General features: G+C 72.8%; 40 protein-coding genes, 1 tRNA gene and 1 pseudogene. 14 read left to right on the top strand and 28 right to left on the bottom strand.

All coding sequences use genetic code 11. The features are described 5' to 3' along the window. The first annotated feature begins 445 nt into the window (after positions 1 to 445). Both AFM16_RS21700 and AFM16_RS21695 read left to right on the top strand, forming a co-directional pair. Positions 446 to 946, top strand: coding sequence for a hypothetical protein (locus AFM16_RS21700; RefSeq protein WP_078634348.1), 501 nt, complete (start codon positions 446 to 448; stop codon positions 944 to 946). 147 nt (positions 947 to 1093) lie between these two features. Continuing rightward, on the top strand, positions 1094 to 1633 hold the full coding sequence (locus tag AFM16_RS21695; RefSeq protein ID WP_078634347.1) for a DUF4232 domain-containing protein: 540 nt from the start codon (positions 1094 to 1096) through the stop codon (positions 1631 to 1633). Positions 1634 to 1654: 21 nt separating this feature from the next. Here the strand turns inward: AFM16_RS21695 and AFM16_RS21690 are convergent, their stop codons facing one another. Beyond that, on the bottom strand, positions 1655 to 2776 hold the full coding sequence (locus AFM16_RS21690; protein WP_078634346.1) for a DUF2786 domain-containing protein: 1122 nt from the start codon (positions 2774 to 2776) through the stop codon (positions 1655 to 1657). A 107-nt stretch (positions 2777 to 2883) separates the two neighbouring features. Here AFM16_RS21690 and AFM16_RS21685 point away from each other — a divergent pair, with 107 nt between their 5' ends. Next, positions 2884 to 3618, top strand: coding sequence for a Clp protease N-terminal domain-containing protein (locus tag AFM16_RS21685; protein WP_078634345.1), 735 nt, complete (start codon positions 2884 to 2886; stop codon positions 3616 to 3618). A 78-nt stretch (positions 3619 to 3696) separates the two neighbouring features. Then, a complete protein-coding gene (locus tag AFM16_RS21680) occupies positions 3697 to 5415 on the top strand; it encodes a bifunctional 3'-5' exonuclease/DNA polymerase (RefSeq protein ID WP_078634344.1) in 1719 nt (572 codons plus the stop codon). On the opposite strand, the gene AFM16_RS21675 is transcribed toward AFM16_RS21680, so the two are convergent. From AFM16_RS21675 to AFM16_RS21660, 4 genes are all read right to left on the bottom strand, one after another. Further along, a complete protein-coding gene (locus tag AFM16_RS21675) occupies positions 5375 to 8773 on the bottom strand; it encodes an AfsR/SARP family transcriptional regulator (RefSeq protein ID WP_078634343.1) in 3399 nt (1132 codons plus the stop codon). The two genes, AFM16_RS21680 and AFM16_RS21675, sit on opposite strands and share 41 nt — an antisense overlap. 270 nt (positions 8774 to 9043) lie before the next feature. Next, on the bottom strand, positions 9044 to 9937 hold the full coding sequence (locus AFM16_RS21670) for a glycosyltransferase family 2 protein (protein WP_030798488.1): 894 nt from the start codon (positions 9935 to 9937) through the stop codon (positions 9044 to 9046). A gap of 131 nt (positions 9938 to 10068) precedes the next feature. After that, positions 10069 to 10485: a DUF3052 family protein gene (locus AFM16_RS21665; RefSeq protein WP_078634342.1), complete on the bottom strand. Its 417-nt coding sequence runs from the start codon at positions 10483 to 10485 to the stop codon at positions 10069 to 10071. Between the two features lie 4 nt (positions 10486 to 10489). Next, positions 10490 to 10909 carry an ATP-binding protein gene (locus tag AFM16_RS21660; RefSeq protein WP_078634341.1) on the bottom strand — a complete coding sequence of 140 codons (420 nt, stop codon included), beginning with the start codon at positions 10907 to 10909 and terminating at the stop codon, positions 10490 to 10492. Positions 10910 to 11048: 139 nt separating this feature from the next. On the opposite strand from AFM16_RS21660, the gene AFM16_RS21655 reads away from it, so the two are divergent. The 5 genes from AFM16_RS21655 to AFM16_RS21635 all read left to right on the top strand — a co-directional run bounded on the left by AFM16_RS21655 (position 11049) and on the right by AFM16_RS21635 (position 17445). After that, positions 11049 to 11894 (top strand): helix-turn-helix domain-containing protein, encoded by an 846-nt coding sequence (locus AFM16_RS21655; RefSeq protein WP_078634340.1) that lies wholly within the window; start codon positions 11049 to 11051, stop codon positions 11892 to 11894. Between the two features lie 8 nt (positions 11895 to 11902). Next, positions 11903 to 12106 (top strand): DUF397 domain-containing protein, encoded by a 204-nt coding sequence (locus AFM16_RS21650; RefSeq protein WP_078634339.1) that lies wholly within the window; start codon positions 11903 to 11905, stop codon positions 12104 to 12106. A gap of 108 nt (positions 12107 to 12214) precedes the next feature. Next, positions 12215 to 13015, top strand: a complete 801-nt coding sequence (locus tag AFM16_RS21645) for a hypothetical protein (RefSeq protein WP_078634338.1) — start codon at positions 12215 to 12217, stop codon at positions 13013 to 13015. Beyond that, a complete protein-coding gene (locus AFM16_RS21640; protein WP_078634337.1) occupies positions 13012 to 15297 on the top strand; it encodes a bifunctional serine/threonine-protein kinase/ABC transporter substrate-binding protein in 2286 nt (761 codons plus the stop codon). Before AFM16_RS21645 ends, AFM16_RS21640 begins: the two co-directional genes overlap by 4 nt. 3 nt (positions 15298 to 15300) lie before the next feature. Then, positions 15301 to 17445: a bifunctional serine/threonine-protein kinase/ABC transporter substrate-binding protein gene (locus tag AFM16_RS21635; RefSeq protein ID WP_078634336.1), complete on the top strand. Its 2145-nt coding sequence runs from the start codon at positions 15301 to 15303 to the stop codon at positions 17443 to 17445. A gap of 5 nt (positions 17446 to 17450) precedes the next feature. Here the strand turns inward: AFM16_RS21635 and AFM16_RS21630 are convergent, their stop codons facing one another. After that, positions 17451 to 17909: a hypothetical protein gene (locus AFM16_RS21630; RefSeq protein WP_078634335.1), complete on the bottom strand. Its 459-nt coding sequence runs from the start codon at positions 17907 to 17909 to the stop codon at positions 17451 to 17453. Positions 17910 to 18146: 237 nt separating this feature from the next. Here AFM16_RS21630 and AFM16_RS21625 point away from each other — a divergent pair, with 237 nt between their 5' ends. Further along, positions 18147 to 19772, top strand: a complete 1626-nt coding sequence (locus AFM16_RS21625) for a CDP-glycerol glycerophosphotransferase family protein (protein ID WP_245177761.1) — start codon at positions 18147 to 18149, stop codon at positions 19770 to 19772. Here the strand turns inward: AFM16_RS21625 and AFM16_RS21620 are convergent. Beyond that, positions 19769 to 21787 carry a tetratricopeptide repeat protein gene (locus tag AFM16_RS21620; protein WP_078634333.1) on the bottom strand — a complete coding sequence of 673 codons (2019 nt, stop codon included), beginning with the start codon at positions 21785 to 21787 and terminating at the stop codon, positions 19769 to 19771. The genes AFM16_RS21625 and AFM16_RS21620 overlap by 4 nt on opposite strands. A 150-nt stretch (positions 21788 to 21937) precedes the next feature. On the opposite strand from AFM16_RS21620, the gene AFM16_RS21615 reads away from it, so the two are divergent. Then, positions 21938 to 23737, top strand: coding sequence for a hypothetical protein (locus tag AFM16_RS21615; RefSeq protein WP_078634332.1), 1800 nt, complete (start codon positions 21938 to 21940; stop codon positions 23735 to 23737). A 9-nt stretch (positions 23738 to 23746) separates the two neighbouring features. Here AFM16_RS21615 and AFM16_RS21610 read toward each other — a convergent pair whose 3' ends face one another. After that, positions 23747 to 25096 carry a hypothetical protein gene (locus AFM16_RS21610; RefSeq protein WP_078634331.1) on the bottom strand — a complete coding sequence of 450 codons (1350 nt, stop codon included), beginning with the start codon at positions 25094 to 25096 and terminating at the stop codon, positions 23747 to 23749. Between the two features lie 430 nt (positions 25097 to 25526). Between AFM16_RS21610 and AFM16_RS21600 the strand changes: the two genes are divergently transcribed. Beyond that, positions 25527 to 27248 carry a hypothetical protein gene (locus tag AFM16_RS21600; RefSeq protein ID WP_078634330.1) on the top strand — a complete coding sequence of 574 codons (1722 nt, stop codon included), beginning with the start codon at positions 25527 to 25529 and terminating at the stop codon, positions 27246 to 27248. A gap of 76 nt (positions 27249 to 27324) precedes the next feature. Here the strand turns inward: AFM16_RS21600 and AFM16_RS21595 are convergent, their stop codons facing one another. The 13 genes from AFM16_RS21595 to bldG all read right to left on the bottom strand — a co-directional run bounded on the left by AFM16_RS21595 (position 27325) and on the right by bldG (position 47387). Next, the gene (locus AFM16_RS21595) at positions 27325 to 29745 is read right to left on the bottom strand and encodes an NB-ARC domain-containing protein (RefSeq protein WP_245177760.1); all 2421 of its coding nucleotides are present in this window, start codon (positions 29743 to 29745) and stop codon (positions 27325 to 27327) included. 651 nt (positions 29746 to 30396) lie between these two features. After that, on the bottom strand, positions 30397 to 30669 hold the full coding sequence (locus tag AFM16_RS21585) for a hypothetical protein (protein ID WP_143648417.1): 273 nt from the start codon (positions 30667 to 30669) through the stop codon (positions 30397 to 30399). A gap of 419 nt (positions 30670 to 31088) precedes the next feature. Continuing rightward, positions 31089 to 31165: transfer RNA gene (locus AFM16_RS21580), tRNA-Thr, on the bottom strand. Between the two features lie 77 nt (positions 31166 to 31242). Further along, positions 31243 to 32826, bottom strand: coding sequence for an alpha/beta hydrolase (locus tag AFM16_RS21575; protein WP_078634328.1), 1584 nt, complete (start codon positions 32824 to 32826; stop codon positions 31243 to 31245). Positions 32827 to 32935: 109 nt separating this feature from the next. Further along, positions 32936 to 34141, bottom strand: a complete 1206-nt coding sequence (locus AFM16_RS21570; RefSeq protein WP_078634327.1) for a DNA polymerase III subunit delta' — start codon at positions 34139 to 34141, stop codon at positions 32936 to 32938. A gap of 221 nt (positions 34142 to 34362) precedes the next feature. Beyond that, on the bottom strand, positions 34363 to 37653 hold the full coding sequence (gene tmk / locus AFM16_RS21565; RefSeq protein WP_078634326.1) for a dTMP kinase: 3291 nt from the start codon (positions 37651 to 37653) through the stop codon (positions 34363 to 34365). Positions 37654 to 37816: 163 nt separating this feature from the next. Further along, positions 37817 to 40660 (bottom strand): type I DNA topoisomerase, encoded by a 2844-nt coding sequence (gene topA, locus AFM16_RS21560; protein WP_078634325.1) that lies wholly within the window; start codon positions 40658 to 40660, stop codon positions 37817 to 37819. A 315-nt stretch (positions 40661 to 40975) separates the two neighbouring features. Continuing rightward, positions 40976 to 41173, bottom strand: coding sequence for a hypothetical protein (locus AFM16_RS21555; protein ID WP_030795888.1), 198 nt, complete (start codon positions 41171 to 41173; stop codon positions 40976 to 40978). Positions 41174 to 41405: 232 nt separating this feature from the next. Continuing rightward, positions 41406 to 42956 carry a DUF7059 domain-containing protein gene (locus tag AFM16_RS21550; RefSeq protein ID WP_078634324.1) on the bottom strand — a complete coding sequence of 517 codons (1551 nt, stop codon included), beginning with the start codon at positions 42954 to 42956 and terminating at the stop codon, positions 41406 to 41408. Between the two features lie 45 nt (positions 42957 to 43001). Continuing rightward, positions 43002 to 43601 carry a hypothetical protein gene (locus AFM16_RS21545; protein ID WP_030795890.1) on the bottom strand — a complete coding sequence of 200 codons (600 nt, stop codon included), beginning with the start codon at positions 43599 to 43601 and terminating at the stop codon, positions 43002 to 43004. A gap of 192 nt (positions 43602 to 43793) precedes the next feature. After that, positions 43794 to 46205: a sodium-translocating pyrophosphatase gene (locus AFM16_RS21540; protein WP_078634323.1), complete on the bottom strand. Its 2412-nt coding sequence runs from the start codon at positions 46203 to 46205 to the stop codon at positions 43794 to 43796. A 287-nt stretch (positions 46206 to 46492) separates the two neighbouring features. Next, on the bottom strand, positions 46493 to 46924 hold the full coding sequence (locus AFM16_RS21535; protein WP_078634322.1) for an ATP-binding protein: 432 nt from the start codon (positions 46922 to 46924) through the stop codon (positions 46493 to 46495). 121 nt (positions 46925 to 47045) lie between these two features. Continuing rightward, entirely contained in the window at positions 47046 to 47387 is a 342-nt protein-coding gene (gene bldG / locus AFM16_RS21530; protein WP_009189842.1) for an anti-sigma factor antagonist BldG, read from the bottom strand. A gap of 81 nt (positions 47388 to 47468) precedes the next feature. On the opposite strand from bldG, the gene AFM16_RS21525 reads away from it, so the two are divergent. After that, on the top strand, positions 47469 to 50165 hold the full coding sequence (locus AFM16_RS21525) for a DEAD/DEAH box helicase (protein WP_078634321.1): 2697 nt from the start codon (positions 47469 to 47471) through the stop codon (positions 50163 to 50165). Positions 50166 to 50767: 602 nt separating this feature from the next. Here AFM16_RS21525 and AFM16_RS21520 read toward each other — a convergent pair. From AFM16_RS21520 to ssd, 7 genes and pseudogenes are all read right to left on the bottom strand, one after another. Beyond that, a pseudogene (locus tag AFM16_RS21520) lies at positions 50768 to 51130 on the bottom strand (Rv3654c family TadE-like protein); the annotation flags it as partial. Next, positions 51127 to 51525: a TadE family type IV pilus minor pilin gene (locus tag AFM16_RS21515; protein ID WP_078634319.1), complete on the bottom strand. Its 399-nt coding sequence runs from the start codon at positions 51523 to 51525 to the stop codon at positions 51127 to 51129. The gene AFM16_RS21515 and the pseudogene AFM16_RS21520, both read right to left, overlap by 4 nt. Before the next feature lie 58 nt (positions 51526 to 51583). Beyond that, positions 51584 to 51793 carry a DUF4244 domain-containing protein gene (locus AFM16_RS21510; RefSeq protein ID WP_078634318.1) on the bottom strand — a complete coding sequence of 70 codons (210 nt, stop codon included), beginning with the start codon at positions 51791 to 51793 and terminating at the stop codon, positions 51584 to 51586. 98 nt (positions 51794 to 51891) lie between these two features. Then, entirely contained in the window at positions 51892 to 52689 is a 798-nt protein-coding gene (locus AFM16_RS21505) for a type II secretion system F family protein (protein ID WP_078634317.1), read from the bottom strand. Between the two features lie 26 nt (positions 52690 to 52715). Next, on the bottom strand, positions 52716 to 53708 hold the full coding sequence (locus AFM16_RS21500) for a type II secretion system F family protein (protein WP_078634316.1): 993 nt from the start codon (positions 53706 to 53708) through the stop codon (positions 52716 to 52718). Continuing rightward, on the bottom strand, positions 53692 to 54930 hold the full coding sequence (locus AFM16_RS21495; RefSeq protein ID WP_078634315.1) for a TadA family conjugal transfer-associated ATPase: 1239 nt from the start codon (positions 54928 to 54930) through the stop codon (positions 53692 to 53694). The genes AFM16_RS21500 and AFM16_RS21495 overlap by 17 nt, the downstream gene beginning before the upstream one ends. Continuing rightward, a complete protein-coding gene (ssd, locus tag AFM16_RS21490) occupies positions 54927 to 56039 on the bottom strand; it encodes a septum site-determining protein Ssd (RefSeq protein ID WP_030795900.1) in 1113 nt (370 codons plus the stop codon). Before ssd ends, AFM16_RS21495 begins: the two co-directional genes overlap by 4 nt. Before the next feature lie 641 nt (positions 56040 to 56680). Here ssd and AFM16_RS21485 point away from each other — a divergent pair. Further along, on the top strand, positions 56681 to 57514 hold the full coding sequence (locus tag AFM16_RS21485) for an HAD family hydrolase (RefSeq protein WP_030795901.1): 834 nt from the start codon (positions 56681 to 56683) through the stop codon (positions 57512 to 57514). Positions 57515 to 57671 lie beyond the last annotated feature (157 nt).

Raw genomic sequence — 57671 nt, 5'->3', positions numbered from 1 at the left:
TGGGCGAGGGTGCGTACAGGCCGTCCCGGTGGTGCCTTTGGGGCGGTCCGCGCGGGCCGGTCGGACCACGCGCGCGTGCGGCGTCGCGTGCGCCTGCTGGGTCGCGTGTGCCTCCTGGGGGGGGGCGCGTCCCGCCCCCCCCCCCAGAACGCGTCGCACCGCCCGCAGGCGCGGGCGAGGTCTGCACGCCGGGCCGGCGACGTTTGCGGGCCGGGCCGAGCGACCTGGCCGGACCACGCGCGCGTGCCGGCCCGGCCAAGTCGCGCGGGGCTGCTGCGGGAGGCGGCCCGGGAGGGGGAGGGGGAGGGGGAGGGGGAGGGGGAGGCCGTCCGTCCCGGCCGGGCGACAGTGTGCCGGGGTGCGTTCCTGCCGGACCCGGGTCTGGTCGCAGGTCGGCTGGTAGCTTGCTGCGGGACTGTCGGCCGGATACAGCTTGGAGCCAGTGGTGACTACGGGGATCTTCTCGCGCGGGGCGTTCCGGCGACCGGTCTGGGCCGTCGCCGCGTTGGCCGGCGTGGTCGCGCTCGGCGGGTGCAGTGACGACGGCGGTTCGGACGACGGCTCCTCGGGTACGCCGTCCGCCTCGGTCACCGCGGACACCGGAGGTGCGAGCGGGTCGACGCCCGGGGCCGCCGGTGAGCTGGAGGGCAGTTGGCTGGCCACGGCGGACGGGAAGGCGGTGGCGCTGATCATCACCGGGAAGCAGGCCGCCCTGTTCGCGACCGGCGGGACCGTGTGCAGCGGGTCCGCCGGGGAGGAGGCGGGCATGCGGATGATCCGCCTCTCGTGCACCACCGGCACGAAGGACCGCACCACCGGCATGGTGGACTCCGTCGACGCCGGCTCCCTCAAGGTCACCTGGGAGGGCGCGGCCGGCGAGGAGACGTACACCAAGGCGGAGGGCGGCCAGTGGCCGGAGGGTCTGCCGACGGCCGGGCTGGAATAGGGAGCCGCGTAGGGAGCCCGCGTAGGAGCCCGCGCCCTTTCCCGGCGGACCACTCACACAGGTGGTTGGTGCGGGGGTGGGCGACGCGGGGCGGCACGCGTGCGTGATGATCCTTCGAGCACCGTCACGACACTCAGGGGACCACATATGCGCGCCGTTCCGATCACCGTCACCGCCCTCGCGGCGGCTCTCCTCCTCACCGCCTGTTCCGGCGACGACAGCGGCGACGCGCAGGGTTCGGACGACGGCACGGGCAAGGCAGCCGACACCGCCTGCGCCGCCGCCGACCTCTCCCCCGAGGTGACCGCCAACGCCGCCCCCGCCGCCGGGGACAGCGGCAACGTCACCGTCACCCTGACCAACAAGGGCGCCGAGTGCGTCCTGGACGGCTTCCCCGCCGTCGGCCTGGTCGCGGGCAGCAGGACGGCGGCCGTGGCCAACGACCCGGCCGCGGAGGCGCGGAAGATCACGCTCGCCGAGCAGGGCACCACGTCGTTCACGATCACGTACGTGCGGGGCGAGAGCGGTGCGAAGAGCCTCGCCGTCAAGACCGTGCGCTACGGCCTGCCGGGCGCCGAGGAGACGACGGACTTCGCGTGGTCGTACGGCGACGTGGCGCTCACGGACGAGGGCGAGGGTGACGCGCCGGACGCCTCGGTGAGCGCGTTCCAGCAGGCGGGCGACTGACGTACGTACGCCCGCGGTGATCTACGGCAGGCGGGTGCGGGGGCGGACCTGGGCGCGGTCGGCGGCCTCGGCGCCCTCGGTCCAGCCCGCCTCGTCGGTGACCCCGCGCAGCCGGGTGGTGACCGTGTCCGGGAACAGCCGGTCCGTCGCCGCGGTGACCGCGACCTCGCGGGTGGCGAGGACCGGCAGCAGGTCGTCGCCGACCTGGGTCTCGGCGGCGGCCGTGAGCCGGGTGCCTATGCGGTGGGCGTAGGCCGCCAGGAACGACTGCCGGAAGGTCTTGGTCCGCTTGCGTCCGCCGGCCCGCTGCGCGGCCTCCGCCCTGGTCATCGCGGTGTGCGCCTGCACGAGGAGTGACGTGAAGAGGAGTTCCACGGCCTCCAGGTCGGCCTCGAAGCCGACGACGGTGGAGAAGCAGAAGGGTTCGTTCCACACGGCCTTGCAGTGGTTGGCGCCGGCGACCGCGTCCAGCAGCACCGCCTTGGCCTGCTCGTAGGGCGGCTCCACGCCGATCCGGCAGGCGCCGGGCGCGTGCGGGTCCGGCGCCGCGGCGTCGAGCAGGGCCTCGTCGACGCTGTGCCGGGCCATCAGCTCCTGCGCCTTCGCGGTGAGGGCCTCCGCCTCCTCCGGATAGCCGGTCGCCTCCGCCTTGGCGAGCAGGGCGCGGATCCGGGTGAGCGTCTTGGAGTCGGAGCGCCGCCCCGGCCGCCGTTCCGTGTGCTCCTCCAGGGGTTCGAGCGCGGGCAGCCGCAGCAGCAGGCGGTACAGCTCCAGGACGGCCGTGGCGTGCGAGAAGCGGTCCGTGCGGGGCGGGTCGCCCTCGGGCAGCTCGGCGAGCTGGGCCGTCCAGCGGGGGCCGCGCGCCCGGTCGTCCGGCGCCTGCGCGCGGATCAGCGCGGCGGCCAGCCGTACGTGGACGTCGTCCAGGTCCCGGCGCACCAGGCGTACGACGTCGGCGGGCTGCCAGCCGCGCCGCCAGGCCGCGGCCACGAACTCCGTTCCGCGCCGGGCGAGTTCGGCGTCCCCGGCGGGGTCGGAGGCGAGCAGGGAGGCGCCCGCGTCGAGGGCGGAGTCGGCGGTGTCGTAGAGGGCGGTCCGCAGGGCGCGGTCGACGGTGCCGGGAGGGTCGGGGGTGCTGCTCACGGGTCGATGGTGTCACGCGCGCGTGGACGCCGGCCGGACGGGAGCACACCCGAGCCGAGTGACAACCCGAGGTTGACAGTGCAGGGGTGTCAACCTACGGTTGACACATGACGCAGCGACCGGAACCCACCGCCTCCATCCGTCTCGACGACCTCATCGCGGCCATCAAGAAGGTCCACGAGGAGCCCCTCGAACAGCTCCAGGACGCCGTGATCGCAGCGGAGCACCTCGGCGAGGTCTCCGACCATCTGATCGGGCACTTCGTCGACCAGGCCCGCCGCTCCGGCGCCTCCTGGACCGACATCGGGCGCAGCATGGGCGTCACCCGGCAGGCCGCGCAGAAGCGGTTCGTGCCGAAGGAGTCCGTCGACCTGGACGACAGCCAGGGCTTCAGCCGCTACACCCCCCGCGCGCGGAGCACGGTCATGGCCGCCCACAGCGCGTCCAAGTCCGCGGGCAACACCGAGGGGCTGCCCGCCCATCTGGTGCTCGGGCTGCTCTCCGAGCCCGAGGGCCTCGCGGCGAAGGCCCTGGTCGCGCAGGGCGTCACCCTCGACGCGGTCCGCGCGGCCGCCACCGCCGTACTGCCGCCGGCCGCCGACGAGGTGCCGGAGCTGGTGCCGTACGGCTCGGACGCCAAGAAGGTCCTGGAGCTGACCTTCCGCGAGGCCCTGCGCCTCGGCCACAACTACGTCGGCACCGAGCACATCCTGCTGGCCCTGCTGGAGTTCGAGAACGGCGAGGGCGTCCTGACCGGCCTCGGCATCGACAAGGCCGCCACCGAGCTGTACGTGGCGAAGGCCCTGGCCGACATCGTGGCGGCGCAGCGGACCGAGGGCTGAGGCGGCCCCTGAAACTGAGGCGGCCCCTGAAACAGCAGGTCAAGGGCCGTTGTCAGACCCCCCTGGCAGACTCGCGGTGTGGTCGATCGGTGGGTGCTCGCTCCGGTCGAGGACGGCGGCGTGGAGCTGGCGGCCCTCGGTCCGGACGGGCTGCCCGCCGGTCCCGTACTGCGGGAGGCGGATCTGTCCCGGGCCGTGCGCGAGCGGCCCGAGGTCACCCGCTGGGTCTGGCGTTCCACGGCCGAGGTGTATCCGCGTCTGCTCGCCACGGGGGTGCGAGTCGAGCGGTGCTACGACGTCGAGGACGCCGAGACCCTCCTCCTGGGCCACGAGGGGCGGTACGGGGAACCCCGCTCCGCGGCCGCGGCCCTGGCCCGGCTGCGCGGCGGCCCCGTACCGCCCGACCCGCCGCAGCGGTCCGCCGCGCCCGGCGCCCAGTCCTCGCTGTTCGAGCCGCAGTCGGTGCGCTCGGCACCGATGCCGCTGGCCGACCTCGCCGAGGTCTACGCCGAGCAGCAGCAGCGCCACGACCGGGCCGGGCACCCCGACCGGATGCGTCTGCTGACGGCGGCCGAGTCGGCGGGGATGCTGGTGGCCGCCGAGATGAACCGCGCGGGTCTGCCGTGGAGCGCCGAGGTGCACCGCGCGGTGCTCCACGACCTGCTCGGCGAGCGGTACGCGGGCGGCGGCGAGCCCCGCCGCCTGGTGGAGCTGGCCGAGGAGGTGTCCGCCGCGTTCGGCCACCGGGTCCGCCCCGATCTGCCCGCCGATGTGATCAGGGCCTTCGGCCGGGCCGGGATCAGGATCAGATCGACCCGGCGCTGGGAGATCGAGTCCCTCGACCATCCGGCCGTGAAGCCGCTGATCGAGTACAAGAAGCTGTATCGCATCTGGGTCGCCCACGGCTGGTCCTGGCTCCAGGACTGGGTGCGCGAGGGCCGGTTCCGGCCCGAGTTCCTCGCCCACGGCACGGTCACCGGCCGCTGGGTGACCAACGGCGGGGGCGCCCTCCAGATCCCCAAGGTGATCCGGCGGGCCGTGGTCGCCGACCCCGGCTGGCGGCTGGTCGTCGCCGACGCCGCCCAGATGGAACCCCGCGTCCTCGCGGCGATCTCCCGCGACCCCGGGCTGATGGAGGTGGCGGGCCGGGAGACCGACCTCTACCAGTCCGTCTCCGACCGCGCCTTCTCCGGCGACCGCGACCAGGCCAAGATCGCCGTTCTCGGCGCGGTCTACGGCCAGACCTCCGGCGACGGCCTGAAGAACCTCGCCGCGCTGCGCCGCCGCTTCCCGCGCGCGGTGGCCTACGTCGACGACGCGGCCCGGGCCGGGGAGGAAGGGCGGCTGGTGCGCACCTGGCTCGGCCGGACCTGCCCGCCGGCCGTCCGCACCGGCGACGACGGCACCGAGGAGGCGGGCATCCCGCTGGACGAGGACGACTCCGGGACGGGCGGCGGGAGTGGGGGCGCAGCGGAGCAGTGGGGCCCCGGCTACGCCTCGACCGACGCCCGCGCGCGGGGCCGCTTCGCCCGGAACTTCGTCGTCCAGGGCAGCGCCGCCGACTGGACCCTGCTGCTGCTCGCCGCGCTCCGCAGAAGCTGTGCGGACATGGCGGCCGAGCTGGTGTTCTTCCAGCACGACGAGGTGATCGTGCACTGTCCGCGGGAGGAGGCCGAGGCGGTCGTCGCGGCCATCCGCGAGGCGTCCGACCTGGCCGCGCGGCTGACGTTCGGGGAGACGCCGGTGCGGATTCCGTTCACCACGGCGGTGGTGGAGTGCTATGCGGACGCGAAGTGAGCCGGGTGTTGTTTTGTCCCCTCTCCTCCGCGAGGAGGTCCCACAGTTCGCGGACGACCGCCGTCGCGTCCGTCCCGTCCAGAGCCGCCAGGGCCCGTCGCCACTCCTCGTACGCCTCGTCCGGCCGCCCCCGCTCAACCAGCAGCAGGCCGTACTGGTGCCGGGCGAGGCCGCCGGTGTAGCGGTCGGCGCGGGTCTCGGCGCGGCGCAGGAGTTCGGCGCACTCCCCGAGCGCCCGTTCGGTGCGGCCCAGCAGCCGCAGCGCGCGGACGGCGCCGAGCCGGGTCTGGGACTCGCCGTGCCAGTCGCCGTGGCCGCCCAGGATGCGCAGGCTCTCCTCGAAGTGCGGCAGGGCGGCGGCCGGTTCGCCGAGGGAGAGATGGGCGTAGCCGATGTTGCAGTGCGCCGAGTGCCGCACGATCACGGCCCCGATCTCCTCCCCCAGGGCCAGCGAACGCCGGTGCTGCTCGATGGCGGCGCGCGGGTCGGTGTGCTCGTAGAGGTTGCCGAGGTGGCTGTGGGTGACGGCCTCGCCGTAGGGGTCGTCGAGCTGCCGGGAGTACTCCAGGCTCTGGCGGAGGGCGGCGCCGGACTCGTCGTAGCGGCCGAGGTTCTCCAGCAGCAGACCCCGGTTGTTGAGGCAGCGGCGGATCCAGGAGGGGCGGCCGAGGCGGCGCCAGATGACCAGGGCCCGTCCGTTGAGCGCGAGCGCGTCCTTCTGGCGGCCGGTCAGGAAGTGCAGGCCGGCGAGGTCGCCCAGCGCGTACGCCTCGGCGGCCTCGTCCCCGAGCCGGCGGGCCGTGCGCAGCGCGGTGCGCCCGAGCATCTCCATCTCGGCGACCCGGCCGCGGCGGTGGAGATAGGGGAAGAGCAGCCGCAGCAGGGTGGAGACGAGGGGCGCGTCCCCCGAGGCGTCGGCGCGGCTCTCCACCAGGGCGACGATGTTCTCCAGCTCCGCGTCGCCCCAGGCAAAGGCCGCCTCGGGACCGTCGAAGGGCGGTACGGCCCGCACGTGCTCCTCGTGCGCGGCGGGCTGGGCCGTGGTGGGGCGGCGGCGGTCGTCCCGGTCGAGCCCGGGGGCGACGATCGCGGTGAGGACGTGCTCGGCCCTGGCCGCGTACCAGTGCAGGGCCGTCTCGGCGGCGGCGCCCGCGTCCCGGGTGCCCACGAGCTCGCGGGCGAAGTCCCGCACCAGGTCGTGGGGCACGTACCGGCCGTACGCCGTCTCCTCCAGGAGCGCCACGTCGACGAGCCGGTCCAGGGCGGCCTCGGCGTGCCGTTCGTCGGTGCCGGTGAGCCGGGCCAGCAGGGGTGCGCCGTAGGCGGGCAGGTCGAGCGCGCCGATGTGGCGCAGGGCGAGCGCCGCGTCCCGGTCGGTACGGCGGGCGGAGGCGGCGAGCCCGTCGTGGGCGACGGCGAGGGAGCGGCGGACGCTGAGGTCGTCGTACTCCAGGTGGTACAGCCGGCTCTCGGCGGCGGCGAGCTGCCGGGCGAGCGCGTCCGGGGTGAGCGCGCGGCGGGCGGCGAGCCGGGCGGCGACGATCCGCAGGGCGAGGGGGAGGCGGCCGGTGAGGGCGATGAGGGGGTGGGTGGCGTCGAGGGGGTGGGGGGTGTCGAGGGGGTCCGGGGTGCCGTGCGGGCGCGGGGCGTCGAAGGGGTCGGGGGTGCCGTGCGGGCGCGGGGCGTCGAAGGGGTCGGGGGTGCCGTGCGGGCGGGAGGCGTCAACAGGGTTGGCGGGTCTGATGGGCTCAGTGGGGCTGCTCGGCTCGGTGGGGTCGAATGGGCTGGCGGGCCCGGTGGGGCCGGTCGGCCCGGTGGGCTCGACGGGGCTGGCGGGTCTGATGGGTCCGGTGGGCTCGACGGGGCTGGTCAGCTCAGTGGGGTAAACGGGGCTGGCAGGCCCAGGCGCGGTGAGCGGTCCGCGGCCCGACGCGGCGCGGAGCAGGCGGGCGCTCTCCTCGCCGGTCAGCGGCCCGAGCGGGAGGCGGTGGGCGCCGTCCAGGGCGGTGAGCGGGGAGCGGCTGGTGACGATGACCGCGCAGTCGGGGCCGCCCGGCAGCAGCGGGCGGATCTGGGCGGCGGTGGCGGCGTCGTCCAGGACCAGGAGCGTGCGGGTCGGGGCGAGCAGGGTGCGCAGCAACGCGGCGGCCGCGTCCGGGTGTTCGGGGATGTGCCGGGGCTCGGTGCCGAGGTCGCGGAGCAGGGCGGCGAGCGCCTGGCAGACGGGCAGGGGGGTCATGCCGGGGGTGGCGCCGTGCAGGTTCAGATAGAGCTGACCACTGGTGAAACGTTCCTTCAGGGCGTGTGCGAGCTGGAGCGCGAGGGCGGTCTTGCCGACGCCTGCCATGCCGCTGATGACGACGACCGGGGTGCCGTCGGACGCGGTGAGGGTGTGTTCGAGGAGGCGGAGAGGGGCGTCCCGTCCAGTGAAGTGAGCGGGCGGCGGCGGGAGTTGGGCGGGGCGCCGGATGTCGGGCGGAGGGGTGACCGGGGCGGCGCTGGCGGCGGGCGGGGTGCTCACGGTCGTCGTGCGCGTCTCCTCCTCCGGTGAGCGCAGCACCTCCACATGGGCCTCGCGGACCGCCGGGCCCGGTTCGATGCCGAGGTCCTCGACGAGCCGGGTGCGCAGATCGCGGTGGACGGCGAGCGCCTCGGCCCGGCGGCCGGTGCGGTACAGGGCGAGCATGAGCTGACGGTGGTACGCCTCGCGCAGCGGATGCTCGGCGGCCAGCGCCGTCAGCTCCGGGACGATCCGGTCCAGCCGGCTGCCGCCGAGGGCGAGTTCGGCGTCGTAGCGCCACTCCAGCAGGAGCAGCCGGGCCTCGGACAGGCGCTGGGCGAAGGCGTAGCCGCCCAGTTCGGAGGGAAGGCCGCTGAGCGGGGTGCCGCGCCACAGGGCGAGGGCGGCGGCGCACTCGCGCACGACCCGCTCCCAGTTGCGGGCGGCGTACGCTCCGCGCGCGGCGGCGATGTGACGGTCGTAGAGGTGGACGTCCAGTTCGCCCTGGGCGACGCGGAGTTGGTAGCCGGGCGGGACGGCGCGCAGGCGCTCCGGGTCGTCGAGGAGGCGGCGCAGCCGGGTCACGTGATTGTGCAGCGAGGCGTGCGCGGAGGCGGGCGGCGCGCCGCCCCACAGGATCTCCTTGAGCGTCTCGACGGGGACGACCCGGCCGGCGTCGAGGAGGAGGGCGGCGAGGAGGGCACGCACCTTGGGGCTGCGGACGGTCTCGTACGGTACGCCGGTGCCCTGAGGGTCGTGAGGCTCTTGAGGGTCGTGAGGATCCGGGGCGGCGGTGCAGTACAGCACCGGTGGGCCCAGCAGTCCGAAGCGCAGCTCGCACTGGCGTCGCCGTGTCACCCCGTTCCCCGCCTTCCCGCGCGCCCATGCCGTGTGACCAGCGAGGACATGGTGAACCGTTGGTCGTATGTTAGCGATCCGTTGGTGCGATCTGATGTGATCACATCACTGAATCCGGCCCGACGGTACGCGCGTGCAGACGCGTTGCTCGGGGGAGTGTCGCCGCCGTGGCCGGGTTCGGAGGCGCGCGCGGGCCCCGGTCGTCGGAGGTGAACGACCGGGGCCCGCGCGCCGTTCATGGCGGTGTGGCGCGTGCTGTCGCCGCCCGGCTCAGATGACCGGCGGCCGGCCGAGCCGGGTCAGACGCCAGACCGTGCGCCAGCGCATCGGCCGCCGCGCGCCCGCCGGTGTGCGCACGCCCTCCACGAAGCCGCCGAACCACGCCTTGAGCCCGCCGAGCGAGCGGGTGCGCAGCAGGGTGACGGCCGTCCAGACGCCGAGGTGCACGGGTATCAGCGGCAGCGGGAGGTTGCGCCGGACCAGCCAGACGCGGTTGCGGGCGGTGACGCGGTAGTAGATGGCGTGCCGGGCGGGTGAGGTCTTGGGGTGCTGGAGCAGCAGCTCGGGGGCGTAGAGGATCTTCCAGCCGGCGTCGGTGGCGCGCCAGGCGAGGTCGGTCTCCTCGTGCGCAAAGAAGAACTCGGCGGGCCAGTCGCCGGTCTCCGCGAGCATGGCCATGCTGAGCGCGTGGCCGCCGCCGAGGAAGCCGGTGACGTAGCCGCCCTGCATGGGGTCGGAGGCGCCGACGCGCGGTACGTGGCGGCGCTGGGTCTCGCCGTGCTCGTCGGCGATCCGGAAACCGACGATGCCGAGGCGGGGGTCGGCGGTGTACAGCTCGCGGACGCGGCGCAGCACGTCGGCGTCGACGAGGAGACCGTCGTCGTCCAGTTCCACGACGACGTCCACGTCCCCGTACTCGCGCAGACGGGCCAGGGCGACGTTGCGGCCGCCGGGGCAGCCGAGGTTCTCCTCGACGTCGATGGTGGTGACCTCACCGGGCAGGGAGAGGCGCTCGGCGAACTCGGGGAGCCGGCAGCCGTTGCCCACGACGACGATCCGGGCCGGGGCGAGGTCCTGCTTGGCCACGGACTCCAGCAGGGCGTCCACCTCGGCGGGCCGGTTGCCCATCGTCACCACGGCAACGGCGATCCTCGGCTCCGCCATGTCGCTCACACCCCTCACCCGCTGACTCCGTCTGTTCACGAAGATGTTGCCTCACGCGGGGAGGTTGCTCCGACGGCGGTTCACTTGGTGCCGGGTTTACGGTGATTTCGAGTTACGGCGGCTTCTTCGGGTTACGGCAATTGCGGCTTACGGCGGTTCTCCGTGCGGCGGACGAATTTCAGGCCCGACCAGTCGTCGCCCAGCGCGGCGACCTTCACGTCGACGACTCCGAGGGGGAGGAAGAGGTCGCGCAGGTCGTTCTCGGTGAGGTCGCTGTGGTGTCCGGCGGCCCTGCGGGGCCAGGCGATCCAGAGCATGGCGTCGTCGGCGAGGTCGTGGACGAGGGCTGCGGTCTCGGCGGCGAGGTCGGCGTGGGCGCGGTAGAAGGCGACGGTGACGTCCGCGTCGCGGGGGCCGCCGGGGCGGGGGGTGACGCCGTCGGGGAGGTCGGGTACGGCCCACCCGGGCGGGGCGTGCCGTAGCCGCAGCCGGTGACCTGGCCGGATGCCGAGTTTCTTGGCGAGGGGAGTACCGGGGTGACCGCTCACGTCTTCACGGTAGCGCGGGTCCCAGTTCGCACCACACGAGCTTGCCGCGGCGACCCAGCCGGGCGAGGGGTTGCCAGCCCCAGGTGTCGGCGCAGGCCCGCACGATCGCGAACCCGCGTCCGCTCTCGGAGTCGGTGAGCTTGTCGAAGTCGCCGGGTGGCCGGGGTGGTTGGGGGTCGCTGTCCCATGCGCCGATCTGGAGGGTGCGGTTGCGGTAGCGGATCCGCAGGGCGGCGGGGCCCTTGGTGTGCTGTACGGCGTTGGAGATCAGCTCGGAGACGAGGAGTTCGGCGGTCTCGGTGAGGTGGGGGAGGTGGTGGAGGGTGAGGATCAGGCGGAGGGTGCGGCGGCAGACGGGGACGGCGCGGGGGTCGGTGGGGATGTAGAGGGTGTACTCCCAGGCGTCCGGTTCGGTTTCGGGCATGCGTCAGCTCCAGATGGCGTGAGGGGGCACGGAGGTGATTCCTTTGCGTGAAGTACGCATCACAGACGGTAGGGGCCAATCTTGGTCCACCGCAAGCCGCTGCCCTAATCTGAACCCGAACGAGTTCAAGGAGGAAGTCGTGGCCCGCAGAACGCAAGTGACCGCCCGTCAGGAACGTCTGGGGGCCGAACTGCGGAAACTCCGCGAGGCGGCGGGGCTCAAGGGGCGTGAAGCGGCCTCACTCCTGGGGACGGACGCGGGCCGGCTGAGCCAGATCGAGTCCGGCGTCGCGGGGGTCAGCGAGGAAACCGTGCGGCGGCTTGTCGCCCACTATGCGTGTACGGACGCCGCGTTGATCGAGGCGTTGGTGGCGATGGCGACGGAGCGGGTCCGGGGCTGGTGGCATGGGTACCGAGGAAAGTTGCCTACGGCGTTCCTCGACCTGTCCGAGTTGGAGCATCACGCCACCCACTACTGGGATGTGAGTTTTCTGCACATCCCCGGACTGCTCCAGACCGAAGCCTACGCACGCCAGATCCTTGGGTACCGAGTGCCCGAACTGCCCTCTGCGGAACTTGAACTACGAGTGCGCCACCGACTGGACCGTCACGTCATCCTGGAGCGAGCAATCCCCTACACAGCAGTAATCCACGAGGCTGCGCTCCGCATCAGGGTCGGCGATCGAGCAGCAGCGCGCACTCAACTCGATCACGTCCTGGACCTCTCGGAACGGGACCACATCACAGTGCGGGTCATCCCCTTCGACCTGGACAGGTTCGCCGGGGCCGACAGCGCGATGGTGTACGTGGGCGGCACGGTCCCCAAGCTGGACACGGTCGTACGCGACGGCCCACACGGAACGGCATTCATCGACTCGGAGGCTCAACTCGGCCGCTTTCGAACGCTCTTTCGTAGGATGGAAGGCGTATCACTGGACCCAGAACGCTCGCGCGCGTTCGTCCACCAGTTGGCGAAGGAAATGTGAGGCGCTCGATGGACGTTCCCAGCACCTGGCAAAAGTCCTCCTTCTCCGGCAGCGGCGACGGCAACGCCTGCCTCGAACTCACCGCCACCCCCACCACCCTCCACCTCCGCGAATCCGACACCCCCGCCACCATCCTCACCACCACCCCCACCCCCCTCGCCCACCTCCTCACACGCATCCGCACGGACGCACCGACCCACCAGTCGCCGTAGCCGAGGAGAGCCCAAGTCCCCATCCCCGTACTCGAGTTGGGTATCGCAACCCGCCCCCGTACGCCACACTGGCTCCCAGGATCGCAGCCCTACGGATCGGGAGCTGGGATGGTCGCGTGGAGACCCTGGCCGGGTGCGGTGGTGGGGGTGCTGCTGCTCGTGGGGTGTACCGGTGGGACGCCCGAGCCCGGCCCCACCGGTTCCCGGAAGGCGTCCCCGACACCGGTCGCCCCCGCCCCCGCCCCCTCCGACTCCCCTTACACCGTCACCGAAGACCACGCCCCCCGCACCCACGCCGAGGCCGCCGCCTTCGTCCAGGAACTCGGCGTACGGGCGGACCACTTCGGCGCGGGGTTCCGCGAAAGGCCGCCCCTGGACAGCCGTACCGACACCTGGGCCGTGCTCGGGGAGGACTGCGTGTGGCGCCGGGAGCCGTTGCCCGACACCGCGTTGGCCGGTCTCACCCGGAAGTTCGAGTTACCCGCAGACGGCGGCAAGGGGCCGGTGTACGTGTCGTTGACGGTCACCGTGCACCGGGACACCACAGCCGCGCGCCGCGACATGGCCGTATCGCTGGAAGAGGCCCTGCGCTGCCCGGAGCAGCGGCTCAACGCCACCGACCGGGTACGCGGACTGTACTCACGGGCCGACGAGTTCACGGACGGCCGCAACTCCATCGCCGACGACAACCTGGTGGAGAGTGGCGAGTACCTCGTGGACGGCGACGACACCGCGCTCCCCTTCGACTGGTTCAAGTACCGGCTCGGCCCGGTCACCGTCGCCGCGACCGGCCGTATCGGCGCGGGCCGGAACGAGGAGGAGACGACCGCCGTCTCGCAGGACGTCGCGAAGGGCGTCGGCTTCACCGCCGCCGAGGTGGACCGCCTCGCCAAGGAGGGCGCGCGATGAATGAACCGCTGCTCCCCTCCGACCCCTCCCGCGTCGCCGGTTTCCGGCTGCTGCGGCGGCTCGGCGCGGGCGGCATGGGCGTCGTCTACCTGGGACGCACGGACACCGGCACGCCGGCAGCCGTCAAGGTCGTCCGGGGCGAGAGCGCCGCCGACGCCGGCTTCCGCGCCCGTTTCGCCCGGGAGGCCGAGCTGGCCCGGCGCGTCGACAGCCCCTGGGTGGTCCCCGTGCTCGACGCGGACGCCGAGGCCGACGCCCCCTGGCTGGCGACCGCGTTCGTGCCGGGCCCGTCGCTCACCGAGGCGGTCGCCGCGCACGGCCCCCTGCCGACCCGCTCCGCACGCGTCCTCGGCAGGCTGCTCGCCGATGCCCTCGCAAGCGTGCACGCGGCCGGCCTGGTGCACCGGGACGTCAAACCGGGCAACGTCCTGCTGGCCCTGGACGGCCCCCGGCTGATCGACTTCGGCATCGCGCGCGCCGCCGACGACACCGCCCTCACCGCCTCCGGCCTCATCGTCGGCACCCCCGGTTTCCTCGCCCCGGAGCAGGCGCGCGGCGAACCGGCCGGGCCCGCGAGCGACGTCTTCGCACTGGGCGGCGTCCTGGTCCACGCCACGACCGGCAGGCCGCCGTTCGGCACCGGGGAGCCCGACGCCCTGCTGTACCGCACGGTCCACGACGAGCCCGACCTCGACGCCGTACCGGAGGCGTTACGTCCGCTGGTGGCGCGGTGCCTGGCCAAGACGCCGGAGGAACGGCCCACGGCAGAGGAACTGCGGCAACTGCTCACTGACCCCGTCAACGACACCCCCTGGCTCCCCGACCTCGTCGCCCGCATGATCGCCGTACGCTCCGCCGAAGGGCTCGCCCTGCCCGAGATCGAGCCGACGGCCGTCGACGCGGCGGCACCCGACGCCCGGGACCCCGGCCGCCGTCGCCTGCTCCTGGCCGGTGGCGCCCTGCTGCTCGCCGCGGGCGGCGGCACGGCGGCCGCCCTCCTCGCCACCGGAGACCGCGACGACGAAGACCCCTCTGCCGACACCCGCCCCACCTACGTCCTCGGCGTGCACACCACGGAAGGCACCGCCGCCGCCCCCTTCAGCCGGGCCTGCGAGGACGCCGCCCGCCTCGCCGTCGACCAGCACAACGCCACCCGCGGCCGCGCCTACGACCTGCGGATACGCGTCCTGCGGGACCACGGCGACGCGTCCGGCGCACGCGAGGTGGCCCAGCGGTTCAGCGCCGACCGAGAGGTCATCGCCGTCTTCGGGCCGGTCGGCGAGATCCCGATGCGGACCGCCGCGAACGTCTACGGCACGGCCGGCCTCACCCATGTGTCCAGCACCACCGGCCAGCAGGACTACTACCTGCCGTCCCCGAAGTCGTCGTTCCAGACCGGCGTCGCCCACACCGCGCTCGGCGGCTGGATCGCGCTGCACGCCTTCGTGACCGGCGGCCTCGGCCGGCTCGGCCTGGTCCTCGACCGGTCCGGCGGGCCGGTCGTCCAGGACCAGGCCACCCTGCTGGTCGGCCAGTGGCGGGACACCCTCGGCGCGGCGGTCCTGCCGAGGGTCGTGGCCGAGGGCACCGACGACGGCCGGGCCGCCGTCCGCTCGCTGCTCGACGCCGGGGTCACCGCCGTCGCCTACCTCGGCCCCCTGGACGCCACCGTCCGCGCGGCCCAGGACCTGGCCGCGGCCCGCTTCGACGGCCCTCGCTGGATGCAACACCTGCTCTACGGCTCGGAGTTCCCACACCGGGCCGGTGCGGCGGGCGAGGGCTGGTACGTGGTCACCTCGGCCGTGGACCCGTCCGCGCTGACCTCACCGGAGGCCCGCGACTTCACCGCCGCGTGGCGCCGCCGCCACGGCACGCCGCCCGGACCGTACGCCACCGAGGCGTACGACACCGTACGGATGCTGCTCGCCGAGTTCGCCGGGACGGTACCGGCCGCGGCGTCGAACGGCACCGTGGCGGGCGGCACCGGAGCACCGGCCACCGTGGCGGGCGGCACCGGAACACCGGCCGCCGGGGCGAGCAACACCGGTACGCCGAACGCCGGTTCCGGGCACCGACCCGCGCGGGCGGCGCTCGCCGAACGGCTGGCCGAGGCCAGGTACCAGGGCATCGCCCGCCCGTACCGCTTCGGCGCGTACCACCAGTACGAGGCCGACCAACGCGGTTGGGCGGACGGCACGTTCGTCCACCAGGTCAGCGGCGGACGCTTCCGCCAACTCGGGTCGCTCACGGACCTGGAGCGCACCGGCAAAGCCGACGGGTGACAGGTGGAACGGCTGCTGCCCTCCGACCCTTCCACGATCGGCGGTCACCGGCTCGTGGGGCGGCTCGGCACGGGCGGGATGGGCGTCGTCTACCTGGCGCGCTCCCCGCGCGGCGGGGCCTGGTGCGCGCTGAAGGTGATCCGCGCCGAGTACGCCGACGACCCCGGCTTCCGGGCCCGGTTCCGGCGGGAGGCGGATCTCGCGGCGCGGCTGACGGGCCGGTGGACGGTCCCCGTCGTCGCGGCCGACGCCGAGGCGCCCGCCCCGTGGCTGGCCACCGCCTACGTGCCCGGCCCCTCCCTCGCCGAGGCCGTCGCTCTGCACGGCCCCTGGCCGGAGACCCAACTACTGTCCCTCGGCGCCGCGTTGGCCGAGGCGCTGGAGGGGGTGCACGCGTGCGGGCTCGTCCACCGTGACGTGAAGCCCGCGAACATCCTCCTCGCCGCCGACGGGCCCCGTCTGATCGACTTCGGGATCGCCCGCGCGGTCGGCGTCACCGCCCTCACCGCGGACGGCACGGTCGTCGGCTCCCCCGGCTACCTCTCCCCCGAACAGGCCCGCGGCCGTACGGTCGGACCGCCGAGCGACGTGTTCTCCCTGGCCTGCGTCCTCGCCCACGCGGCCACGGGGCGCCCGGTGTTCGGCGCCGGTGGCGCGGCGGGCGTCCTCTACCGCACCGTGCACGAGGAACCGGACCTGGACGGCGTACCGGCGGCGCTCGCCGGGATCGTACGGCCGTGTCTGGCCAAGGAACCGGACACCCGCCCCGGCGTCCCCGAACTCCGTTCGCTGCTGGGCCCGTTCGACGCGGACGGATGGCTGCCGGCCGGTCTCCCCGCGCTGGTCGCCGCCCGCGCGTCCCGGGTCCTCGACCTGCCGACGCCGGAGCCGACGGCTGTTGACGGGCCCCCGGACGATTCTTTAGGACCCGACCAACCCGGGACGACGACAACCCGTCGGCGACTGCTGGCCGCCGGGGGTGCGGTCCTGGGGGTCGCGGCGGCCGGTGCGGGCGCGTGGTGGGCGGTGGAGGGCGACAGGGGTGGACGGCGTTCCTCGTCCGCGCCGGGCGGCTCGGCGGCGCCGCGCCCCCGCCAGGTGATCGGCCTGCTCGGCGACCGGTCCGACACCGCGTTCACGGCCCAGGAGCGCGGCGCGCGCCTCGCCGTCGACCGGCACAACCGCACGGCCGACCGGGCCTTCGACCTCGTCCTGCGCACCGCCGACGACGGCGGCACCGCGAAGGGGTCCGCCGCCGCGGCCGCCCGGCTGGCCGCCGACCCGGACGTGGCCGTGGTGATCGGCGCCGGGACGAACGCGACCGTGCCCGCCGCCGTCCCCGCCTGCACCTCCGCGCGCGTGACGCTGCTGGTCACGCGCGCGGACACCGACCGGCTGGAGGGTGTCGTCCTGACCACCGCGCTCCTTCTGCGCTCCACGAGGACCGCCGGTCCGCCCGCGATCCTGCGCCACCTCAACCGGGTGGTGAAGCCCGCGCGCACGGTGCTCGTGCACGACCTGACCGACGCCGCCGAGAGCGCGCCGACGGTCCGTATCGTCACCGTGCACGACAAGCTCGACGGCGAGGCCGTGGTCGAGGAGGTCGCCGCCGGGGCCGGCTTCGGACCGATGGCCCGCCGCACGGCCGCCCGCCCGGACGACGCGGTGCTCTTCGCGGGCCTGCGCGCCGAACGCGCCGCCGCCTGCGCCCGCGCACTGCGCGAGGCGGGACACCGGGGCACGCGCGTGGCGACCGAACACGTCACGGGCGCCCGCTTCCTCGCGGAGGCGGCCGCGGAGGGGTGGTGGATCGGCACCGGGTACGCGGACGCGGCCGCCGACCCCCGCGTCGCGGAATTCACCGCCGCCCACCGCGACCGGCACGGCAGCGCCCCCGCGCCCTGGGCCGCCGAGGCGTACGACGCCGTACGGTTCGCCGCGCACGGCCTGACCGCCGCCGGCGACGACGGCCGCACCGCCCTGCGCTCCGCGCTCCTGCGGCGCCCCTGGCAGGGCATCACGCGCCGCGTCGCCTTCAACGCGGAGTCGCAGTTCTACGACCCGCCGGAGGACGGAGGCGCGTTCCTGTACCGGGTGACGTCCGGGGTCCTACGGTTCATGGCTCGCGCGGACGACATCGGGCGGTAGGGAGGTCATCGGGGCGGTTGGCAGCACTCCTGGGCCACGGACACGAACTCCAGCTTGGCTCGCTTGAGTTCGTCGGGCCGCTCGTGACGCCGCAGGCTGTCGACGAGGTGTTGAGCGGCGGTGGCCGCCTCGGGCGGACCCTCCAACAGCACGCCGCTCAGGGCGCGTTGCAGGGCGACCTCGTCGTCGGCCTGACCCCGGCCGTTGCGTTCGGCGAGGATCCTGGCCTCGGCCGACCCGAGGAACTCGGCGTAGATCTGGCGGCGGAGCGCGAACTCACGGTGGTCCGACTCGGCGCGCAGCGTCATGCGCACCGAGTCGAGCAGCGCGTCCGCCTGCCGGTCACCCGCGTGGCGTGCGGCGTCGGCCTGCCGGATACCGGCGGTGCGCGTGTACCAGCCGGTGACGACACTGCCCGCGACCGCCGAACCGGCGGCGATCAGCGCGATGGCCCACTCACTCATGGGGCCATCCTCGCGAGGAGCCACGGCACGGCACACCACGCTTGCCGAATGTGCGGCGCGGATCACTCTCGGCGACGCTCGAACGCTGCGCGATAGGATCGGCCCATGTCGCTCGACGACGCGAACGAACCCACTCCGACCTGCGGAAACACCCCTCCCCGCCCGCCGGTCCCCGCTAGACTGGACACTCGGGCGACGGGCGACGGGCGGACTGTGTTGTTCGCGGCTCGGTCGGCGGTGGCTCTCTATCGGCTGCTCGACGTGCTCCCCGCCCTCTCCGGTGACCACCGCATCACCCGCAGGTTCACACTTGTCCCCGGCTCCGACTACGACACCGACACCCTCGCCGCGATCGACGCCCTCGGCGGACGCACCGTGCCCTGGGCAGAGGCGTGCGAACGCTCCTACGACCTCGTGGTCACCGCCAGCCCGAAGGGCGACCTGCACCTGCTGCGCGGCCCCCACGTCCTCCTCCCTCACGGCGCCGGCTTCAACAAGTCGATCCCCGGCGAGGGTTCGGCCGACTCGGCGTCCGGTCTGGACCCGGAGTTCCTGCGCCGCGCCGCCCGCCACGAGGGTGCCCCGATAGCACTGCACGCCCTGGCCCACCCCGACCAGGTCGCCACCGTGACCGCCGTCGACCCGACCTCAGCCAGCCGCGCGAAGGTGATCGGCGACCTCACCCTGGAACGCGTCCTCGCCTCCTCGCCCCTCCGCGACCGCTACCGGGCGGCCCTGGGCACCGGCGCCCGCACACTGCTGGTCCTGACCTCCACGTGGGGACCGGAGTCCCTCATCCGGCGACACCCCGAGCTACCTGCCCGACTCGCACGGCAATTGCCGTACGACGAATACCAGTTGGCGTTCATCATCCACCCCAACGAGCGCAGCCTGCTCGGGACGTACGAACTCACCGAACGCCTGGCCCCGGCCCTCGACGCCGGGATGATCCTTGCCGGGGCTCACGACGAGTGGGCCTCCGTCCTGATCGCCGCCGACGCGCTGGTGACCGACCACGGCTCGGCCGCGCTGTACTACTGCGCCGCCACCGAGGACCGCCCCGTCGTGAGCGTCCATGGAGGCGGTGGCGAACTGATCCCGGGCAGCCCGATGGGCGTGCTCCTGGACCGGGTACCGCAGTTGGACCGGGCGGAGGACATCGCCGAGGCGCTACGGGCGTACCATCCAGGCCCCGGAAAGGCCGCCGCCGAGGCCGCGTTCGCGCCTCCCGGTGACGCCGTGGAGCGCCTACGGACCGAGGTCTACGCCCTGCTCGGACTGACACCACCGACCCACCGCGCCGCGCCCCGCCCGCTCCAGATCCCCGCGCCCTCCCGCCGGGTCCCCGCGGCCTTCGACGTCCATGTGGAGGCCACCACGAACGACGGCGTCCGGATCACCCGGCACCCGGTAGGCACCGGCGGTCCGCCCGGCCATCACCTGGCCGTGGAACACGGCGCCGCGAGCGAACAACTGGCCCGTTCGGCGGGCCTGTTGTTGCGCCGCCCGCTCCTGGCGCCCACCCCCGCCCCGGTGGACCTGACCTGGACGGCCGACGGCTGGACCCGGCACACCCTGTCCGCCTACCCGGGCTGCCGCGCGGCCGCCGCACTGCTGCCGTCGGGCGAAAGCCTGCTCAGGGTGCGCGGCCACGAGCAGCCGTACACCGTCCGGGCAGAACCACTCACCGAGGGCGAACGGATCGTACGACTCGACCCGTCGGTAGCCCTGTCGGCCGCGCACGCACGACTGCTCGCGCGCCCAGGCGAAATGCCCGCCCGCCTCAACTGCCACATTGGAGAACGGACGTTCCACATCACCATCCGCCCGGCCACAGAGGCAGAGGCGATGGCGGCAATCTAGAGCAGACCATTCCGCTGCCGAAGGGCCCGCGCAGCCACCCGATGCTCCTCGGCCTCCGCCAAGTGCCCGTCCCCCGCATCCAGTTCGGCGAGGGCATCGTGGACGCGGGCCGCGTCGAAGCCCGACCGCCGCCGGTCGGCCCGCCCGAGGGACTGCTCGTACAGCTCACGGGCATCGTCCGCCCGGCCGAGGCGGTGCAGGACACCGGCGAGGGCGAACGCCGAGCGCCCGATCAGCCTCTCACGCCCCTGCGCCACGAACCCGGCGTACGCCTCGGACAGCAGCAGCCGCGCGGCATCAAGGTCACCGGTCTTCGCGCTCGCCTCGCCCATCCGATAGGTCTGGAGCAGGACGCCGTAAGGATTGGGGATCGCCTGGTGCAGATCACGGGCACCGGAGAAGTCGGCGAGGGCCGAACTCCACTCGCCCCGAGCGCCCTTGAGCATCCCGCGGTGCTCGACGGCAGAGGCGGCAAGCTTGCGGTCCCGTTCGGAGTCGCCGAGGAGTTCGAGGGCGGACATCGCACCGTCGATCTGCTCCTGGGCGGCGGTCAGTTCCTCCGACTCCCAGAGCGGTCGGGCCAGTTGGCAGCGCGTACGCACGAGCCAGCCGGCGTTCCCGCCGTACCGGACCGCCGAGTCGACGGCGCGCCGAAGGACCTCGACAACCTCGGACTGGTGGGGATGGTCGAGGGCGTGCGTCCATACGGGCTCGGACAGGGCCACGGTCTCGGTGTCCAGGCCACGGGCGTGGGCGAGGCGGGAGCACGCGAACAGCACATGGCGTTCCTCGTCGAGCCACCGCGCCGCGCGTTCGGCGCGCGCGGCCCGCGACGCCGCGTCCTCCGCCGCCTCCGGGTCTTCCAGCGAGACGTCCGGAACTCCGGGCAGGGGATCCAGCAACGACACGACGGTCAGCCGACGCCCGGCGGCGTACCGGTCGGCAAGCTGAGCCTGCCGGACCAGCCAGCGCACCAGCCTGACCTGCGCCTCGGCCACCTCCCCGTCGGAGGCCTCCCGGCGGGAGCGGCGCAGGGCGTGCCCGCGCTGCGGCCCGGGCAGCCGCATCTGACCGGCGACCGTCAGCGCGAGCAGACGCAGGTCGAGTAACCCGGCCCGGTCCAGTTCCTCCAGGGCGTCCTGACACTCCTCCGGGTCCAGCCCGGACAAAGCCGTGGCGGAGTGAAGCGTGAAGGTCTCACCGGGGTGGTGCGGAAGCAGCCGGTAGAGCAGGGCCGCAGGACGCGACAGATCCTCGTAGGCCATGTCCCAGACGTGCTCCACACCGGACACGCCCTTCTCGTCCAACTCGGCCCGGAGGTCGGAGACAACACGGGCGAGCGGCCGCAGCCGGTGCGTACGCACCCAGCGTCCCGCCACATGCAAGGCCGCGGGGAGCCCGTCGCACAGCCGGACCACCGACCGCACCGCCTCCGGATCGGCGGCCAGCCGGTGGTCGCGGACGATCAGCTCCAGCAGCTCCGTGGCGGCCCGCTCCTCCAGCGGCGCCAGCGCCAGATCCACCGCGGCCCCGGCCTCCAGGTCGTGCAACGGACCGTGACTCGTGACGATCACCACGCTGTCGCCCGACGCCGGCAGCAGCGGGACGACCTCCGAGGCGTACCGCGCGTTGTCCAGCAGAAGCACCAGCTTCGCGCCGGAGGTCCTGTTCCAGTACTGCCTGCACCGGGCCGCGTACGACCGCTGCACCTGGTCCTGTGCCACATCGAGGGAACCCAGCAACTGGGCAAGCACATCCCCGGGATCGAGCACCCCGTCGGTCCGGAAGTCATCCAGATCGACGGACAACGCCCCATCGGGGAAGGAGTGTTGGTCGAGCAGCGTACGGGCGATCAGCCCGGCCAGCTCCGTCTTCCCCAGACCACCCGCCCCGCTCACCGCCAGAACCAGCGGCCGCGAACGGCTCCGCCACTCGGTCACGGCCCGCAAGGCGCGTTCCCGCTCGTCGTCACGATTGACGAAGTACACCGGCTCCGGCGGAAGTTCGACCCTCACCACAGTCCCCCTCGACCATCCACAGCGTGCTGATCAAGCACTCTAGAGACTTTTCCCGACGGACGGGCGGAGGCACCCTTTTCGAACACGCGCACCCCGATAACATCGGCGAGGGCGACGGACTCGATCAAGTCAGGGGTACGAGCAAGCGTGACAGGCGAGTCGGTGTGGCTACGCGTACCGGTGGGCGAGGACGCGCACCGCTGGATCACCCGCACAGGCTGCCGCCGCGTCCTCTTCATCATCCACAACGTGACCTCCGCGACCCGCCTGCTGGACGTACTCCCGCTCTTCCACAGCGACATACGAGTCCAGATGTTCGCCACGTGCACGGGTTCGTCACCCTTCCTGTCCGGCGTACCGGAACTGCTGGCCCAGGCGGGACTGCCGGTACTCCCATGGGAACAGGCGAAGGCGACGGATTTCGACCTGGCGGTGTCGGCCAGTTACGGCGGCGAACTGAGCGCTATTCAGGGAAAGTTGGCAGTGCTGTCCCACGGGATGGGCTACAACAAGCGGTTGCGGACGCCGGAAATCAAGCCCAGGACTTCGCCCTCTGGACCCCAGACACCGGTCTTCGGCCTGTCGCCGGAGTGGCTCCTGGAGGACGGCCGTCCGCTCGCGGCCGCCACGGTCCTTTCGCACCCGGAGCAGCTGGAGCGGCTGCGCGCGTCCTGCCCCGAAGCGGCTCCCACCGCGGTGCTCGCCGGGGACCCCTGTTACGACCGCATCCTCGCCGCTCTGCCCCAACGCGACCGTTTCCGGCGTGCACTGGGGGTGGGGCCCGACCGACGGCTGATCGTCCTCAGCTCGACGTGGGGACAACGTTCCCTCTTCGGCGGAGCCAACGCCACAGAGCCGGCGGGCCTGCTGCCCTGGCTGCTGTCCCGTCTGGCGACGGAACTGCCGACCGACGAGTACCGAACGACCGCTGTTCTGCATCCGAACATCTGGTACGGCCACGGTCCTGGCCAGGTCCACGCGTGGCTGGACAGCGCGCGCCGAGCCGGCCTTGAGGCGATCCCTCCGCTCGACGGGTGGAGACAGGCCCTGATCGCGGCGGACTGCGTGATCGGGGACCACTCCAGCGTCACCTACTACGCGGCATCCATCGGCATCCCTGTCCTCCTCGGAGCGTTCCCCCAGGAGGATCTCGACCCGCTGTCCCCGGTGGCCGCCTTCGGCCGTACGGCCCCCCGTCTCCTCCGTCACGGCAGCCTCCGCGCGCAGATCGACCGAGCGATCAGCTCGCACGACCCCGGCCTCTACAAGGAGCTTGCAGAGCTGGCAAGTTCGTCACCCGGTGAGTCGGCCGCCCTGCTGCGCCGCTTGTTCTACGGCCTCATGGACCTGCCCGAGCCCTCAGGGCACGCGGCACTGCTCGATCCGCTGCCACTGCCGCCGTACTCTCCCGTTCGCGTCACGGCGCCGATCCGCGTTCTCGTACGACAGATCACTACCGATCCTCCGGAACTCGCCCTCACCCGGTACGCCGTCACAGACGACGGGCCCGATCCGTCGCAGGACCCTCCGGTGCAGGTCGACACCGCGCACACGGTGATCGACGAGGAGACGCGGGAGGCCGATCGGCTGCGCGTCGCCGACATCGTCGTACGACAGGCCGCCGGGGACGATCCACGACTCGGTCCGCCGGTCGTCTGGGCGTCGGAGGCCCTCGACCGCTACCCCTACTGCGGTCTGGCCGCCTATATCGACGGCCCGGACCGCTGTGTCGTCCGCACCCGTGAGGGAGACCTCGTGCGGTTGTCCGCCGCGGCGGACCCCGACGGGCGGACCGACCTGTGTGATCCCGCCGTCTACGCCTCGGCGCTCTACGCCTGGCTGGCGAGTGGCAGGGCCCTGGCGTCCGCCACGCCCGCGATCACCGTGCGCACGGGGGCGGCGAGACACCGCGTCGCCGTCGAACCGCTCTCCGCCTCGACACCGTGAACCGGTCGCTCACGGCTCCCCCTCGGCCAGCCTCGCCCGCACCCATGCGAGAGCGGCCCGGTCACCGTTCTCCTCGAAACACGCGGCGGCGGCGCGTAGATCCTGTGCTTGCTGCGCCCGGTGGCCGTGGAGGCAGTGGTACTCGGCCCTCGCCATGAGGGCGTCGGCAAGTTGCAGTCCGGCGCCCGCCTCGGTCATGGCCTCGACGGCCCGGTCCAGGCATGCGCGGGCGCGTTCCGGGTCTCCCTCGGCAAGGTGTACGCCGCTCAGGCTCATGTGAACACGGCCCTCGTTGTAGGGGTCGCCTCCCGGCAGCTCACGCAACCGCGCGAGGGCGCCGTTCAGCCGGGCTACGGCGGCGGGAAGGTGCCGCTGCTCGGTCTCGGCGCGGCCGATGTGGTGCTCCAGCAGGGCGGTGGCCCGGGGTACGTCGTCCCATCCGTCCTCACCCGGGCCGATGCGCCCCAGGATCTCCTTCGCCTCCTCGAAGCACTGCTGGGCCTCCGCGAATCTCCGCTGCCTGTGGCGCAACAGCCCCACCGCCTCGACCGCCGTTGCCTCCCCACGGTGATGACCACATGCCCGGTCCGCCGCCCTGGCCTGCTTCAGCGCGTCGTCGGCATCGGTCATGTTGCCGATCCCCATGTAACCGAAGGCGAGTTGGGCCCACATGCGTCCCAGCGCACGCCGATCGCCGCCCCTCGCCGCGCTGCGTCGCGCGGCCTCCACGCCGAGCAGATGGGTGTCGATCCACTGGGTGTGGAAGCCGAGCAGCAGATGCAGTCCCCACATGGCCTCACACAACTGCCATACGAGGTCGTAGAAGCCGTACCGAAAGGCCGCCCGGATGGTGGCCGCGAGGTTCTCCCGTTCGCGGCGCAGTTCCGCCAACGCGCGCTTGCCGTCCGCCAGGTCACGGTGTTCCGGGAGCGTGAGCCCCTGGTAGGCGGGGCCGAGTCGCCACCTCAGCGGCATGACCCGGAAGTCCGCGCCCGCCGCGAAGTGCAGTTGCGCCACCGCCGCCCGGTGGACCGCGGCGGCCATACGGTCGTGACCGTCCTCGGACACCGCCCGTTCGTGGGCGTGCGTCCGGGCCGGCGGACGGAACCGGTAGCGCTCCTGCCCAGCCTTTTCGATCAGACGCAGTCGGGCCAACTGCTCAAGGAACACGCGGGCTTCGCCCTCTCCGACACCGGCGGCATGCGCGGCACAGCGGACGGTCACGGTCGGCCACGCACACACCGCGAGCGCACGGTAGAAGGCGGCGCCGGCGGGGGTCAGTCGGCGGTAGGAGACGTCCTGGTCGAGACGGGCGAGATGTGCCGGGGTCTGCGTGACATCGGGGCTTCCCTGTGGCACGGCGGGGCCTTCCTGGTCGTGACCGTGTATCCGGTCGGACAACTGCTGCTCGACGCGCTTCAGATCAGGTGCTCGCGGACGACCGGACCGGCACACGGGGTTCACACCATGCGTGCGTCACGGTCACCGCGATTTCGATACCGTGTACGAGTTCACATGCCCGTCCGCCCGCCGGGAAACCGGCCGAAAGATTGCAAACCGGCTTGAGATGCGCTAAGCACCATCGCCGCGAGCCGCGAGCCGCGAGCCGCGAGCCGCGAGCCGCGAGCCGCGAGCCGCGAGCCGCGAGCCGCGAGCCGCGAGCCGCGAGCCGCGAGCCGCGAGCCGCGAGCCGCGAGCCGCGAGCCGCGAGCCGCGAGCCGCGAGCCGCGAGCCGCGAGCCGCGAGCCGCTGACCAGTCGGGGGCAGGGGTTTGTCAGAGGCGGCCGCCTTGTTCGGTAGCCAGCCGCCGCTTCGCGTTCCCGTAGGGGCCGACGCCCACCGGTGGAGCACCTTCCAGAGCGAACGCACTCTTGTCGTCGCCGCCCGCACGGTCACCTCGACCGTACGGGTCCTGGAGACCCTGCCGTCGCTCCTGCGCGGAGACGGCCGGGTGACCGTCGTCTTCGCCCACGACCCCACGTCCGCGTTCAACGCCGGTGTCCTCGACCTCCTCCACGAGGCCGGATGCCGGGTCATGCCGTGGGAACAGCTCGGCCGGACGACCCCCGACCTCATCCTCACCGCCAGCGAGAACATCGACGTGCCGGAGGGCGACTGTCCGGTGCTGGTGCTGCCGCACGGCATCGGCTTCCAGAAGTACGTTCCGGATTCCCGGAGTTCGACGGACAGACTCTCCGGCGTCGTACCGGACTCACTGCTCGAGTCGGGGCGCGCCTGGCTGGCCGTCTCGCATCCGGCACAGGAAGAGCAGTTGCTCGCCACCCACCCGAAGTCCGCAGGACACACGCTGCTGGTCGGCGACCCGTGCTACGACGAGCTGGTCGTCAGCCGGTCACGCAGGAACGCGTACCGGGACGCGCTGGGGGTCGCGGAGCACCAGCGTCTGGTCATGGTCAGCTCCACCTGGGGACCCACCTCGCTCCTTGGCCGCCATCCGGATCTGCTGTCGCGTCTGCTGTCCCAACTCCCCTACGACGACTACCGGGTGGGTGCGATCGTCCACCCCAATGTCTGGTCGGCCCATGGAGCGTGGCAGATCCACACCTCGCAGGCCGCCGCCGCCCTGGACGCGGGCCTGCTGCTGATGCCGGCCGTCCATGCCTGGCGGCCCGCGCTGGTCGCGGCGGACGTCGTGATCGGCGACCACGGTTCGGTGACGCTGTACGGCGCCGCGTCGGGTACACCGGTGCTGCTGGCCGCGTTCGGGAGTGACGCCGTGCCCGGGACCGCCGTCCACGATCTGGCGGCCGTGGCACCGCGCCTCGACACCCGGGGGGACCTGCTCCGGCAGGTGGAGGACCTGATCCGTGAGCACACTCCCCGGCGGTACGCGGCGGTCGCGGAACGGGCCTTCGCCGAACCGGGGCAGGCCCTCGCCAGGCTCCGCACCGCCCTCTACCGCCTGCTGAATCTGGCCGAGCCGGCGTCCCCACCGCCGTCGCCCCTGCTGCTGCCCGTACCGGACCCACCCGCCTCACCGGTCACGTCGTGGCAAGTGACCACCCTCGTCACCGGAGACAGCGAGGCACCGACGGTCTCCGTGCGCCGCTTTCCGGCGGCAGCGACCGCGCACGACGACGCACACCCGGACACCTCCACCTGCTCCACCCATCTGGCCTGCGTCGACGACGAACGCGACCACCGCTTGGCCGAGAGCGCTTCAGTCCTCGTCCGGCGCCGGGCCGCGTCCACCTCGGTCGGCGCCCTCCGCTGGATCGAGGAGACACTCGCCCGGTTCCCCGGAAGCCTCCTCGCGGTCTCGGACGTTCGCGGAGGCTGCTGTCTGGTCGGGCTCAGGGACGGCCGGATCGTGGAGGCGGCGACCACCGGACCGGTGACGGATCCGACCCTGCCGGCCGCGGTCGTCTACGCGTGCCTGCGCGCGGGCCGCCCGCTGGACGACACCCACGTGACGCTGCGGATCGGTGCCGGCCGGGACGAGGACGTCGCCCTCCGCGTACGCCCCCGCCCGCACCGGCCGCGCTACTGATCGAGATCCTCCAACCGCCGCCTCAGCTCCTCCGCCAAGCGACTGCCGGCCGCCTCGTGAACGGCGACGGCCCGGCTCAGACACTCGCGCACCAGGCCGTCACGGTCCCCGGTCCGCTCGGCGACGTCGGCGAGCTGCACCAGCGCCTGCGCCTCGTAGTGCGTCGCCCCCACTCGCCCAGCACCTGGGCCGCCCCGCGCAGCTCGCGAACCGCCTCCTCGGTCTCACCGAGATGATCGTGTACGACGCCCATGGCGGCGGTCACCCGGGCCGCCATCCGGCGGTCGGGCTCGTCCCGGCTCTCCAGCTCCTGTCGCGCCCGGCGCAAGGTGACCATGGCCTCCGCGTGATCGCCCTGGGCGTCCTGCGCGCACCCGAGGAAGTAGGCGGCGATGGCCGCGCCACGGGCCTCCCCGGCCTGCTCGTTGAGTTGCAGGGAGAGCAGGTAGGCATCGACGGCGCGAGACGGTTCGCAGAGGTCCCGGTACCGTCCGAGGAACTCCTGTACGGAGGCGCGCAGGACGAGGTGACCGGACGTCTCGGCCAGGGCGACGGCCTTGTCGAGTTCCGCTGCGGCCCGGTCGTTCTCGCCGAGGTCCAGCAACGGGCGCGACAGCAGGCTGCGCAGCCGGGCCTCTGCCGCCGTGGCCTCCGTGAACTCGCCGGCCGTGCCCGCCGAAGCCGCCGCTGCGGCCGCTGCCTCGGCACCCAGCTCCAGCGACTCCTTCCAGGCCCCGAGGTAGCGGCGGTACAGGAACAGCACGGTGAACGCCTCGGCCAGCCGCCACGCCAAGGTGTGCAGCCCGAACCGGACGGCCGTGCGCAACACCGCCAGGACGGCGGGGCGCTCTGTGTCCAGCCACTCCAAGGGCGGCGGCCCGCCGACAGCGGCGAAGGGATCATCGGCGTCCCGCAGCAGGGCGCTCAGCTCGGCGATCCGCAGCCGGTCCCGCCTGAGGGCGCGGTCGGCGAACGCGGTCAGCACGAGATAGTGCGTGCCCACCCGTTCCGTCAGGGCCACCTCCGCGTTCTCCGGCTCCTCCGCCACCGCGCGCTCCTTGGCGTGCAGACGGACCAGATCGTGCATGCGGTAGCGGCCGTCCTGTGTCTTCTCCACCAGGCTGGCCTTCACCAGGACACCCAGCAGACGCTTCGCGCGCCGCGTGTCGACATCGGCGGCGACCGCAGCCACGCCGGCGTCGAAGAGGCCGACCGGCAGCCAGCCCAGGAGGCGGTAGAGCCGAGCGGCTTCCGGTGGCAACAGCCGATAGGAGGGACCCAGAACAGCGGACACGGAGGACTCCTCACCTTCCAGCGCCATCCCGGCCAGCCTTCCGGCTTCGTCGTCCAGTTCGGCGGCCAGAGCCGTCATGCTCAGGGCGTCATCGGTGACCAGCCGCGCCGCCACGACCTGGAGGGCCACCGGGAGCCCGCCGCACAGCTCGACCAGACGCTCCGCGGCCTCGGGCTCGGCCGCGACCGCTTCCGCACCGCACCGGTCCCTCAGCAGCGCGAGCCCGCCGTGCGCATCCAGCGGTTTGACAGAGATCAACCGGGCACCGTCCATGGCCAGTTCACCGAGCCTGCCCTGACTCGTGACCAGCACGGCGCTGCCCGGCCCCTTGGGGATCAGAGCGCGCACCTGTGCGGGCTGGTTCACGTCGTCAAGGACGAGCAGGATGCGAAGGTCGGCCGAGCGCGACCGGAACAGGTTGGTCCGTTCCGCAAGTGAACTCGGAATGCCGTCGTCGCTTCCCGACAGCGACCTCAGGCACATGGCGAGGGCCTCGGAGACATCGGCGCCGACGAGACTCATCGGCACGGACCGGTCCCTCAGTGCCGCGAAGTCCACGTACAACTGGCCGTCCGGGAAGAGCGCCCGCGACGCCGCCGCCCAATGCCAGGCCATGGTCGTCTTGCCGACACCCGGGAGGCCGGCGAGCACACCGACGTCAACGGACCCGGAGCGATCCGCGCGCCCGCCAAATAACGCGTCCAGATTGGCGAGTTCGGCAGTGCGGTTACTGAACGGAACTGTCACAGCAGGTACTTGATCGGGTCGCACAGCGGAATCCGACGCCGTAGCCGTCCCGACGTTGAAGGTGATGCCACCGTGGATGTGCGAACCCTGGAAGGTGGGACCGTAGTTCACCCCTCCACTGACAAGGCTGACGAAGGTCCGGGAGGACTCTGGAGCGACCTCGGCCAGCAGCCGTGCCAACTCCTCGGCAGCACCGGGATCCTCCTGAAAGAGCGCCTCCAGCCGCTGCCGCAACCGGGCCCGGACGTCTGCCTGAGCGCGTACGCCTCCCGTCGTCCGTGCGTCGTTCAACTCGGCACGGTCGGCTTCCAGTTCGCCCTCGACGTCCTCGCCCGAAGCGCGCCGCCCGGCGAACCGGGCGATCGCCCCCTTGGCCCGTTCCCACGCGTCCGAAACCATCAGCCCGACCAGCGCCGTCGCCCCCGACGCGGCAAGAGTCGCCAACTCGGCTTCCACTCAGCCCCCTTCACCCATCCATCCCCACAGACCAGCCGAACCCCAACCGTAGAGAGCCCCCATTTGTTTGAACACCCCGGCTCGCCGCCCACCCCGTAACCGTCTCCGCCGTGCACGTGCGGAAGGACGCCGCGCTCCGGCCGCCGCCAGTGGCTCGACGAAGAAGACCTGGCCCCGGACGGAAGGACCGCGACGGCGCCCGGCGCCCGGCTCGTCTTCGAGGACGAGGCCGGTTTGAGGACGAGGCCGGAAGGACCACCGCGACCTGATCCGGACCGCGCACCAGCGGCTCGGCGGCCCGATCGTGCCGGTCCGGAACAACCTGAACACCCACCTCAGCGCCGGGATTACGCAGAACCCGAGGCTGAACGCGGATCAGCCGAACAACGCCACGCCTCTGACAATTGCCACCACGCCACAGACAACCGCCAAGATTGCCCATATGACCCTGAGATGGTCCGGAGTGAACCGAGGGCTGGGCGGCCCTCCCGGCGCGATCGTCCCGATTGCGTCGTATACCCGGATGGCCAGGTTGCGGTAATCGCAGGCGATCAGTGCACCAAGAGCCGATACGAGCGCGGCCCACACGAAATGAAACACATCGCCTCCGTCTTCAGGTGCCCGCACTTGACCACTGTTTCCGCGGGTGACTCAGGTTACGCCCGACCGAATTTCAACAACCATTCCCACGAAGGACAGGAACGCGATGACCCAACCGGCAAAGCGAAGCGACCTCGACGACTCCCTCTCCACGGGGCCCGGCAGGACGACCGCAAGGAGCGCATGCACGCGATCGGCAGCCTGCGCGATGTTGCTCCCCACCGAGACCCCCAGCGGAAGCAGCACTGCGCAGACGACAAGCCCCGCGACGCTCATATCGGTCGGGCCACGCCCCGCCAGCTCGACAACTTCCACCTGATTCACGTTTCTCTCGCTACCAATCAAATGGATTGAGAATTCTCGCCATGTCGCCGATTCGACACACTCACGTTCCGCGCGAGTTCGCCACTCCCGGTCGTACCCCGATGCCGACGATCAAGCCGATACCGGCAATACCTACCGGTTCGTCACGACTATCCATCAAATCAATGGCTCGCTCTTGCCTGCAGGCTCTGCCAACGGTGCCGCCCCGGCCATCTCCTCGCAGTAGCCCAAAATCAGCCCAAACCGTATTCGAATTCACCCTCGGGCCGACCTGCACTCACGAAACAAATCCGATCCCACTGCGTCGCGGCAAGCGGGGCAAGGCCGGATGAGCGGCTGCCAGGGCGGCAACGGCAACTGGCCGCAACCAGGACGGAACGACGGCAGCGGCCCCCCGAAGGAAACCGCTGTGTCAGAGATGGAGCCGCCTTCGGGATTCGAACCCGAGACCTACGCATTACGAGTGCGTTGCTCTGGCCATCTGAGCTAAGGCGGCGCGCTGCGGACCATGGTGTGGTCAGCAACGTCGGTAAGTCTACACAGTTTCTGGAGGGGCTCGGACCACCCCCTGGGTCAGCGGCAGCGCTTGCCGGAGGGTGGGGGTGTGCCGGTCAGGAGGTAGGTGTCGATCGTGGAGTCGATGCAGGAGCTGCCGCGGCCGTAGGCGGTGTGGCCGTCGCCGACGTAGGTGAGGAGGCGGGCCGAGGCGAGCTGGCCGGAGAGGGCCTGGGCCCAGCGGTAGGGGGTCGCCGGGTCGCGGGTGGTGCCGACGACGACGATCGGCGCGGCGCCCTTCGCCTCGATGCGGCGCGGCTCGCCCGTGGCCGCGACCGGCCAGTACGTGCAGTTCAGGGAGGCCCAGGCGAGGCCCTCGCCGAAGACCGGGGACGCCTTCTCGAAGGACGGCAGCGCCCGCCGTACGTCCTCGGGGCCCGAGAAGGCGGACGGGAGGTCGAGGCAGTTCACGGCGGCGTTGGCGGCCATCAGATTGGCGTAGCGGCCGTCGCCGTCGCGTTCGTAGTAGCTGTCGGACAGGGCGAGCAGGCCGGAGCCGTCGTTCTCCTCGATCGCCGCGGTCAGCGCGTCACGGAGCTGCTCCCAGGAGCTCTCGTCGTACATCGCCGCGATCACGCCGGTGGTGGCGAGCGCCTCGCCGAGCGGGCGGCCGGACGGGTCGCCGGTGGGGACGGGGCGGGCGTCGAGGCGGCGGAAGAACGCCTTGAGGTTGCGGCCGACCTCGGCCTCCTCCTTGCCGAGCGGGCAGCCGGCGCTGCGCGCGCAGTCCTTGGCGAAGGACCGGAACGCCGTCTCGAAGCCCGCCGTCTGGTCCAGGCTCAGCCGGCGGGCGGACAGCGAAGGGTCCATCGCGCCGTCCAGGACCAGCCGGCCCACCCGCTCCGGGAACAGTCCGGCGTACGTCGCGCCGAGCAGCGTCCCGTACGACGCGCCCACGTACGTCAGCCGCCGGTCCCCCAGCACCCCGCGCAGCACGTCCATGTCGCGGGCCGCCTCGACGGTCGAGACGTGCCGCAGCAGCCGGGCGGACCGCGCGCCGCAGCTCTCCGCGAACTTCTGGTACGCGTCGACCAGCTTTCCGGTCTCCCGCTGGTCGTCGGGGGTCACGTCGGTCTGCGTGTACGCGTCCATCGCGCGGCCGTCGAGACAGAGCACGGGCTCGCTGCGGGCCACGCCGCGCGGGTCCACGGCGACCATGTCGTACCGCGCGCGGACCTCGGCCGGGTAGCCGATCCCCGCGTACCCCTGGAGGTAGCCGACCGCCGAGCCGCCGGGGCCGCCCGGGTTCACCAGCAGGGAGCCCAGCCGCTTGCCCGGCCCGGTGGCCTTCTTGCGGGCGACGGCGAGGCGGACGTCGCCCTTGGCCGGGTCGGCGTAGTCGAGCGGCGCCTTCATCGTGGCGCACTGGAAACCGGGGACGCCGCAGGAGCGCCAGTCCAGCTTCTGCCCGTAGTACGACGTCAGCGCCGACGGCGTCGCCTTCGGCAGCGCGGCCAGCTCCGCCCGGGCCGCCGAGCCCGCCGGACTCGTCGTGTCCCGGGAGGGGGAGCAGGCCGGGACCAGCAGCGCCGCGACGGAGAGCAGCGTGACGGCGACGAGGGAGCTGCGCGGGGACCTGCCGGGTGAGCGCCTGGTGTGCATGCCGCGAGCGTAACTCTGCGCGACCGGATGAACGCCGTACGTGCGCGAAGTGGCACGGACGAGTGACGGCGTCAACGTCCCGGAGCGGGTACCCCCGCCCGGGCGGGACTCAGCCCGCTCTCAGCGCCATCGTCATCGCCTCCACCGCCAGCAGCGGCGCCACGTTCCGGTCGAGGGCGTCTCTGCACGCGGCGATCGCCTCGATACGGCGCAGGGTGGACTCCGGGGAGCTGCCGCGGGCGAGCCGCTCCAGGGCGTCCTCCGCGTCCCCGTTGGCGATCGCGACGCGGGAGCCGAGCTGGAGGGCGAGGACGTCGCGGTAGAAGCCGGTGAGGTCGGTGAGCGCGAGGTCGAGGCTGTCGCGCTGGGTGCGGGTGCGACGGCGCTTCTGCTTGTCCTCCAGGTCCTTCATCACGCCCGCCGTTCCGCGCGGCATCCGGCCGCCCTGAGCCGCACCTAGAGCCGCCTTCAGTTCCTCGGTCTCCTTGCCGTCCATCTCCTCGGCGAGCACCTTGGCGTCCTCCGCCGCCGCGTCGACCAGTTCCTGCGCGGCCTTGAGGCAGCCGCCGACGTCCTCGACGCGCAGCGGCAGCTTCAGCACGGCGGCGCGGCGCTCGCGCGCGGCCGGGTCGGTGGCCAGGCGGCGGGCCCGGTCCACATGCCCCTGGGTGGCGCGGGCGGCGGCCTCGGCGACGGCCGGCTCGATGCCCTCGCGCCGTACGAGCAGGTCGGCGACGGCCTCGACGGACGGCGTGCGCAGGTTCAGGTGACGGCAGCGGGAGCGGATCGTGGGCAGCACGTCCTCCAGGGAGGGGGCGCAGAGCAGCCAGACCGTCCGCGGGGCCGGCTCCTCGACCGCCTTCAGGACGGCGTTGGCCGACTTCTCGTTCAGCCGCTCGGCGTCCTCGACGAGGATGACCTGCCAGCGGCCCGTGGCCGGCGAGGTGTAGGACTTGCGGACCGTGTCGCGCATGTCCTCGGCGAGGATCTGCGAGCCCACGGCGGCCACGGTGGTGACATCGGCGTGGGTGCCGATGAGTGCCGTGTGGCAGCCGTCGCAGAAGCCGCAGCCGGGGGCGCCGCCGAGCGCGCGGTCCGGGCTGACGCACTGCAACGCGGCGGCGAACGCCCGCGCCACCTGGGTCCGGCCGGCGCCGGGCGGTCCGGTGAACAGCCAGGCATGGGTCATCTTCGACGCCTCGGGCGGCGGGGCGCCGGTGGTGACCGCGGTGACGAGCGCGTCGGCGTCACGGGCCGCGGCGGCGAGCTGGCCGCTGACCTTCTCCTGCCCGACGAGGTCGTCCCACACGGTCATGGGTCACGCCGTCCTTCCGTCACATCGCCGTAGCGGCACGTCGTCCTTGCAGCACGTCGTCCTTACGGCACGTCGTCCTTGCGTCATGCCTCCGCGCCGGCGCCGGACACCCGGACACCCGGCCGGTCGTGGTGGTCGCTTCCATTGTGCGGGCCGCCACTGACAACGCGGTCCGCCCCGTCGACCGCGGTCGGCCTCACCGACCCCCCGGCCGGGAGCACTCAGCGCCGTCGGCCGCCGCGCCCCCTGCCGCCGCCGTCCCGGCCCTCGTCCAGATCGTCGTCGTCCCGGTGCGGGCCCAGCAGTTCGTCCGCGAGGGACGGCAGGTCGTCCAGCGGGGTCTCCTCGGCCCAGTCGGGGCGCGGCCGTCTGCGGGGCGCGCCTTCCTCGTCGACCTGCGGCAGCTCACGCGTGCTGCCCTCGGACCCGTCGGGACCGGCACCCGGCCCGGCCTCCGCCCGCTCGTCGCGCTCGTCACGGAAGAACCCCGTGGGCACCCGGTCCGCGGGACCGTCCCCCCGTACCGGAGGCAGGACCGCGGTCTCGTCCGCGGCGCGCTGGTCACGGACCGGCGGCAGCACCGCCGTCTCGTCCGCCGCGCCCGCCGGAGGCACGGGCGGCAGGACCGCCGTCTCGTCCGCGGCCCCCGCCGGAGGCACCGGCAGCTCGGTCGTCACCTCGGCCTGCGTGGGCTCCGGGTCCTTCTCCAGGCGGGCCCGCGCGGGCGCGCTGTCCGCCGCGTTCCTGCCCGGGCGGACCCGGGGCAGCTTCGCGGTGTCCTCCACCGAGCCGGAGCCACCCGGAGCGCCGGAGCCACCCGGCGCATTGGCCGGCGACACGACCGGAGTGGGCACGGTCACGGCCTCCTGCGGCGCGGGCGGCGGCTTACGGGGGCCGGCCTGCGCCGCGGCCGCGGCCTGCTCCGCCGCACGGCGTGCCTCCTCGGCCCGCAGCAGGGCCTCCTCGGCCTTGCGCTGCTTCTCCAGGCGGCGCGTCTCGGCCTCGGCCCGCAGCCGGGCCTCCTCCTCGGCCTGCCTGCGGCGCCGCTCCTCCTCCGCCTTGCGGCGGGCCTCCTCCTCGGCGCGCGCCTTCTCCTCGGCGAGGAGCCGCTTGCGCTCCTCCTCCGCACGCCGCTGGGCCTCCTCCGCGCGCAGGCGGGCCTCCTCGGCCTGGCGCTCGGCCTCGCGCCGCTGCGCCTCCTCCAGCTCGCGCCGCTTGCGCTCCTCCTCCTCGGCGCGCAGCTTGGCGAGCTGCTCCTCGCGCTCGCGCTCCAGGCGCTCCTCCTCGGCCTTGCGCGCGGCCTCTTCCTCGGCCTTGCGCCGGGCCTCCTCCTCGGCCTTGCGGCGCGCCTCCTCCTGGGCCGCGATCTCGGCCTCGGACAGCGGCAGCATCCGGTCGAGCCGGGCGCGTACGACGGTGGTGACGGCCTCGGGCTGCTGGCCCGCGTCGACCACCAGGTAGCGGCCGGGGTCGGCGGCGGCGAGGGTGAGGAAACCGGAGCGCACACGCGTGTGGAACTCCGCCGGCTCCGACTCCAGACGGTCGGGCGCCTCCGTGAACCGCTCGCGGGCGGTCTCCGGGGAGACGTCGAGCAGCACCGTCAGATGCGGCACCAGGCCGTCGGTCGCCCAGCGGGAGATCCGGGCGATCTCGGTCGGGGAGAGGTCACGGCCCGCGCCCTGGTAGGCCACGGACGAGTCGATGTACCGGTCGGTGATCACGACCGCGCCGCGCTCCAGGGCGGGCCGGACGACGGTGTCGACGTGCTCCGCGCGGTCCGCCGCGTACAGCAGCGCCTCCGCGCGGTGCGAGAGGCCCGCGGACGACACGTCCAGCAGGATCGAGCGCAGCCGCTTGCCCACGGGGGTGGCCCCCGGCTCGCGCGTGAGGACGACCTCGTGGCCCTTGGCGCGGATCCACTCGGCGAGCGCCTCGGCCTGGGTGGACTTGCCGGCGCCGTCGCCGCCCTCCAGGGCGATGAAGAAGCCGGTGGGGGCGGGCGCCTGCACCGGGTCGTCGCCGCCGAGCAGCGCGTCCCGCAGGTCCTGGCGCAGAGGGACGCCGGAACGGTCGTCGACCTTGGCCAGCACCAGCGCGGCCACCGGCAGCAGCAGCGCGCCGACCAGCATCAGGGTGAACGCGGCGCCGCCGTGCGCGAACACGAACTTGCCGTTCTCCAGGCGGTGCGGGCCGATCAGCGCCGCGACCAGCGGGGCGATCAGCGCGGCCAGCGCCACGGAGACCCGGACGACCGCGTGCAGATGCTCGGTGGTCCGGGCGCGGCGGTGGTCCTCGGTCTCCTGGTCGAGCAGGGCGTGCCCGGTGTTGGCGGCGACGCCCGCGCCGACGCCGGCCAGGGTGGTGATCAGCAGCACGCTGGTGACGTCCGGGACCAGCCCGGCGGCGAGCAGGGCGATGCCGGTGAAGGCGATGGCCAGGGCGAGCAGGCGGCGCCGCGACAGCGACACCAGCACCTTGGGTGCCGTCCGTACGCCGACGACGACTCCGCCGGTGAGGCCGAGCACGAACAGGCCGTACAGCACCGGGCCGCCGCCCAGGTACGTGGCGTGCAGGACGGCCACGGCGACGGCGGCCGCGATCGCGGCGGCGACGGCCGCGCAGGAGAGGACCAGCAGCGGGACGGCGCCGGTGCGGCCGGCGTCGACACCGGTGGCCGTACGGGGCCGGCGCAGGCCCTCAAGCGGGGACCGCGCGCGCGGGGTGCGCGTCGAGGGCAGCTCCAGGAAGACCACGACCGACAGGGACCCGGCGAAGAGCCCCCCGGCGACGTACGAGGCGAGGGCCGCCTGGTGCTGGGCGAACCAGTCGATGCCGGCGCCCAGCAGGTTGTTGACCAGCGAGGCCCCGACCAGCACGGCCGCGCCGAGCGGGATCGCCACGAAGCCGGTGCGCACGGCGAGCCGGCGCAGGGCGTCCAGGTGGTCCGGCAGCGGCCGTACCGTCGCGCCCTCCAGGGGCGGGGCGGGCAGCAGCGCGGGGGCGGCGCTCTCGCGGGCGACGGTCCAGAACCGCTCGGCGACACCGGTCACGAAGACGGTGACCAGCAGCAGGGCCAGCGCGTCGTCCGGCGTCCAGTCGATCCACAGGGGCGCGACGATCAGCAGCGCGGCGCGCACACCGTCGGCGCCGACCATGGTCCAGCGCCGGTCGAGCGGCCCGTCGGGTGAGGTGAGCGAGCTGAGCGGGCCGAGGAGGACGGCGCCGAAGAGGAGGGTGGCGAGGATCCGTACGGCGAAGACGGACGCCACGGCGAACGCCACGCCCCGGTAGCCGCTCCCGAAGGCGCCCTCCACGATGGCCGCCTGGAGGGCGAGGAAGACGAACACCAGCAGGGCCAGGGTGTCCGCCACACCCCCCACCAACTGGGCGCTCCACAGCCGCTTGAGCTGGGGCTCGCGCAACAGGGCGCGCACGGCGCGCTCGCGGGAGTCGGCCACCAGGGCGTCGTCCGGGGCCGGGTGGTGGGCCGTTGGCTGCTCGGCTCGCGTCATGCTTTCAGCCTATCGGCAGCGACTGACAGCTCGGGGCGTCCGTCCGCACGTACGACCGCCCCGACACCAAAGTGATGCCGGGGCGGTCGTTTCGTGGACCGGCCGTGGAGAAGCGGAGGGCAGAGAAGTGGAGAAACGGTGACGGTGACCCGAAGGGCCGGGGTCAGTCCTCCTGCGGGGCGGACGCCGTCGTCTTTTTCGCGGCCGCGGTGGTCTTCGCGGCCGTCGTCGTCTTCTTCGCCGTGGTCTTCTTGGCGGCCGTCTTCTTCGCCGGGGCCGCCTTCTTGGCCGTGGTCTTCTTGGCCGTCGTCTTCTTCGCGGGTGCCTTCTTCGCCGTCTTCTTGGCGGGGCCCTTGGCCCGCTTCTCGGCGAGCAGTTCGTAACCGCGTTCGGGGGTGATGTCCTCGACGCTGTCGCCGGAGCGCAGGGTCGCGTTGGTCTCCCCGTCGGTGACGTACGGCCCGAAGCGGCCGTCCTTGACGACGACCGGCTTCTCGCTGACCGGGTCGGTGCCCAGTTCCTTCAGCGGCGGCTTGGCGGCGGCGCGGCCGCGCTGCTTGGGCTGGGCGTAGATCGCCAGCGCCTCTTCGAGGGTGATCGTGAAGAGCTGGTCCTCGGTCTGCAGGGAGCGGGAGTCCGTCCCCTTCTTCAGGTACGGGCCGTAGCGGCCGTTCTGCGCGGTGATCTCCTGGCCCTCGGCGTCGGTGCCGACGACACGCGGCAGCGACATCAGCTTGAGGGCGTCCTCCAGCGTGACCGTGTCCAGCGACATCGACTTGAACAGCGAGGCCGTGCGCGGCTTGACGGCGTTCTTGCCGGTCTTGGGGGTGCCCTCGGGGAGCACCTCGGTGACGTACGGGCCGTACCGGCCGGCGCGGGCGATGACCGGGTGGCCGCTGGCCGGGTCGGTGCCCAGTTCGAAGTCGCCGCTCGGCTTGGCGAGGAGTTCCTCGGCCAGCTCGACGGACAGTTCGTCGGGCGCCAGGTCCTCGGGGATGTCGGCGCGCTGGTGGCCCTCCGCGTCCTTCTCGCCGCGCTCGATGTACGGGCCGTAGCGGCCGACCCGCAGCACGATGCCGTTGCCCACGGGGAACGACGACACCTCGCGCGCGTCGATCGCGCCCAGGTCGGTCACCAGTTCCTTGAGGCCGCCGAGGTGGTCCCCGTCGCCGTTGCCGGCGTCGGCGGCGCCGCCCGTGTCGGCTCCCTCGACGTCACCGAAGTAGAAGCGCTTCAGCCACGGCACGGCCTGGGCCTCACCGCGGGCGATGCGGTCGAGGTCGTCCTCCATCTTGGCGGTGAAGTCGTAGTCGACGAGCCGCCCGAAGTGCTTCTCCAGGAGGTTGACCACGGCGAAGGAGAGGAAGGACGGGACGAGCGCGGTGCCCTTCTTGAAGACGTAGCCGCGGTCGAGGATCGTGCCGATGATCGACGCGTACGTCGACGGGCGGCCGATCTCGCGCTCCTCCAGCTCCTTGACGAGGCTGGCCTCGGTGTAGCGGGCCGGGGGCTTGGTGGCGTGCCCGTCGACCGTGATCTCGTCGGCGCTGAGCGCGTCGCCCTCGGTGACCTGGGGCAGACGGCGCTCGCGGTCGTCCAGCTCGGCGTTCGGGTCGTCGGCGCCCTCGACGTACGCCTTCAGGAAGCCATGGAAGGTGATCGTCTTGCCGGAGGCGCTGAACTCGACGTCCCGGCCGTCGGCGGCGGTTCCACCGATCTTGACCGTCACGCTGTTGCCGGTGGCGTCCTTCATCTGGGAGGCGACGGTCCGCTTCCAGATCAGTTCGTACAGCTTGAACTGGTCGCCGGTCAGGCCGGTCTCGGCGGGGGTGCGGAAACGATCACCCGAGGGGCGGATCGCCTCGTGCGCCTCCTGCGCGTTCTTGACCTTCCCGGCGTACGTGCGCGGCTGCGGCGGCAGGTAGTCGGCGCCGTACAACTGCGTGACCTGGGCCCGCGCGGCGGACACGGCGGTGTCGCTCAGCGTGGTGGAGTCGGTACGCATGTAGGTGATGTAGCCGTTCTCGTACAGCTTCTGGGCGACCTGCATGGTGGCCTTCGCCCCGAAGCCGAGCTTGCGGCTGGCCTCCTGCTGGAGCGTCGTCGTACGGAACGGGGCGTACGGCGAGCGGCGGTACGGCTTGGACTCGACGGACCGGACGGAGAAGCGGGTGTTCTCCAGGGCGGCGGCGAGGGCGCGGGCGTTCGCCTCGTCGAGGTGGAGGGTGTTCGCGCTCTTCAGTTGTCCCAGGGAGTCGAAGTCGCGGCCCTGCGCGACCCGCCTGCCGTCGACCGTCTGGAGGCGGGCGACCAGCGACGACGGGTCCGACGCGTCCCCGGCGCGGCCGGTGCCGAAGGTGCCCGTCAGGTCCCAGTACTCGGCAGAACGAAAGGCGATGCGCTCGCGTTCCCGCTCGACGACGAGCCGGGTGGCGACGGACTGGACCCGGCCGGCCGACAGCCGCGGCATGACCTTCTTCCACAGGACCGGCGAGACCTCGTAGCCGTAGAGGCGGTCGAGGATGCGGCGGGTCTCCTGGGCGTCGACGAGGAGCTGGTTGAGCTGGCGCGGGTTGGCCACGGCGGCCCGGATCGCGTCCTTGGTGATCTCGTGGAAGACCATCCGCTTGACGGGGATCTTCGGCTTGAGGACCTCCTGGAGGTGCCAGGCGATCGCCTCGCCCTCCCGGTCCTCGTCCGTCGCGAGGAAGAGCTCGTCGGACTCCTTGAGCAGGTCCTTGAGCTTCTTGACCTGGGCCCGCTTGTCCGCGTTGACCACGTAGATCGGCTGGAAGTCGTGCTCGACGTCGACACCGAGGCGGCGGACCTCGCCGGTGTACTTCTCCGGCACCTCCGCGGCGCCGTTGGGAAGGTCGCGGATGTGCCCGACGCTGGCCTCGACGATGTAGCCGGGGCCGAGGTAACCCTTGATCGTCTTCGCCTTGGCAGGCGACTCGACGATGACGAGTCGGCGGCCGCCCTTCGCGGTCTCGCTGGTCGGGGACAACTTCGCTCTTCTCTCCGGTCGAGGCTGGGGCCTCCCCGGGCTCTTGATCCCGGGGTCGGGTCGGGTGACGCTGCGGAGTGTGACGGTACATCCCGCCCCCGTGTCAAACGGGAAAAGCCCGCAACGGCCACTCGAACGGTAACCCGACTACCGCCATTCCTGCCGCCCGGACTGCCGACCGGTCGATTTCCGTCGGACCGGAACGCGTCCTCTCCTTTACCGGCATGCCCGCGCTCACGCGGGTCGAACAGCGATCGGCGAGATCATGTGCGCGCCGGGTTCGAAGTGATGTGCGAACCGCGCGCGCCTTGCCCCTCAGGGGCGGGTGAGGCACCAGACGCCGAGGGCCAGCGCCACGACGGCGGTGAGTGTCGCGAGGGTCACGGACGCGACGGTGCTCACACCCTGGGCGACGGGCTGCCGCTGCCGCACGCGGACCGCGGTCCACAGCAGCAGCGCGCCTCCGAACAGGGCGAACACCATTCCCGCGAAGATCGCCGGCCCGCTCTCCATGATCGCCCGCCCCTTTGTTCCGCCGCCCGCGCATGCCCCAGCCAGGGGAGGCTGACACGCGCGTGCGGCGCCCCGGCGAACCCGAGGTGAACGGGAGGGCTACGGACGGGGGCGGGACCCGGCGGGGGGCCTTTTCCGGTCGACTTCGTCTTCGCTCTCACCGATGGCTCGATCGATTCCGATCACTCAGCCCACGGGTTTCCGATCACTCACCCCATGCGTTTCCGATCACTCACCCCACGGGTTCCAGGAACCCCTGTCCCACCAGCAGCCGGATCTGCGCCGGGGTGCGGTCGCGCAGCAGCACCGGGTCCTCGCCGACGAGCTGGGCGATGGCGTCCAGGATGCGGCCCGCGCTCAGCGTGCCGTCGCAGACGCCGGCGAAGCCCGCGCCGACCGTGTCCACCTTGGTGGCCCGGCGCATGCCGCGGTTCTGGCGCAGCACGACGTGCTCCGGGTCCTCGGCGCCGGGCAGCCCGACCTGCTCCTGCACGACCTCGCCGGCCAGCCGGAAGTGCGCGGCGAGCAGGGCGGCGTCGTCGTTCGCCCGCAGATAGTCGAGCCGTTCGAAGTGTGCCCGGACGGTGTCGCCGAGCGGCTGTTCGACCGGGTGCGGCCACTCCTCCACGGTGACGACGGGTTCGGCGGCGGCCGTCCTGCGCAGGGTGATCCAGCCGAAGCCGACGGCCTTCACCTTGCGCGCCTCGAACTCGTCCAGCCACGCGTCGTAGCGCGCCTGGTACGTGGCCTGGTCGCCGCGGTGGTCACCGGCGTCCCTCAGCCACAGCTCGGCGTACTGCGTGATGTCCTGCACCTCGCGCTGCACGATCCACGCGTCGCAGCCCCGCGGCACCCATGACCTGAGCCTCTCCTGCCAGTCTTCCCCTTCCACGTGCTGCCAGTTGGCGAGGAACTGCGCGAACCCGCCCTCGTTCAGCCGTTCCCCCGCTCCCTGAACGAGCGAGCGGCACAGATCGTCCCCGGCCATGCCGCCGTCGCGATAGGTGAGGCGGGCGCCGGGCGAGATCACGAACGGCGGGTTCGAGACGATCAGGTCGTACGTCTCGTCGTCCTTGACCGGTTCGAAGAGGGAGCCCTCGCGCAGATCCGCGGCGGGGGCGCCGGACAGGGCGAGGGTGAGCGCGGTGATGTGCAGCGCGCGCGGGTTGAGGTCGGTGGCCGTCACGCGCGTGGCGTGCCGGGCGGCGTGCAGCGCCTGGATGCCGGAGCCGGTGCCGAGGTCGAGGGCGGCGGCGACGGGCGTACGGACGGTGATGCCGGCGAGGGTCATGGAGGCGCCGCCCACGCCCAGGACGACGGCGGTGTCCGCCGGGCCGTCCCCGCCGCCGATGCCACCGGCGCCGCCGACGGCGCATCCGAGGTCGGAGACGATGAACCAGTCCTCGCCGTCCGGCCCGCCGTACGGCCGTACGTCCACGGTCGCGGCGACCTCGTCGGCGCCGACGGGGACCAGCCAGCCGCTCTCCACGCACGCGCGTACGGGCAGCACCTTCTCCACGCGCGCGTGCGGCACGGGCTGCTGGAGCAGGAAGAGACGGGCGAGCGTCTCCAGGGGGGTCTCCCCGCGCGTGGCCCGGAGCGCGGGCACGGTCTCGCTGCGGGCCAGTGCCGCGTAGGCGGGGGCGCCGAGCAGTTCGAGCAGCCCGTCGGCGGTGAAGGAGGCGGCGAGGAGCGCCTCGCGCAGGCGCGCGGCGACGTCGGGGCGGTCGGCGGAGGGCAGGGGCGGCGGGGGCGGCAGGGTGGCGTTACTCACGCCACCCATTGTGTCCCGCGCCCACCGCCGCGCGCCGTGCGTCCCGCGCCGGTCTCAGCTATTGGCGGACGACGCCGACGCGGCGGCCTTCTTGCAGCCCGGCTGCTTGGCCACGGCCTCCTTGACGTCGCCCTCCTCCAGGCTCTGGAGCGAGGCGACCGCGCTCTCGTACTGCTGCGACACCTTCTTCATCTGCTCGGAGACGTCGTCCAGGCCGGAGGCGAACTTCGCCTGGTCCTTCGTGTCGAGCGCGTCGACCTGCTTCTTCAGGTCGGCGTAGGAGTCGGACAGCAGTGTGAGCTTGTCGACGGCGTCCTTGTGCTTCTTCTCCGCGCCCTCCACGCCGGGAGGGGCGCCGGCCGAGCCGAGGGCGGTCGCACGCGCCTTGAACCCGTCGGAGAGGTTCTGGAACGCCTCGGAGTCGGTCTTCTGGAGCTCCTCCGGCTTGCCGTCCTTGGCGACGTTGGCCAGCGCGTCGTAGGCGGCCGTGATCTTCGCCTGCTGGGCGGGCACGGTCTTGCAGACCTGCTCGGCCCAGGCGTCCAGCTCCTTGTTGTCCTTCTCGTCGCTGCATCCGGTCAGCGCCAGTACCAGTACCGCACCGCCGGACAGTGCGGCAGCGAGCTTCTTGTTCACCGGTTTGGTCCCTTCCATGGCCCTCGGCCCCGGAACATACACGCCAACCGGACGACACCCCCAGAAGGGATGTCTGATCTGCGTACTTTCATGAGTATTTACGACAGGGGAGAGAAGGCTCACGGCCCGCACCCGGACACGACGACGGGCGGGCGGCGCGTCAACACGCGCCGCCCGCCCGCCTCTTGTCAGGGACTCCTCCGTCGGCCGCTACGAAACCACCGCCGGATCGGCCGACTTGGGCGAGGAGTCGGCGTCGTCCTCGTCGCCCATGGCGATGCCGCGCCGCTTGGAGACGTAGACAGCGCCCACGATCACCACCAGCGCGAGCACGGCGATCACGATCCGTACGCCGATGCTCTTGTCCTCGCCGTAGCTGAACTTGATCACGGCGGGCGCGATGAGCAGCGCCACCAGGTTCATGACCTTGAGCAGCGGGTTGATCGCCGGGCCCGCGGTGTCCTTGAAGGGGTCGCCGACCGTGTCGCCGATCACCGTCGCCGCGTGCGCCTCGCTGCCCTTGCCGCCGTGGTGGCCGTCCTCGACCAGTTTCTTGGCGTTGTCCCACGCGCCGCCGGAGTTGGCGAGGAACACCGCCATCAGGGTGCCCGCCCCGATCGCGCCCGCGAGATACGCGCCCAGCGGGCCGACGCCGAGCGTGAACCCGATGAAGATCGGCGCCATGACGGCGAGCAGACCGGGGGTCGCCAGCTCCCGCAGAGCGTCGCGCGTACAGATGTCGACGACCCTGCCGTACTCGGGTTTCTCGCTGTAGTCCATGATCCCGGGGTGCTCGCGGAACTGCCGCCGCACCTCGTACACCACCGAACCCGCCGACCGCGACACCGCGTTGATCGCCAGCCCCGAGAAGAGGAAGACGACCGCCGCCCCGGCGATCAGCCCGACGAGGTTGTTGGGCTGCGAGATGTCCATCATCAGGCTCATCGGCGCGCCGTCGCCGGAGAGTTTCTCCCCGACGTCCTGCGCGCCCGTGGTGATCGCGTCGCGGTACGACCCGAAGAGCGCCGCCGCCGCGAGGACGGCCGTGGCGATCGCGATGCCCTTGGTGATGGCCTTGGTGGTGTTGCCGACGGCGTCGAGGTCGGTGAGCACCTGCGCGCCCGTGCCCTCGACGTCACCGGACATCTCGGCGATGCCCTGCGCGTTGTCGGAGACCGGCCCGAAGGTGTCCATCGCGACGATCACACCGACCGTGGTGAGCAGGCCGGTGCCGGCCAGCGCCACCGCGAACAGCGCCAGCATGATCGACGTACCGCCGAGCAGGAACGCCCCGTACACACCCAGACCGATCAGCAGGGCGGTGTAGACGGCCGATTCCAGTCCGATGGAGACACCGGCCAGGACGACGGTGGCGGGGCCGGTCAGCGACGACTTGCCGATGTCGCGGACCGGGCGGCGGGTGGTCTCGGTGAAGTACCCGGTGAGCTGCTGGATGACGGCGGCCAGGAGGATGCCGATCGCCACCGCGACCAGCGCGAGGACGCGCGGGTCGCCGCCCTTGCCCGAGATCGCCGCGTCGGTGACCCCGTCGAGGTCCGCGTAGGAGCCCGGGAGGTAGACGAACACGGCCACGGCCACCAGGGCGAGCGAGATCACCGCCGAGACGAAGAAGCCCCGGTTGATCGCCGACATGCCGCTGCGGTCGGTGCGGCGGGGCGCGACCGCGAAGATGCCGATCATCGCGGTGAGCACCCCGATGGCGGGCACCAGCAGCGGGAAGGCCAGCCCGGCGTCCCCGAAGGCGACCTTGCCGAGGATCAGCGCGGCAACCAGCGTCACGGCGTACGACTCGAAGAGGTCGGCCGCCATGCCCGCGCAGTCGCCGACGTTGTCGCCCACGTTGTCGGCAATGGTCGCGGCATTGCGCGGATCGTCCTCCGGAATGCCCTGCTCGACCTTGCCGACCAGGTCGGCGCCGACGTCGGCGGCCTTGGTGAAGATGCCGCCGCCGACCCTCATGAACATCGCGATGAGCGCCGCGCCGAGACCGAAGCCCTCCAGCACCTTCGGCGCGTCCGCCGCGTACACCAGCACCACACAGGAGGCGCCCAGCAGGCCGAGCCCCACCGTGAACATGCCGACGACACCGCCCGTACGGAAAGCGATCTTCATCGCTTTGTGCGAGACGGCGGTGAGATCCTTTTCCGGTTCGCCTTCCGCCGGAGTGGCTTCACGGGCCGCCGCGGCGACCCGCACATTGCTGCGCACGGCGAGCCACATACCGATGTAGCCGGTGGCCGCCGAGAACGCCGCTCCGATCAAGAAGAACACCGATCGTCCGATGCGCTGATTCCAGTCGTCCGCGGGCAGCAGCATGAGCAGGAAGAACACGACGACGGCGAATACGCCGAGCGTGCGCAACTGCCGCGCCAGATAGGCGTTGGCGCCTTCCTGGATGGCTCCCGCGATCTCCTTCATGCGGTCGGTGCCCTCGCCGGCCGTGAGCACCTGGCGCAGCAGGACGCCCGCTACGGCGAGCGCGGCCAGGGCGACGACCACGAAGACCACCACGAGCAGACGGTTGCCGTCGGTCAGACGTACCTCGGCCGCGAGGGTGGTGGAGTGGTCCAGCAGTTGAGGGGTGAGAGAAAGCCCCGCCATTCGTCCTCCTTGACGCTTGGGCTGAGCTCAAGATGTGGACGGATTGTAGGTACCGGAACCTGATCAAAACAGTGGGCGGTAAACGGAATTCGCCTTTGTGTCGAGTAATGCCTTGAAAGCATTGATCGAATACGTCGGCCGAAACGCATTCGTGAATTGCTTCACGAATGCGCTGTTCCATGATTCATTTCCTGGGAACCACTGTAGGCACGGACACCCCGGGGCGCGCATGCCGAAGGGCCCCACCGGAGTGGGGCCCTTCGGGTGAGTCTGTCGTGCCGGTCGGCTCAGGCCGGTGTCACGGCCAGGGGTGTCCTCGGCCAGGTCATACGGATGAGCCCGCCGTGTTCCCCGGCGCTGACCTCCACGTCGTCCACGAGGCCGCTGATGACCGCGAGGCCCATCTCGTCCTCCTCGACGTCCGTGTCGTCCACGCCGGAGCCGGGCACCCGGTCACCGGGAGCCACACGGGGCGCTTCGTCGCCCACCTCGATGGAGAACTGCTTCTCCTCCTCGATGAGCGCCACCTTCACGGGGGCGGTGATGCCACCGCTCTGGTGCAGGCCGACGGCCCGTGTACACGCCTCGCCCACGGCGAGCCGCACCTCGTCGAGAACGGCCTCGTCCACCCCGGCCCTGCGCGCCACCGCCGCCGCCACCAGTCGGGCGGTCCTGACGTGCTCGGGCAGCGCGCTGAAGCGGAGTTCAACGGTGGCCATGCGTCCCCCTCGGAACTACGGGCGTGCTGTCGGGGGGCCGGGACGCCGAAGCCCGGGCCCCCTTGTTGTTCGACCTTCGTTCGACCGCCGGCCGGGCCCGAGGGCCCGGCACGGGGTGGTCTCAGTCGGTGGCAGCGACCGCTTCGTCGACCGAGGTGTGAATCGGGAACACCTTGGTCAGACCGGTGATGCGGAAGATCTTCAGAATGCGCTCCTGGTTGCACACCAGGCGGAGCGAGCCCTCATGGGCACGCACCCGCTTCAGGCCACCGACCAGCACGCCGAGCCCGGTGGAGTCGAGGAAGTCCACGCCCTCCATGTCGACGACGAGGTGGAAATTCCCGTCGTTCACCAGCTCAACGAGCTGCTCGCGCAGCTTGGGCGCGGTATATACGTCGATTTCGCCACCGACCTCGACGACCGTACGATCGCCGACGGTACGGGTCGACAGGGACAGGTCCACGGATCCTCCAGCACCTTGCTATCGAGCGGTCGCCCCTCGGGAAACCTGGGCAGGAGCCCCCGGGACGGTTCGCCAGCCGCGATGGCATTCAATCACTTACCGGCAGGCGTGCACGACGCCTTGGCCCCATTGTCCGTCACGCCAGTGACACACTCGGTGCCGATGGCCAAGAATCACCGATCCGATCGATCCTCGGCACAGCCCGCGTCCCGGCTGTCACCGGGCGCGCTCCTGGACCGGCTCGCCCCGGGCCCGAGCCGGACATCGCGCATCACTCATACGGAGCACTTGCCCCCGCGCGCGGGTCGCCATGCCGTCTGGCCGGACCGGATTCGGTCCGAGGTCGTCGCGGCGGTGCAGGCCTGCGGCATCGAGCACCCCTGGGCCCACCAGGCACTGGCCGCCGAGCACGCCCTGGACGGCGACAGCGTCGTCGTCGCCACCGGCACCGCGTCCGGCAAGTCCCTGGCGTACCTCGTGCCGGTGCTCTCCACCCTCCTGGACGGCTCCGAGGCCCCGAACGGCCGTGGCGCCACCGCCCTCTACCTCGCCCCCACCAAGGCCCTCGCGGCCGACCAGCGCCGCGCGGTGAAGGAACTCTCCCGGCCGCTCGGCCACGCGGTGCGACCGGCCGTCTACGACGGCGACACGCCGGTCGAGGACCGCGAGTGGATCCGCCAGTACGCCAACTACGTCCTGACCAACCCGGACATGCTGCACCGCGGCATCCTGCCGTCCCACCCCCGCTGGTCCTCCTTCCTGAAATCGCTGAAGTACGTCGTCATCGACGAGTGCCACACCTATCGCGGCGTGTTCGGCTCCCACGTCGCCCAGGTGCTGCGCCGGCTGCGGCGCCTGTGCGCCCGCTACGGCTCCTCTCCGGTCTTCCTGCTGGCCTCCGCGACCGCCGCCGACCCCGCGGCCGCAGCGGGCCGTCTGACCGGCCTCCCGGTGGTCGAGGTCGCCGACGACGCCTCGCCCCGCGGTGAACTGGTGTTCGCCCTGTGGGAGCCCCCGCTCACCGAGCTCCAGGGTGAGAAGGGTGCGCCCGTCCGGCGTACCGCCACCGCCGAGACCGCCGACCTGCTCACCGACCTCGCCGTGCAGGGCGTGCGCACGGTCGCCTTCGTACGCTCCCGGCGCGGCGCCGAGCTGATCTCGGTGATCGCCCAGGAGCGGCTCGCCAAGGTCGACCGCTCGCTGGCCCGGCGTGTCGCGGCCTATCGCGGCGGCTACCTCCCCGAGGAACGGCGCGCCCTCGAACAGGCCCTCCACTCCGGCGAGCTGCTCGGCCTTGCCGCCACCACCGCCCTGGAACTCGGCATCGACGTCTCCGGCCTCGACGCCGTCCTGATCGCCGGCTACCCGGGCACCCGCGCGTCCCTGTGGCAGCAGGCCGGCCGGGCGGGCCGCGCCGGACAGGGCGCCCTGGCGATCCTGGTGGCCCGCGACGACCCGCTGGACACCTTCCTCGTCCACCATCCCGAGGCACTGTTCGACCGCCCGGTGGAATCGACGGTCCTCGACCCCGACAACCCCTACGTCCTCGCCCCGCACCTGTGCGCGGCCGCCGCGGAACTCCCGCTCACCGACGAGGACCTGGCCCTCTTCGGCCCCGAGACCGAGGCCCTGCTGCCGCAACTGGAGGCCGCGAAGCTGCTGCGCCGCCGCACGAAAGCCTGGCACTGGACCCGCCGCGAGCGCGCCGCCGACCTCACCGACATCCGCGGCGAGGGCGGCCGGCCCGTACAGATCGTCGAGGAGGGGACGGGCCGACTGCTCGGCACGGTCGACGCCGGCTCCGCCCACACCGCCGTCCACGAGGGCGCCGTCCACCTCCACCAGGGCCGCACGTATCTCGTCCGCTCCCTGGACCTGGAGGACTCCGTCGCCCTGGTCGAGGAGGCAAGCCCGCCCTACTCGACGGTCGCCCGCGACACCACCGCCATCTCCGTCCTGGAGACGGACGTCGAGATCCCCTGGGGCGACGGCCGGCTCTGCTACGGCTCCGTCGAGGTCACCAACCAGGTCGTCTCCTTCCTGCGCCGGCGGCTCATCACCGGCGAAGTGCTCGGCGAGTCGAAACTCGACCTCCCTCCTCGTACGCTGCGCACCCGCGCGGTGTGGTGGACGGTCACCGAGGACCAGCTCGACGCAGCCCGCATCAACCCCGAGATCCTCGGCGGCGCCCTGCACGCCGCCGAACACGCCTCCATCGGCCTACTCCCGCTCTTCGCGACCTGCGACCGCTGGGACATCGGCGGCGTGTCGGTCCCCCTGCACCCCGACACCCTCCTCCCGACGGTCTTCGTCTACGACGGCCATCCGGGCGGCGCGGGCTTCGCGGAGCGCGCCTTCCACACCGCCCGCGCCTGGCTGACCGCCACCCGCCAGGCCATCGCCTCCTGCGAATGCGACGCCGGCTGCCCGTCCTGCATCCAGTCCCCCAAGTGCGGCAACGGCAACGAGCCACTCCACAAGCGGGGGGCGGTCCGGCTTCTTACGGAGCTGCTGCGGGGGGCGCCGGAGCGGGAAGGCGGTGATGACGGGCACGGGCAGGAGGCCGGAGTAGTGAACGGGGCTGGTCCGGGATCCGCTGCTGCGGACTCGGCGGGCCTGGGCTCCATGGGGGCGGAGGGTGCCGGGCCGGACGGCAGAACGGTGGGCGTGATCGGCCCAGAGGGCATAGCGACGGACGTGGCCGACCCGGAGGCCACAACTGGTGACGGGGCAGGTCAGGGAACGGCGACTGCCGACGGGGCGAGCACGGGGCCGTAGCGGTTGGCGGGGCGAGGCACAGGGCCGGTAGCGGTCGGCAGGGCGAGAACAGAGCCGGTAGCGGTCGGCAGGGCGAACACGGAGCCGGTAGCGGTCGGCAGGGCGAACACGGAGCCGGTAGCGGTCGGCAGGGCGAGGCACAGGGCCGGTAGCGGTCGGCCGGGCGAGGCACAGGGCCGGTAGCGGTCGGCAGGGCGAGGCACAGGGCCGGTGGGGGTCGGCGGGGCGAGCACAGAGCCGGTAGCGGTCGGAGGGGCCGCTCGGGGCAGCGGCGGCGGACAAGGCGGCCCGGAACCGCAGGAGTGGACGGGGTGGCCGGGGACCGCGACGGCGGGCGGGGCGGGGCGAGAGCCAGGAAGCCCGACTTCTCCGCCGGGGGCGTCTGAAGTCCCGGTCGTAGGCACCGGAGTCCCCGGTGGTGGATCGCGGGGTGCCCGTCACTCCTCCGGCGGAAGGCCGGCCCCAGGTGCCTCCGACTGGGCGCGGCGCGGCCCAGACAGCTCCCGCGAGGGCGACGGCGAGGGCGGAGGCTGAGACGGCGACGAGTGCGGGGGCTGAGACGGCGGCAGGTGCGGAGGCTGCCGAGGGGACCCCGTCGACAGGGGTGGCGGTGGCGGTGCCGGCTCCGGAGGGCCCGCCCGAGACCTGACCTCGGCGCGGAAGGGACCCTGCCCCGACGCCGCCGTCACGTCCGAGATCTCCCCCACGATCGCGCACCGCACCAGCCGCACCCCCTGTGCCCGGGCCACCCGACCCGCCCGGGCGCAGGCGTCCCGCTCGCCGTCCGCCCAGTGGTCCGCCGCCGCGAGCGCCGCGAGATCCGCGCCGCCCGCCGCCCGGTGCCGGATCACCACGGCCTGCCCGTACGCCAGCAGAGCCCCGAACACCACACACAGCACGGCGATCACCGCGAGGCCCAGAACGGTGGCGGAGCCCTCGTCCCCACGACCACGGGCCGCCCTCACGGCCCCGCCCCGGGCTCGTCCACCATCGCGTCCTCGGTCACCGTCACTCCCTCATCGCCCGCCGACGCCCCGTCCGCGGTCCCCGCGTCCTCCGCCACCGCCACGGCCTCCTCCCGTACCTCGAACGGCAGCCCGCGCAGTACCGCGGGCTGTGCCACGACCACCACCCGGACCTGGTCCCCCTCCCGGCTCACCGTCACGCTCGCCCCGCGCGGCGCCGCCTCGCGGACCAGTGCGACGACCGCTTCGGGAGGGTCCTGCCGGGCCGCCGCCCGGGCGCCGGTCCTGGCGGCGTCCACGCACTGGAGCTGGGCAGCGACGACGAGCAGCCCCCACACCAGCGCCAGCGTGAACGCCACCAGCACCGGCAGCACCACCGCCGACTCCGCCGTCACGAATCCCCCGTCGGAGCCCCGCCACCGACGCCGCCCGTACGCTCGCTCGCGTTCCCGCTCACATCTGCCCACTGAGCGCCTTCTTCACGATGTCCTCCAACAGCGCCCTGACGCTGTCACTCGTCAGCACCTGGTAGAGGAGCACGGCGAAGCCGACCACCGCCACGATCCCGGTCGCGTACTCGGAGGTCACCATTCCGCCGTCCCCGCGTCCACGTCGTTTCCCGCACACCAGGGCGCGCAGCCGCGCCCGTACCGCCTTGTACATCTCAACCCCCGTGAGGTCTCGGTCTGTTCGTCACCACTGGTCCTGCGCGCTCACTCCGCGCGCCGTCTCACCACAATCCGCTCACCTCCGCATCCGGCTCACCTCCCTCCACCCAGCGCCCCGCCCGCGAGCCCGATCACCACGGGTGCGACGCCGACCGCGATGAAGGCGGGCAGGAAGCAGAGCCCCACCGGCGCGGTGACCATGACGGCCGCCCGCCGGGCCCGGATCGTCGCGGCGCGCGTCCAGTCGGCCCGGGCGTCCGACGCGACCCGGGCGACCGGTCCGGCCGCGGGCACCCCCGAGACCCCGGCCCGCTCCAGCAGCCGGGCCAGCGCCGCGGCACCGGGCGTGGCGGCCAACCTCCGCCAGGCGGTGGCCGGTTCACCGCCGAGCCGCACCTCGGCGGCACCCCGTTCCAACGCCTCCCCGACGGGACCGCCGAGCGCCTCGCCCACGGCCTGGGCCGCGATCACGGGACCGGCGCCCGCCGCGATGCACGCGGCCAGCAGGTCGGCGGCCAAGGGGAGTTGACGGGCCGCCAACCGCGCGTCGGCCGCACTCACGGGCTCCGCAGGCCGCCGTCGCCCACGACGCCACCGCCGCAACGCCAGCGCGCCGATCGCCCCGACCGCGAGGCCGCCGATGCCACCGACCACCGCGCACCCGGCGCCGGCCACCGCGATCTCCGGCAGCCACTGCCGCACAGCCGCCCGACGCACCCGCCGCCCGGCCTCCGCGTCCTTTGCCGCCGCCGGCAGCCAGGGCAGCAGTCCGGCCAGTCGTCGCCGAGCCCTGCGTCGCCGCCGGACGGTCTCCAGCCACCGCACACACCACACCAGGAGCAGTACGACCCCCAAGGTCACCCCCAGCCTGTGGAAAACTTCCGCGCCCACACCGCCTCCACCCACATCGACTCCGCTCACGACACCCACCTCGCCGTCACCCGCCCAGCCGCAGCCCGCCCCACGCGGGCCGTCACCGCACGCGCCGCGGGCCGCTCAGGCCCACCTCGCCCGTCTCGCTCACCCCGCCCGTCCCGACCGTCCCGCCCCTCCGCCTTCCGCACGATCCACAGCACCCACCACACCCCGGCCGCCTCCAGCGCCCCGCCGACCGCCAGGCAGGCCAGCCCCAGGCCGGTGTGGAGCAGGACGTGCAGCGGGTCGGCACCGAGGGCCGTGCCCAGGAGGAGGCCGACGGCCGGCAGCCCGGCGAGCAGCACCGCCGTGGCCCTGGGTCCCGCCAACTGGGCGCTGAGGTCAGCCCGTTGGTCGCGCTCGGCTCGCAACGCGGCTTCGAGACGGTCGAGCCCGGCCGCGAGCCCGGCACCCCTGTCCACGGCCACCCGCCAGCACGCCGCGAGTCCCAGCAGCCCTTCGGCACCCGGTCGGCGCGCCGCCGCCGCAAGGGCCCGCGGGACGTCCTCTCCGAACCGCGCCGCCGCCAGCACCGCCGCCTGGGCCTCGCCAAGACCGCCGGTGTCCCGAGCGGCTCGCTGCAACGCCTCCCCGGGCTGCCGTCCCGCGCGCACCTCCCCGGCGAGCGTCGCGCACAACGCGATCACCGCGTCCCCGCGCCGCTCCCCGTCCCGCCGTGCCTCGGCGGCCCGCAGCGCCCGCCGCAGCAGGGGCACTCCGGCCGCCCCCGCGAGGACCGGCAGCACCGAGGCGCCCAGCACCGCCAGGGCCAGCCCGACGACCGGCGCCCACCACTCGGGCCGCCACCGGTCGCGCAGCCACCGCATCATCCGGGCCGGCTCTGGCCAGGCCGGGGGCCCGACGCCGGCCACTCCTCCCCCGGCCAGCAGCAACTGTGCACGCCTGGCCCCGGAGTACGGCCCGCCCAGCATCCACGCCGCCGCACCGGCACAGGCCACGGCAGCCGCCGTCGGAATGTCACCCGTCCAGCTCATCGCCTTCTCCACTCCCCTCGGTCCCACCACGTCGGCTGCTCCAGCCGGCCCCGCCGCTCCCCGCACCCCGCAACAGCTCCCGCAGTCGCGGCCAGCCCCGTTCGTGGGCGAAGGCGTCGGCCTGCCAGCGCAGCGCCGGCACGGTCCGCACCAGCCCGGACGGGTCCCGCTCCAGCACGTCCACCTCGGCGATCCGGCGCCGCCCCGCCGGATCCCGGACGAGATGCAGGACCACCGACAGGGCGGCGGCCACCTGGCTGTGCAGCGCGGCCCGGTCGAGCCCGGCCGCCGTGCCGAGCGCCTCCAACCGCGCGGGAACGTCCGCGGCGGTGTTGGCGTGGACCGTCCCGCAGCCGCCTTCGTGGCCCGTGTTGAGCGCCGCCAGCAAATCCACGACCTCCCGGCCCCGTACCTCGCCCACGACGAGCCGGTCCGGTCGCATCCGCAGGGCCTGCCGCACCAGGTCCTCGAGCGTGACGAGCCCGGCGCCCTCCTGATTGGCCGGTCTGCTCTCCAGCCGGACCACGTGCGGATGGTCCGGCCGCAGCTCCGACGAGTCCTCGGCGAGCACGATCCGCTCCCGGGGTCCGACCAGCCCCAGCAGCGCGCTCAGCAGGGTGGTCTTGCCGCTGCCGGTGCCACCGCTGATCAGGAAGGACAGCCGCGCCCGCAGCAGGGCCCGCAGGATCCCGTCGCCGCCCGGCGGGACCGTGCCGGCGGCCACCAGCTCGTCGAGGGTGAACGCGCGCGGCCGTACCACCCGCAGCGACAGACAGGTGCAGCCGACGGCGACCGGCGGCAGCACCGCGTGCAGCCGGGTCCCGTCGGGCAGCCGGGCGTCGACCCAGGGCCGGGCGTCGTCCAGGCGCCGCCCCGCCACCGCGGCCAGCCGCTGCGCGAGCCGTCGTACGGCAGCCGCGTCGGGGAAGGCGACGGTGGTCAGTTCGAGGCCGCCGCCCCGGTCGACCCAGACCCGGTCCGGGGTCGAGACCAGGACGTCGGTGACCGACGGGTCGGTGAGCAGGGGCTCCAGGGGCCCGCTGCCGGTCAGTTCGCGGCGCAGCCGCTCCGCCGCGCCGAGCACCTCGGCGTCTCCGAGGACGCGGCCCTGTTCGCGCAGGGCCTGCGCCACGCGCGCGGGTGTGGGTTCGGCCCCGCTGTCGGCGAGCCACTGCCGTACGCCGTCCAGCAGGAGCCCTTCGGGTCCGGGCGGTGTGCTCATGTGCCGCTCGCCTCGGTCAGGGCCCGCTCCCAGAAGTTCTTGCAGAAGCGGGCGAGGGGCCCGCGTGCGGCGGCTCCCGGCGGTGTCCTGCCGCCGTCCTCCCGGTGCAGTCCCGGCTCGACGGGCACCTCGCCGGCCAGGGGCAGGGTGAGCAGCCTGGCCACCTCGCGGTCGTCGAGGCCGGGCGCGTAGGGGCCGCGGACGGCCACCCGCAGGTCGCGCAGGACCATGCCGGCGGCGGACGCCACCCGTCCGGCGGCGGCGACGGCGCGCAGCTCCGCGGGGACCACGAGGATCCCGAGATCGAGCTGGGCGAGGATCTCGGCGACGCCGTCGTCGATCCGGCGGGGCAGGTCGACGACGACCGTGCCCCCTCGGCGGCGCGCTGCGGCGAGCACCGCGCGGACGGCCTGGGGCGGGACGGCGACGCAGTCGCCTCGGTCCCAGCTCAGCACGCGCAGGGAGTGCAGTTTGGGCAGCGACTCCTCCAGGGCGCCGCCGCCGACCCGGCCGCGTGAGGCGGCGAAGGCCGGCCAGCGCAGCCCTTCGGTGGTCTCGCCGCCGAGCAGCACGTCGAGTCCGCCGCCCAGCGGATCGGCGTCCACCAGCAGGGTGCGCAGGCCCTCCCGCGCGGAGGTGACGGCGAGGGCGCACGCGAGTGTGGAGGCTCCGGCACCGCCGCGGCCGCCCATGACGCCGACGGTGAGCGCGGGCCGGCCGACGCCCTCGGCGACGTCGGCGATGCGGTCGACCAGCCACTGTTCGCCGTCGGGCAGCATCAGCACGTGGTCGGCGCCGATCTCGACGGCGCGCCGCCAGACCCCGGAGTCGTCCTGGTCGCGTCCGACGAGGACAACGCCTCGTCTGCGGGCGGCCCCGCGCACCCGGTGTGCGGCGTCGTCGCCGACCAGGACGAGCGGCGCGGCCTCCCAGCTTCCGCGGCGTGCGGGCACCGAGGGGTGCACCTCGGGTGTGGCGCCCGCCGCGGCGCACAGGCGCAGCAGGTCGTCGAGGAGTGCCGCGTCCTCGGTGACGATCAGCGGCTTGCCCGGCCGGCCTCCGGCCGTGGGCGGCGGGTCGTGTGTGACGGCTCCGGTCACGGTTCTCATCCCCCTTCGCTGCGGGTCGCGCAGTCTCTGCGGTCCCGCGATTCCCAAATGTGTGAAGAACCGGGCAACCGGTCTCCGTATGAACAGCCCGGGCGGAAACCGCCCGGGCGCGCCGGCCAAACGGAACCGGCCATGAACCGGGCTTGAACCCGGCCATGAACTCGGCCCGAGCGGACGCTTCGGAATCACGGTGCAGCGAAGACGGAAATGATGTGGATCTTGGTGGAAAACTGTGGACAAGCGGGTGCTTGTGAATATCGTCGTCACTCATACCGGTGAGCCCCGCACCATGCCCGGACGGCCCACCGGCCACCCCCGGGCCGTCCTCCGTGCGACTTCCGCGCGACTTCCGCAGAGCAGTCCGACGACTACCCAAAGTGACGGACCACGGACATGCGGAAGAGGCAGCCGCAGCCGCCTCGGTACGGCGCCACGGCCGTGTTCAGAAGGGAAAAACCCACCCGGACATGCGACGACCCCCGCCGGGGGGGAGAGCGGGGGTCGTCTCCACGGCCGACTCGGGGGGGGGAGGAGCCGGACCGGGTTAGCACGGTCGCGAACGATCCGTGACTTCCATGGTGTACCCGAGAGCCTTCTCAGGCAAACCCACGCGCCCACCTTACGCCGAATGGGCTGCCCCTATGCTCATGCTTGTGGAAAACCACTCCTTGCCCCGCACAGCGGCCTTCTTTGACCTGGACAAGACGGTCATTGCGAAGTCGAGCACGCTCACCTTCAGCAAGTCCTTCTACCAAGGCGGACTGATCAACCGCAGGGCCGCCTTGCGGACCGCGTACGCCCAGTTCGTCTTCCTCGTCGGCGGTATGGACCACGACCAGATGGAGCGGACCCGGGAGTACCTGTCCCGGATGGTGCGCGGCTGGAACGTCCAACAGGTGAAGGAAATCGTCGCCGAGACCCTTCACGACTTGATCGATCCCCTCATCTACGACGAGGCGGCCTCGCTGATCGAGGAGCACCACGTGGCCGGCCGGGACGTCGTCATCGTGTCGACGTCGGGCGCCGAGGTGGTCGAGCCGATCGGTGAACTGCTCGGCGCGGACCGTGTGGTGGCCACCCGCATGGTGGTGGGCGAGGACGGCTGCTACACCGGCGAGGTGGAGTACTACGCGTACGGCCCCACCAAGGCGGAGGCGGTCAAGGAGTTGGCCGCGTCCGAGGGATACGACCTCTCGCGCTGTTACGCCTACAGCGATTCGGCGACCGATCTTCCGATGCTGAAGGAAGTGGGCCATCCGCACGCCGTGAACCCGGACCGGGCGCTGCGGCGGGAAGCCGTGGCGCGCGGGTGGCCGATCCTCGACTTCCACCGGCCGGTGCGGCTCAAGCAGCGGATCCCGTCGTTCTCCGTACCACCCCGCCCGGCGCTGGTCGTGGCGGCCGCCATAGGCGCGGCCGCGGCCACCGCGGGCCTCGTCTGGTACGCCAGCCGGCGCCGCGCCGCGACCGCCTGAGCGCGCCCGCCGGTCAAGCGCGTCCGTTTAGCTCGCATTTGAGACTAAAAGTAAAGAACCAGTGCCAGGGGTTCCGCTTGTCCGGGGCCAGGAGTACAAAGGAATCAACGGCCCGCGAGACCGAGGACATCCGCGAGGATCACCTTTATCAACGCAT

It is taken from the genome of Streptomyces antibioticus, assembly GCF_002019855.1.
Lineage (GTDB): Bacteria > Actinomycetota > Actinomycetes > Streptomycetales > Streptomycetaceae > Streptomyces > Streptomyces antibioticus_B.
The sequence above is the reverse complement of the archived record's forward strand: the minus strand, read 5'-3'. Positions and strand labels throughout refer to the sequence as shown.

Coding starts and splice junctions, on each gene's coding strand:
- AFM16_RS21695 (WP_078634347.1), top strand. CDS start 1,094: ATGCGCGCCGTTCCGATCACCGTCACCGCCCTCGCGGCGGCTCTCCTC.
- AFM16_RS21685 (WP_078634345.1), top strand. CDS start 2,884: ATGACGCAGCGACCGGAACCCACCGCCTCCATCCGTCTCGACGACCTC.
- AFM16_RS21670 (WP_030798488.1), bottom strand. CDS start 9,937: ATGGCGGAGCCGAGGATCGCCGTTGCCGTGGTGACGATGGGCAACCGG.
- AFM16_RS21660 (WP_078634341.1), bottom strand. CDS start 10,909: ATGCCCGAAACCGAACCGGACGCCTGGGAGTACACCCTCTACATCCCC.
- AFM16_RS21650 (WP_078634339.1), top strand. CDS start 11,903: ATGGACGTTCCCAGCACCTGGCAAAAGTCCTCCTTCTCCGGCAGCGGC.
- AFM16_RS21645 (WP_078634338.1), top strand. CDS start 12,215: ATGGTCGCGTGGAGACCCTGGCCGGGTGCGGTGGTGGGGGTGCTGCTG.
- AFM16_RS21640 (WP_078634337.1), top strand. CDS start 13,012: ATGAATGAACCGCTGCTCCCCTCCGACCCCTCCCGCGTCGCCGGTTTC.
- AFM16_RS21630 (WP_078634335.1), bottom strand. CDS start 17,909: ATGAGTGAGTGGGCCATCGCGCTGATCGCCGCCGGTTCGGCGGTCGCG.
- AFM16_RS21575 (WP_078634328.1), bottom strand. CDS start 32,826: ATGCACACCAGGCGCTCACCCGGCAGGTCCCCGCGCAGCTCCCTCGTC.
- AFM16_RS21570 (WP_078634327.1), bottom strand. CDS start 34,141: ATGACCGTGTGGGACGACCTCGTCGGGCAGGAGAAGGTCAGCGGCCAG.
- tmk (WP_078634326.1), bottom strand. CDS start 37,653: ATGACGCGAGCCGAGCAGCCAACGGCCCACCACCCGGCCCCGGACGAC.
- AFM16_RS21555 (WP_030795888.1), bottom strand. CDS start 41,173: ATGGAGAGCGGGCCGGCGATCTTCGCGGGAATGGTGTTCGCCCTGTTC.
- AFM16_RS21550 (WP_078634324.1), bottom strand. CDS start 42,956: ATGGGTGGCGTGAGTAACGCCACCCTGCCGCCCCCGCCGCCCCTGCCC.
- AFM16_RS21545 (WP_030795890.1), bottom strand. CDS start 43,601: ATGGAAGGGACCAAACCGGTGAACAAGAAGCTCGCTGCCGCACTGTCC.
- AFM16_RS21540 (WP_078634323.1), bottom strand. CDS start 46,205: ATGGCGGGGCTTTCTCTCACCCCTCAACTGCTGGACCACTCCACCACC.
- AFM16_RS21535 (WP_078634322.1), bottom strand. CDS start 46,924: ATGGCCACCGTTGAACTCCGCTTCAGCGCGCTGCCCGAGCACGTCAGG.
- AFM16_RS21525 (WP_078634321.1), top strand. CDS start 47,469: ATGGCATTCAATCACTTACCGGCAGGCGTGCACGACGCCTTGGCCCCA.
- AFM16_RS21510 (WP_078634318.1), bottom strand. CDS start 51,793: ATGTACAAGGCGGTACGGGCGCGGCTGCGCGCCCTGGTGTGCGGGAAA.
- AFM16_RS21500 (WP_078634316.1), bottom strand. CDS start 53,708: ATGAGCTGGACGGGTGACATTCCGACGGCGGCTGCCGTGGCCTGTGCC.
- AFM16_RS21495 (WP_078634315.1), bottom strand. CDS start 54,930: ATGAGCACACCGCCCGGACCCGAAGGGCTCCTGCTGGACGGCGTACGG.
- ssd (WP_030795900.1), bottom strand. CDS start 56,039: ATGAGAACCGTGACCGGAGCCGTCACACACGACCCGCCGCCCACGGCC.
- AFM16_RS21485 (WP_030795901.1), top strand. CDS start 56,681: ATGCTCATGCTTGTGGAAAACCACTCCTTGCCCCGCACAGCGGCCTTC.